Here is a 53,417-nt window from a genome sequence, read left to right on the forward strand (position 1 = left end):
TGCGCGGCGGCGGTCGAGGTGTCGCCCCAGAAGGCGCTGGCGCAACCGATGCGGATTGTTTTTGGCACAGTCAACTCCATAACCACCCCCGACAGAAGTACATCGAGACTACCAAGCAAGCGCTTGGTTTGTAAACGGCTGAAATATCTTCTGCCCGAGCGCTTGCTTGGTCGCTCCGGCCAGCTTAAATTGCCCGCGCAACCCCGCAGTTTTAGCGGTGAGCGGCGTATTTGATTGATCGACTGTAGGAGAGAACGGGTGGACGAGCAAAAAGCCCTGAGGGTGATGCGCGAATTGGTCGACAGCGGCCAATTGACCGACCCGGACAGCGCCCGCGGCAAACTGCTGCAAGTGGCGGCTCACCTGTTCCGCAACAAAGGTTACGAACGCACCACCGTGCGCGATCTGGCCGGCGCCGTGGGGATTCAGTCAGGCAGCATTTTTCATCACTTCAAAAGCAAGGACGAGATCCTGCGGGCGGTGATGGAAGAAACCATTCGCTACAACACCGCGTTGATGCGTGCAGCCCTGGCAGAAGCCGGCAGTGTGCGCGAGCGGGTATTGGCGCTGATTCGCTGTGAATTGCAATCGATCATGGGCGGCAGCGGCGAGGCCATGGCGGTGTTGGTGTATGAATGGCGCTCGCTGTCCGCAGACGGGCAGGCGCAGGTGCTGGCGCTGCGCGACATTTATGAAGCGCTCTGGCTTCAGGTGCTGGGCGAGGCCAAGGAGGCCGGTTTTATTCGCGGCGATGTGTTCATCACCCGCCGTTTTCTGACGGGTGCGTTGTCCTGGACCACCACCTGGTTTCGCGCCGGCGGCAGCATGAGCCTCGATCAATTGGCCGATGAGGCATTGATTCTCGTGCTGGAAGAAAAGCAGTAAGTTTGTTTTGAATCAGAAGGAAACTGGCTAAGTCGCCGAAACCGCCTAGCTTGAATGCATTGACGCGTATTTTTTTGGGGAGTGGATTGTTTTGATGTCTTCGCCAATTCGGACGGCTTCGCGGCTTTTGCTGGCGACGCTTGCGGTGTTATGCGTGGTTCCATCCCAGGCCGCACAACAGGTGCGGGTCGGTGCCGCACATTTCCCCCCTTATACCGTGCGCCCGGAATCCGGTGCCGACACCGGTTTGCTGCCGCAGCTGGTCGAGGCGCTCAATGCCTTGCAGACCGACTATCAGTTTGTGTTGGTGCCCACTTCCATTCCCCGGCGTTTCGGTGACTTCAAGCAAAGCCGGGTGGACATGGCGATTTTCGAGAACCCGGACTGGGGCTGGAAGGACATCCCGCACACCACAGTCGACATGGGGCTGGAAGACGCCGAGATCTTCGTCGCACAACGCCAGCCCGATGGCCAGCCGGTTCGTCAGCAGAATTATTTTGCCGACCTCGCCGGCAAGCGTCTGGCGCTGTTCAGCGGCTATCACTACGAATTCGCCAACTTCAATGCCGATCCAAAGTTCCTCGCGCAAAACTACAACGCCACGCTGACGTATTCCCATGACAGTAACCTGCTGATGGTGCTGCGCGGGCGTGCCGACGTTGCCCTGGTGACGCGTTCATATCTGAGCGATTACCTGCTGCGCAACGAGAAAGTCGCCGATCAGCTGCTGGTGTCCCAGCGTATCGATCAGGTCTATCACCACTACGCCATCCTCCGGCCGGCCGCACCGATCAGTGGCGAGGCGTTCGGCAAGTTGCTGCAAGGGTTGCGGGACAATGGTCAGATGCTGAAGATTTTCGATCCTTACAAGATTGCCATCGTTCCGGTCCCGGGTAACTGAGATCGCACCGCAGGTCGCGTATTGACCGACTTCTCTTAAATTTCCTGCACTGGCTCACGTCACCTCGTTGAACTGTCGACGATTAACGTGAGCCCGACCCATGTCCACTCTGAATGACCTGACTGCCCTGGCCTTGCCGACAGGAAGCCGTCTTGTAGCTGATGAAAGCGAAAGCCGCCTGTGCCTCAGCCTTGAGGGGAAGCCGCTGATTCAGTTGCGCCTGACTCGCGAGCCCGCGCTGCAAGTGCACGTAGAAGAGCGCTTTGACCACGCCGACAATCGGGCTGTCTGGGCGGCCTGTTATTGGCTGTTTGCCCGTGACCCATCCAGCCAGCGCCTGACCTGGCATCTCGATGAAGCCCCCACCGAAGCATTGCTCAGCGGGTTGCTGGTTCCGACCGAAATCGTCGGCCAGTATCGTTGCGAGCGCACGCTGTTCTGGCAGTTGCCTCAGCCTTGGCTGGGCGCGTCACAGACATCGGGTTATCCGCAGCAACTGGTCATCAGTGGCGGCAAGCGTCATCCGCTGCGTCCGGTGAAACCGCGTGGTGAAGTCTATCGGCGTTTTGATGCGCGCCTGGGTACCTGGATTTCCCTGCGCACGGTGGACATCGACCTGGACCTGGCACGTTTCAATCGTTGGCAGAACAGCCCGCGCGTGGCGAGTTTCTGGCAGGAGGAGGGCAGCCTCGAGCAGCATCACGAGTACCTGAGCAAACTCGAAGCCGATCCGCACACTTTGACGCTGATCGGTTGTTTCGATGATCAGCCGTTCGCCTACTTTGAAGCCTATTGGGCCAAGGAAGATCGCATCGCGCCGTTCTATGACGCCGGCGATTACGACCGCGGAATTCACATGTTGGTGGGTGAGGAAAATCACCGTGGTCCGCACAAGGTAGCGAGCTGGTTATCGGCGTTGACGCATTACCTGTTTCTCGACGATCCACGCACTCAGCGCGTGGTTGCCGAGCCTCGCGCCGACAACGCGAAGATGATCGGGCATATGCAGGGCCAGGGTTTCCACTGCGAGAAAGCGTTCGACTTCCCGCACAAGCGCGCGGCGTTGATGGTGTTGGGGCGTGAGCGGTTTTTTGATCGGTGTGCGTTGGCTTGATACAAAAAAACGCAGCCTCGGGCTGCGTTTTTTATAGGCGCGATTGAGTATCAGCGACGGGCAAAAGTATCCACACGACTGCCCGACACCTTGCGGCAGTGCACCAGCGCATCGCGAATCATGAAGTTCACCAGGGTCGGCGAGACGCCAAGCTCCTTGGCGATGTCCTTTTGCGGCACGCCGTGCAGGCGGTACATCTCGAAGGCGTAGCGGGTGCGGCTGGGCAGCTCGGTCAGCGCGTCGGCAATGTTTTCCAGGGTCGAGAAGTTGATGTGCGAGGTTTCCGGCGAAGCGCCCTGAATCACAACGTTCAGGCCTTCCTCTTCAGGACCCGAATACTTCTGCTCCAGCGCCTGTTTGCGGTAGTGATCGATCGCCAGGTTGCGCACGATCTGGAACAGGTAGCTGAGCTGAGCCTTGAACGAAGACGTGATCTGCGGCGCGGATTGCAGCCGGAAGAACGCATCCTGCACCACGTCTTCAGCACGCGACCGGCAGCCGGTAATGCGGGCTGCAATCTTGACCAGGATCAGTCGATTGTCGACGAATGCCTGAAGTAGCGGTGAATCGCACCTGCTTGTGGACACTTGTTCCGTCATGGAAATCACCTTGCTGCCAATAGGTTCGTGGGACGGCAAGCGGGGGCTGGGCCGTCCAACACATCGAGCGACAAATTATTCTTAATGATAATGATTGTCAAATGAGAAAGAGAACTAATGCTCCTCAAAGGTGCAGTGTGAGAACTGCGACACGCTGACGCACCTTAGCCCCGCTGGCGATCAGGCCTTCCGACTAATTATTTAAAGACGTCAACCGTTCTCATTGGTGAATGGTTCCGGGTAGCGGCTGCGGCCAAAACAGCATTCCCAAGCCTCGCGCGGTCGGCGAAGACCGCGCCCTGTACGCCCCGAAGGGGCGTGACGTCAGAAAACCGATTCCACTTGCAAGCCGAATTCAGGCAGGAAACCTCATGACCGACGCGTTCGAACTCCCCAGCACACTGGTCCAAGCCCTTCAGCGCCGAGCGGCCCTGACGCCGGATCGGGTGGCCTTGCGTTTTCTCGCCGAAACCCAGGATCAGGCTGTGGTGCTCAGTTACCGCGAACTGGATCAGCGGGCGCGGACCATTGCTGGCGCGTTGCAGGCCGAGGCTGCGTTTGGCGATCGCGCAGTGCTGCTATTTCCCAGCGGACCGGATTACGTCGCGGCGTTCTTCGGCTGCCTGTATGCCGGTGTGATCGCGGTGCCGGCCTATCCGCCGGAGTCGGCGCGTCGTCATCATCAGGAGCGTCTGCTGTCGATCATCAACGATGCCGAACCGCGTCTGCTGCTGACCAGCGCCAGTCTGCGCGATGCGTTGCAGCACATAGAGGGCGCGCCGCCGTTGCTGTGTGTCGATACGCTCGACAGTGCATTGGCCGAACATTGGGTGGCGCCGGAACTTGCAGGCGACCACATCGCGTTCCTGCAATACACCTCCGGTTCCACCGCGTTGCCGAAAGGGGTGCAAGTCAGCCACGGCAACCTGGTGGCCAATGAACTGCTGATCCGCCACGGCTTCGGCATCGATCTGAATCCTGACGACGTGATCGTCAGCTGGTTGCCGCTGTACCACGACATGGGCCTGATCGGCGGTCTGTTGCAGCCGATTTTCAGCGGCGTGCCCTGCGTGTTGATGTCGCCGGCGTATTTCCTCGGCCGGCCGTTGCGCTGGCTGGAAGCGATCAGCGAGTACGGCGGCACCATCAGCGGCGGGCCGGACTTTGCCTATCGGTTGTGCAGTGAACGGGTCAGTGAGTCGGCCCTGGAACGCCTCGACCTGAGCGGCTGGCGCGTAGCGTATTCCGGTTCCGAACCGATTCGCCTCGATACCCTGGATCGCTTCGCCGAGCAGTTCGCGGCCTGCGGTTTCACCCAAGACAGTTTCATGGCGTCCTACGGGTTGGCCGAAGCGACGCTGTTCGTGGCCGGCAGCCCTCGCGGTCAGGGCATTGGCAACCTGCGTGTGGACGATCAAGCCCTGGCACAAAATCGTGCCGAGCCGGGGGACGGCAGCACGATCATGAGTTGCGGCATCAGTCAGCCGGAGCACGCGGTGCTGATTGTCGATCCAACAGCCCTCAACGAATTGGCTGACAACGCGGTCGGCGAAGTCTGGGCCGCAGGGCCAAGTATCGCCCACGGCTACTGGCGCAACCCTGAGGCCAGCGCCAAGACGTTCGTTCAGCATGCTGGCCGTACCTGGCTGCGTACCGGTGACCTGGGCTTTATGCGCCATGGTGAACTGTTCATCACCGGGCGCCTGAAAGACATGTTGATCGTCCGTGGCCACAACCTTTATCCACAGGACATCGAGCAAACCATCGAGCGCGAAGTGGAAGTGGTGCGCAAAGGTCGTGTCGCCGCTTTTGCTATGAACATCGAGGGTCAGGAAGGCATCGGCATTGCAGCGGAAATCAGCCGCAGCGTGCAGAAAATCCTCCCGCCCGACGCCCTGATCAACGCCATCCGCCAAGCCGTGGCCGAGGCGTATCAGGAAGCGCCAAGCGTGGTGGTGCTGCTCAATCCGGGCGCGTTGCCCAAGACCTCCAGCGGCAAATTGCAACGCTCGGCATGCCGCAATCGTCTGGCAGACGGCAGCCTCGACAGCTATGCGCTGTTCCCGTCGGCAGGCATCGACAGTAAATCCGCGACTGAAACAGGTTCCGAACTGCAAACCCTGATTGGCCAGATCTGGTGCGAGCAACTGCAGGTCAAACCGATCAGCGCCGACGATCACTTCTTCCTGCTGGGCGGCAACTCCATTGCCGCCACTCAGGTGGTCGCACGTCTGCGCGAGGCACTCGGTCTGGAGCTGAACCTGCGCCTGCTGTTTGAAGCGCCGACCCTTGGCGCGTTTGCCGCCGCAGTCGCTCAGCAACAGCAGGACGGCGGACTCGCCCAAGGCTCGATTACCCGGCTGTCGCGCACTGAAGCCATGCCGCAATCGCTCGCGCAAAACCGTCTGTGGATCACCTGGCAACTCGACCCGCAGAGCAGCGCCTACAACATTCCCGGCGCCTTGCGCCTGCGCGGCGAGCTGGATGAAGACGCCTTGCGCGCCTGTTTCCAACAGCTGATCGAGCGTCACGAATCCCTGCGTACGCGGTTCTTCGAACGTGACGGTGTGGCGCTGCAACAGGTCGATGCAGCGAGCGAATTCAACCTGCAACTCATCGACATCAGCGACCTGCCGGTTGCCGAGCGTGAAGTCCGTGCGCAGCAAATCCGAGAAGACGAAGCCCGTACTCAATTCGATCTGCAGAAAGGTCCGCTGCTGTGGGTGACCTTGGTGCGCCTCGATGATGAGGACCATCAACTGTTGGTGACGCTGCATCACATCATCGCCGACGGTTGGTCGCTGAACGTGCTGATCGACGAGTTCTCGCGCCTGTATGCCGCCGCGTCCCAAGGACAAAAGGCAACGCTTCCGGTATTGCCGACGCAGTACGCCGATTACGGCAGCTGGCAGCGTCAATGGCTGGCGCAAGGGGAGGGCGAGCGTCAGCTGGCTTACTGGAAAGCGCAATTGGGTGTTGATCATCCGACCCTGAGCCTGGCCACTGATCATCCGCGTTCGGCGCAACACCTTCACCGCGCCGCGCGCCACACCGTACGGTTGGGCGCGACCCTGAGCGATGCGATTCGCCAGACCGCCCAGGCCCATGAATCCACTTCGTTCATGCTGTTGCTTGCCGCGTTCCAGAACCTGCTGCACCGCTACAGCGGTCAACGGGACATCCGCATCGGTGTGCCGAACGCCAACCGTCCGCGCCTGGAAACCCAAGGGCTGATCGGCTTCTTCATCAACACCCAGGTGCTGCGCGCCGAACTGGATTCGCAGCGGCCATTCGTGGAATTGCTGGCGCAAACCCGTCAGGCCGCATTGGACGCACAAGCGCATCAGGACCTGCCGTTCGAACAATTGCTCGAAGCCTTCCCGCAAGCCCGCGAACAAGGTTTGTTCCAGGTCATGTTCAACCACCAGCAACGGGACTTGAGCGCATTGCGTCGCCTGCCTGGATTGCTCGCCGAAGAGCTGCCTTGGCACAGCCGCGAAGCCAAGTTCGACCTGCAACTGCACAGCGAGGAAGACCAAAAGGGTCGCCTGAATCTGTCTTTCGACTACGCCAGCGAACTGTTCGACGTGGCGACCATCGAGCGCTTGGCCGAGCACTTCGGCAACCTGCTGCGAGCCATTTGCGATCAACCGAAAACCGCCATCGGCGACCTTCCACTGCTGACCCCGAGTGAGCACGATCAGCAAGCAACGTGGAGCGCCGCACCGTGCACACCAGCCAGCCAATGGCTGCCGGAATTGCTCAACGAACAGGCTCGCCTGACCCCGGAGCACACCGCTCTTATGTGGGACGGTGGCAGCTTGGACTTCGCCGAACTGCACACCCAAGCCAACCGCCTGGGCCATTACCTGCGCGACAAAGGCGTCGGCCCGGATGTCTGCGTGGCCATTGCCGCCGAGCGTTCGCCGCAGTTGCTGATCGGTCTGCTGGCGATCATCAAGGCCGGTGGCGCCTACGTGCCGCTGGACCCGGATTACCCGGCTGAACGCCTGGCCTACATGCTCAGCGACAGCGGCGTCGAATTGCTGCTGACCCAGACCCAATTGCTTGAGCGCTTGCCGGCCACCGATGGCGTCAGCGTGATCGCCATGGACGCCTTGCATCTGGAGAGCTGGCCGAGCCATACACCGGGCCTGCACTTGCACGGCGACAACCTGGCGTACGTGATTTACACCTCCGGTTCCACTGGCCAGCCGAAGGGTGTCGGCAATACCCATGCAGCCCTCGCCGAACGCCTGCAATGGATGCAGAACACCTATCGCTTGAACGACACCGACGTGCTGATGCAAAAGGCGCCGATCAGTTTTGATGTGTCGGTGTGGGAATGCTTCTGGCCGCTGATTACCGGTGCACGCTTGCTGATCGCCGGCCCCGGTGAACACCGTGATCCGCATCGTATCGCGCAACTCGTTCAGCAGTTCGGCGTGACCACGCTGCACTTCGTGCCGCCGCTGCTTTCGTTGTTCATCGAAGAACCGCTGACCACCGAATGCACCAGCCTGCGCCGCGTATTTTCCGGCGGCGAAGCCTTGCCTGCCGAACTGCGCAACCGCGTGCTGGAACACCTGCCGGCCGTGCAATTGCACAACCGCTACGGCCCGACCGAAACTGCGATCAACGTCACTCATTGGCACTGCACAACCGCCGATGGCGAACGCTCGCCGATTGGTCGTCCGCTGGGCAATGTGCTGTGCCGCGTGCTCGATGAGGCACTCAATCCCGTTCCGGCCGGTGTGCCGGGTGAACTGTGCATCAGCGGCATCGGTCTGGCGCGCGGCTATTTGGGCCGTCCGGGCCTGACAGCGGAACGTTTTGTCGTCGATCCATTGGGTGAGCAGGGCGCGCGTCTGTACCGTACCGGTGACCGCGCGCGCTGGACTGCCGACGGCGTGATCGAATACCTCGGCCGTCTCGATCAGCAGGTCAAACTGCGTGGCTTCCGCGTTGAACCGGAAGAAATCGAAGCACGATTGCTGGCTCAGGACGGCGTCACTCAAGCCGTGGTGCTGGTGCGCGAAACGGCGGCCGGCGGGCAGTTGATCGGTTACTACACCGCAACCGATTCCACAGAAGATGTTGATGTTCAAACTGCCCGTCTGAAAACCGCGCTGGCGGCTGAGTTGCCGGAATATATGGTCCCGGCGCAGCTCATGCGTCTGGACGAAATGCCCCTGAGTCCAAGCGGCAAACTCGACCGCCGCGCCTTGCCGGAGCCTCAGTGGCAAGTGCGCGAGTACGTTGAACCGGTTACCGCGCTGGAACAACAAATCGCCGGCATCTGGCGTGAAGTATTAGGCCTCGCGCACATCGGTCTGCATGACGACTTCTTCGCCTTAGGCGGCCATTCCTTGCTGGCCACGCAAATCATTTCCCGCACTCGTCAGGCCTGCGACGTCGAGTTGCCGCTGCGCGCGCTGTTCGAAAACAGTGAGCTGGGCGCGTTTGCCGAACAGGTTCAACGGATCCAGGCCAGCGGAAAAACCAATCAGCAGCCGCCGATCGAGAAAGTCGACCGCAGCCAACCGGTGCCGTTGTCCTATTCCCAGCAGCGCATGTGGTTCCTCTGGCAGATGGAGCCGGACAGCCCGGCCTACAACGTTGGCGGCATGGCGCGGCTGCGCGGGGTGCTCGATGTCGGGCGCTTCGAGGCCGCGCTGCAAGCCCTGATCATGCGTCATGAAACCCTGCGCACCACGTTCCCGAGCATCGATGGCGTGGCCCGGCAACGGGTTCACCCGGACACCGGCATGCGCATGGACTGGAAAGACTTCTCCGCGCTCGACGTTGATCGCCGCGAACAATGCGTCCAGCAACTGGCCGACGACGAGGCGCATAAACCCTTCGATTTGGAAACCGGACCCCTGCTGCGCGCCTGCATGGTCAAGACTGCCGAGCACGAACATTACCTGGTGCTGACCCTGCACCACATCGTCACCGAAGGCTGGGCGATGGACATCTTCGCCCGGGAACTGAGCGCGCTTTACGAGGCTTTTGTCGATGACCGTGAATCGCCGCTGGAGCCGCTGCCGGTGCAATACCTGGATTACAGCGTCTGGCAGCGCCAGTGGCTGGAGTCCGGCGAACGTCAGCGCCAACTCGATTACTGGACCGCGCAACTGGGCCGTGAACATCCGTTGCTGGAATTGCCCGCCGACCGTCCGCGTCCACCGGTACAAAGCCATCAGGGCGAACTGTTCCGTTTTGACCTGAGCGATGAGCTTGCCGCGCGCGTTCGTGCCTTCAATGCACAAAACGGCCTGACCCTGTTCATGACCATGACCGCTGCGCTGGCGGTGCTGCTTTACCGCTACAGTGGCCAGACCGACCTGCGCATCGGCGCGCCGGTGGCCAACCGGATTCGTCCGGAAAGCGAAGGGCTGATCGGTGCGTTCCTCAACACCCAAGTGCTGCGTTGTCAGCTCGACGGGCAGATGTCTGTCGACGAATTGTTCGAGCAGGTTCGCCACACCGTGATCGAAGGCCAGTCTCATCAGGACCTGCCGTTCGATCACTTGGTGGAGGCTTTGCAGCCACCGCGCAGCGCGGCGTACAACCCGTTGTTCCAGGTGATGTGCAACGTGCAGCGCTGGGAATTCCAGCAGAGCCGCACACTCGCCGGCATGACCGTCGAATACCTGGCCAACGATGCCCGCGCAACCAAGTTCGACCTCAACCTGGAGGTCACCGACCTCGACCATCGCCTGGGTTGCTGCCTGACCTACAGCACCGATCTGTTCGATGAACCACGCATTGCGCGGCTGGCCGGGCATTGGCGCAACCTGCTGGAAGCGCTGCTGGCCGATCCGCAACAGCGCCTTAGTGAATTGCCGCTGCTGGAAGCCACCGAACAGCAACACCTGCTGGACAGCCTCGGCGTCGAGCCGGGCGAACATCGCCTCGACCAGTGCATTCATCACCTGTTCAGCGAGCAGGCGCTGGCGCGTAAAGACGCGCCAGCACTCACCTTCGCCGGGCAAACCTTGAGCTACGCCGAACTCGACAGCCGCGCCAATCGCCTGGCCTGGATGCTCCGCGAGCGTGGCGTCGGGCCGCAGGTTCGGGTGGGCCTGGCGCTTGAGCGTTCGCTGGAAATGGTCGTCGGCCTGCTTGCGATCCTCAAGGCCGGCGGCGCCTACGTGCCGTTGGACCAGGAGTACCCGCTGGATCGTTTGCACTACATGATCGAAGACAGCGGCATCGGTTTGCTGCTCAGCGATGCCGCGATGTTCGACGCGCTCGGCGAACTGCCGGCAACCGTCGCTCGTTGGTGCCTGGAGGAGGACGCAGCAGCACTGGTCCATTACCCGGCCACCGAGCTGCCGTTTATCAGCCTGCCGCAGCATCAGGCTTACCTGATTTACACCTCGGGCTCTACCGGTAAACCAAAAGGCGTGGTGGTGTCCCACGGCGAAATCGCCATGCACTGCCAAGCGGTAATCGAGCGTTTCGGCATGCGCCCGGACGATTGCGAACTGCACTTCTATTCCATCAACTTCGACGCGGCCACCGAGCGTTTGCTGGTGCCGCTGTTGAGTGGTGCTCAAGTTGTTCTGCGCGCTCAAGGACAGTGGGACGCGGAAGAAATCTGCGGGCTGATTCGCCGTCACCACATCAATATCCTCGGCTTCACCCCGAGCTACGGCAGCCAATTGGCGCAGTGGCTGGCAACCCGGGGTGAAATCCTGCCGGTGCGCATGTGCATCACCGGCGGTGAAGCGCTGACCGGCGAGCACCTGACGCGGATTCGCGCGGCGTTCAAGCCGAGCCAGTTTTTCAACGCCTACGGCCCGACCGAAACCGTGGTCATGCCGCTGGCCAGTCTGGCGCCCGAGCAGCTTGAAGAAGGCCTCGGCAGTGTGCCGATCGGCAGTGTGATTGGCGCGCGCGTGGCCTACATCCTCGACGCTGATCTGGCGCTGGTGCCGCAAGGCGCGACGGGCGAGTTGTACGTCGGCGGCGCCGGTCTGGCGCAGGGTTATCACCAGCGTCCGGGCATGACGGCCGAACGTTTTGTCGCCGATCCTTTTGCGGCGAATGGCGGGCGTCTGTACCGCACCGGCGATCTGGTGCGCCAGCGCGCCGACGGTCTGGTGGAGTACCTCGGACGTATCGACCATCAAGTGAAGATTCGTGGTTTCCGCATTGAACTGGGCGAAATCGAAACCCGTCTGCTGGAGCATGAATCGATCCGTGAAGCCGTGGTGCTGGCGCTGGATGCCCCGAGCGGCAAACAACTGGTCGGCTATCTGGTGACTGAAGTCGCCGAGCAAGACGAAGCGCAACAAGCTGCACTGCGTGAGGAGCTCAAGGCGCACCTCAAGTCCCAGCTGCCGGATTACATGGTGCCAACGCATTTGATCCTGCTGGCCAGCATGCCGCTGACCGCCAACGGCAAACTCGACCGCCGCGCATTGCCGGCCCCGGACCCGGAGTTGAACCGTCAGCAGTACGTGGCGCCGAGCAACGAGCTTGAACTGACGCTGGCCGCCATCTGGTGCGAAGTGCTGAACGTCCTGCAGGTCGGCCTCAACGACAACTTCTTCGAACTGGGCGGCGACTCGATTCTGTCGATTCAGGTGGTCAGCCGTGCGCGGCAGCAGGGCATTCACTTCAGCCCGCGCGATCTGTTCCAGCACCAGACCGTGCAGACCCTGGCCGCCGTGGCGACCCGTACCGAGCAGGTCACCGCCGAACAAGGTTTGCTGAGCGGCGAATCGCGTCTGACGCCAATCCAGCACTGGTTCTTCGACACCGACATCCCTCAGCGCCAACACTGGAACCAGGCGTTGTTGCTGGAACCGACCGTGGCATTGGAACCTCATCGCCTGGAGCAAGCGCTGCTGGCAGTGATCGAACAGCACGACGCCTTGCGTTTGCGCTTCTCTGAAATTGCAGGGCAATGGCAGGCCGAGCACCAGGCGATTTCCAACGCGCCGGTGCTGTGGCAAGTGCAGGTTTCGTCCATGGACCAATGCGCGGCACTGTTCGCCGATGCCCAGCGCAGCCTCGACCTTGAGGAAGGGCCGCTGATGCGCGCGCTGCTGGTCGATGGTCCCGAGGGCCAACAGCGGCTGTTCATCGCCATTCACCACCTGGTCGTGGATGGGGTTTCGTGGCGGGTGTTGCTGGACGATTTGCAAACGGTGTATCGCCAACTGGACGCAGGGCAGTCGGCAAAACTGCCGGCGAAAACCAGTGCCTTCAAGGACTGGACCGCACGCTTGGCGGCGTATGCCGGCAGCGAATCCTTGCGTGAAGAACTGAGCTGGTGGCAGTCGCAACTGGCCGGTGAAAGCGCCGAATTGCCGTGTGATCGCCCTGAGGGTGGCCGGCAGAATCGTCATGCGCAAACCGTCAGCGTGCGCCTCGATGTCGAGCGCACTCGCCAACTGCTGCAACAGGCACCGAGCGCCTATCGCACTCAGGTCAACGATTTGCTACTGACCGCTTTGGCCCGCGTGCTGTGCCGTTGGAGCGGTCACGCATCGGCGCTGATTCAACTCGAAGGCCACGGTCGTGAAGCACTTTTCGACGAGATCGACCTGACCCGCACCGTCGGCTGGTTCACCAGCGCTTATCCGCTACGCTTGACGCCGAAAAACGAGCAGGGCACCTCGATCAAGGCGATCAAGGAGCAACTGCGCGCGGTGCCGCACAAAGGTCTGGGGTATGGCGTGTTGCGTTATCTCGCCGATGACTCGAGCCGGCAGACCATGGCTGCCTTGCCGGTAGCGCCGATCACCTTCAACTACCTCGGTCAGTTCGACCAGAGCTTCGGCGCGGACGCCTTGTTCCGTCCTCTCGATGAAGCGGTCGGTGCGGCCCATGATTCTCGCGCGCAGCTGTCCAATGAGCTGAGCGTCGACAGTCAGGTCTATGGCGGTGAACTGGTGCTGCGTTGGACCTTCAGCGCCGAACGCCACGACCCGCAGACCATCACTGAGCTGGCAAACGCTTACGTCGGCGAATTGCAGAGCCTGATCGAGCATTGCCTGCACGACGATGCGGGCGGCCTGACGCCGTCAGACTTCCCGTTAGCGAAACTGACCCAGCCGCAACTCGACGCGCTGCCAATCCCGGCCGCCGCCATCGAAGACGTCTACCCGCTGACGCCGATGCAGGAAGGCATGCTGCTGCACACCTTGCTGGAACCGGGCACCGGCCTCTACTACATGCAGGATCGCTACCGCATCAACAGCGAGCTCGATCCGCAGCGTTTCGCCCAGGCCTGGCAAGCGGTGATCGCCCGTCACGAAGCTCTGCGCGCGTCGTTCTGCTGGAACGTCGGCGAAGACATGCTGCAAGTTATCCACAAGCCGGGCAGCACGCCGATCGAATACCTGGACTGGACTGCAATTGCCGAAGACGAGCAAGAGCCGAAGTTGCAGGCGCTGCTCAAAAGCGAGCGCGAGGCCGGGTTCGATCTGCTCAATCAGGCACCGTTCCACCTGCGCCTGATCAAGGTCGGCGGGGCGCGCTACTGGTTCATGATGAGCAACCACCACATCCTCATCGATGCCTGGTGCCGTTCGCTGCTGATGAACGATTTCTTCGAAATCTACACCGCACTGGGCGAAGGCCGGGACGCGCAACTGGCCGTGCCGCCGCGTTATCGCGACTACATCGGCTGGCTGCAACGCCAAAGCCTGGCCGAGGCGCGGCAGTGGTGGAAAACCAACCTGCAGGGCTTCGAGCGGACCACGCCGATTCCGAGCGACCGGCCGTTCCTGCGTGAACATGCCGGCGAAAGCGGCGGGATGATCGTCGGCGACTGCTACACACGGCTCGATGCCCGTGACGGTGCGCAACTGCGCGAACTGGCGCAGGCGCATCAACTGACCATCAACACCTTTGCCCAAGCGGCGTGGGCGCTGGTGCTGCGCCGTTTGAGCGGTGATCGCGACGTGCTGTTCGGCGTCACGGTGGCCGGGCGTCCGGTGGACATGCCAGAGATGCAGCGCACGGTCGGGCTGTTCATCAACAGCATCGCGCTGCGGGTGAAAATGCCCGAGGACGATCAGCGTTGCAGTGTTCGTCAATGGTTGAGCGGTTTGCTCGACAGCAACATGCAGCTGCGCGAGTACGAATACCTGCCGCTGGTGAGCATTCAGGAAAACAGCCAGCTGCCCAAGGGCCAGCCGTTGTTCGACAGCCTGTTCGTGTTCGAAAACGCCCCGGTGGAAGTCTCGGTGCTGGACCGTGCGCAAAGCCTCAACGCGACCTCGGATTCGGGCCGCACCCACACCAACTTCCCGCTGACGGCGGTCTGCTATCCGGGCGATGACCTGGGCTTGCACCTGTCTTACGATCAGCGTTATTTCGATGAGTCGACCGTCGAGCGCATGCTCGGCGAGTTCAAGCGGTTGCTGCTGGCACTGGTCGAAGGTTTCCACGGCGACATGGCCGATCTGCCGTTGCTGGGCGCCGAGGAACAGGACTTCCTGATCCACGGCTGCAACCAGAGTGAGCACGATTACCCGCTCGAACAGAGTTACGTCTCATTGTTTGAAGCGCGGGTTGCCGAGCATCCACAGCGCATTGCCGCCAGTTGCCTGGATCAACAGCACAGTTACCTTGAGCTGAATGCGCGCAGTAACCGTCTCGGTCACGCCTTGATCGCGACTGGCGTAAGGCTGGATCAACCGGTGGCGTTGCTGGCTGAACGTAACCTCGACCTGTTGGGCATGATCATCGGCAGCTTCAAGGCTGGCGCGGGTTATTTGCCGCTGGACCCGGGGCTGCCGAGTCAGCGTCTGAGCCGGATCATCGACCTGAGCCGCACGCCGTTGCTGGTCTGCACTCAAGCCTGCCGCGAGCAAGCGTTGGCGCTGCTGGATGAGTTCGCTTGCGCCAACCGGCCCACGCTGTTGGTCTGGGAAGAGGTGCAGGCGAGCGATGTTTCGGTTGCCAACCCGGGCATCTACAGCGGCCCGGACAACCTCGCCTACGTAATCTACACCTCGGGCTCCACCGGTTTGCCGAAAGGCGTGATGGTCGAACAGCGCGGCATGCTCAACAACCAGTTGAGCAAGGTGCCTTACCTGAACTTGGGCGATGCCGATGTGATCGCCCAGACCGCCTCGCAAAGTTTCGACATTTCGGTCTGGCAGTTCCTCGCCGCACCGCTGTTTGGCGCTCGAGTGGACATCGTGCCGAACACCATCGCCCATGATCCGCAAGGGTTGCTGGCGCATGTGTCGGCCCAGGGCATTACCGTGCTGGAGAGCGTGCCATCGCTGATTCAAGGCATGCTCGCCCAGGAACGCATGAGCCTCTATGGCTTGCGCTGGATGCTGCCGACCGGTGAAGCGATGCCGCCGGAGCTGGCGCACCAATGGCTGCTGCGCTACCCGGAGATCGGTCTGGTGAATGCTTATGGTCCGGCGGAATGCTCGGACGACGTGGCGTTCTTCCGTGTCGACATGGCGTCGACTCGTGGCAGTTACCTGCCGATCGGTACGCCGACCGACAACAACCGTTTGTACTTGCTTGATGGTGCCTTGGAACTGGTGCCGCTGGGTGCGGTGGGGGAGTTGTGTGTCGCCGGCACCGGGGTAGGGCGCGGTTATGTGAGCGATCCGCTGCGCACCGCGCAGGTGTTTGTGCCGAATCCGTTTGGTGAACCGGGTGATCGTCTGTATCGCACCGGCGACCTGGCCCGTCGGCGCAGTGACGGTGTGCTGGAATACGTCGGGCGTATCGACCATCAAGTGAAGATCCGCGGTTACCGCATCGAGCTGGGTGAAATCGAAGCGCGCCTGCATGAGCAACCGGAAGTGCGCGAAGCGGCGGTCGGTGTACAGGAAGGTGTGAACGGCAAACACCTGGTCGGCTATTTGGTCGCGGCTGATGCTTTGATCAATCCAACCGAGCGACTGGAACGCATCAAGCAACGCCTGCGCGCCGAACTGCCGGAATACATGGTGCCGCTGCATTGGCTATGGCTGGATCGGATGCCGCTGAATGCCAACGGCAAGCTTGATCGCAAGGCACTGCCGGTGCTGGAAATCGGCCAGTTGCAGAGCCAGGACTACCAAGCGCCGCGCAATGAACTGGAGCAGACGCTGGCGGATATCTGGGCCGAGGTGCTGAAGGTCGAGAAGGTCGGTATTCGCGACAACTTCTTCGAGCTGGGCGGGCATTCATTGCTGGCGACGCAGATCGCTTCGCGGGTGCAGAAAGCCCTGCAACGTGATGTACCGCTGCGGGCGATGTTTGAGTGCAGCACGGTGGCGGAGTTGGCTGAATACATCGACGGATTGGCGGCGAGCGATATCACTGAGGAGAAGGTGGATCGCTTGAATGGCTTGATGGCGGAGTTGGAGGGGTTTTGATTCTCTAGCGCCTGTCATGGCCCCTTCGCGGGCAAGCCTCGCTCCTACAGGTCTGTGTGGTTACGAATGCACCACCGACCTGTAGGAGCGAGGCTTGCCCGCGAAGGCGTCATTGAAATGTGCGCGGAATTGCGCGTTGACTGTCGCTTCGGACCGGCTCAGGCTGCCTGTGCTTTTTTGGGTGGATCGCAATTCACAAAGGAGACAGTCAATGCCCTTCGTTACGGTTGATGGACAACCCCTTCACTACATCGATCAAGGCACCGGCCCTGCCGTTCTACTAGCCGGCAGTTATCTGTGGGACCAGGCCATGTGGGCGCCGCAGATCGCCGCCCTGTCGCAGCAATACCGGGTGATTGCTCTGGACCTCTGGGGCCACGGTAAGTCCGGGCGGATGCCCGAGTGCACACAGTCGCTGGATGACGTAGCGCGCCAGGCACTGGCGCTGCTCGATCATCTGGACATCGACCGTGTCACGCTGGTCGGTCTCTCGGTCGGCGGCATGTGGGGCGTGCGTCTGGCGCTGTCGGCACCGCAGCGCATCAACGGTCTGGTGCTGATGGACACCTACGTCGGCGTCGAGCCGGAACCGACTCGCCAGTACTATTTCTCGCTGTTCAAACAGATCGAAGACACCGGAGTGATTGCGCCGCCGCTGCTCGACATCGTCGTGCCGATCTTCTTCCGCCCGGGCATCGATCCGCAGTCGGCGCTGTATCAGGATTTCCGCGCCAAACTGGCCGCACTGCCGCCGGAGCGTCTGCGCGAGAGCATCGTGCCGATGGGGCGGATTACGTTTGGACGGGATGATCTGTTGCCGCGTCTGGGCGAGTTGAATCCTGACACCACGCTGCTGATGTGTGGCGATCAGGACAAGCCGCGGCCGCCGTCGGAGACGAAGGAGATGGCCGAATTGATCGGTTGCCCGTATCTGCTGGTGCCGGAAGCGGGGCATATCTCCAATCTGGAGAACCCGCAGTTTGTCACCGACGCGCTGCTGACATTTCTGTCTGAGCGGAATCAGCACAGCGCTTGAAGTTGATCTTTGGTCTATAGACCGTCGGTCGGATACACGGTTTTTGGCACTAATTACTGTCAACTTTGACAGTAGCGAAACCCTCCTGTTAGCAGACTTAATAGCTTCACCCACATTGGGTTATCCAGTGTTTATCCCTGACAGGAGGTCTGCCATGTCCAATCAGAAACTCGGCGATTTGGAGTTACCGGTCCCCATCGTTGTAGAGGCTTCGCACAATTCCACACTGGCTCCAAGCAAAGCACAGGATGGCGCCCGGGTAAGGATTGAGTTTGAGGGTATTACCAGCGATCACGTTATCCAGTTTTTTTTGCAGCGCTCCGACGGCACACAGGTTTTCACCGCCCAATTACAAGGTGTTGGTACAGGTACCGAGTTTGTGGTTCCGAAGTGGGTCATTGGGGCCTGTATTGGCAAGACTGTAACGCTTTGGTACGAAGCAAATTTGGAGGAGTGCACGATGACTTCTCACAAGCTTGATCTGACGGTGGAACACATCGCACCAGCTGATCTGCCTGCACCACGGCTGCCCGATGTATTTAAGATAGAGGGAACGGAGTTTCTGGACCTGCGTCGATTCAGTGGGGACGCCCGGGTGCAGCTCGTTCCCTGGATGTTCATTGCTTTGGGGCAACGGATTTGGATAAGCGCCATCGGGCAACGCAGTTATCCCAATCATGAGACCCATGAGCTGGTGACGGCACTAGAAGTGACCTCAGAGCAGGCCAGCAATGGTCTGGAATTGGTTATTCCTCGTGCCTGGCTGAGTGGGCTCGACGACAAATCGGCGTTGACGCTCAAGACCTTAGTGACCTTCGATGCAAGCCCGGATTTGGAGACCGCTCACGAGCTGCCGCGCACGACTCATTTGCTGCGCATATCGGATACCAATCTGCTGGCGCCGACGGTCGAACAGGCACCAGAGGGTGTTCTCGATCCGGATCGGACCCCAGAGGGGGCCACGATCACTATCAAATTTGACGGGATGAAAGGCACCGATACGATTATCCCGCGGTGGAGCGGAACTCCGGGTAACGGCACTCCGATATTTGAGAGTCGACCGGGCTCTGATCTGGGACTGATAAAGGTCGTTGTTCCTGCCTTGGCGGTTAGTGCGAATGAGGGCAAAACGGTCGAGGTTGACTACAGCGTACTTAGGAGCGACATCGAACGACCCTCACCAGTAACGCGGGTGACGGTGCAGAGGCGACGTTATGAACACCGGGAAAATTTTGATGGGCAACCGACTCAGTTGATTACTTCGGGGCAATCTATTGAGATTGCGACCATGACCATTAAATTTATCAAGGGGGGGGGACTGCGGGGATTATGCCCTTCTCCAACACCAAAGGCATTTTGGAGGGACCTGCAATTGGGATGTGTGTGAACGTAGGTACGCAGATTCCTGCACAGTGTTTGCGCGTTGAGTTTAAAACCGATTACGACCGAATCAGTTTCGCATGGAGTCACCATCATCTTCCTGGTGAAATAGCCTATTTCGATTCAAGTGATGTCCTGCTCGGTACTCAGCGCTTTGCTGGTTTTAACCAAGGTGAACCCTTGCATCATTGGGTCGATTTTTCGGCTCCTCAACGAGGGCGCATAGCAAGCATGGAAGTTACTGTTCAGGACTACAGCTTTCTGGATTTCTTCACCATGTGTGGTTGATCGTCAAGGAGTATGCAAAAGCCCGCGTTTTAACGCGGGCCTTTTTATCACTTAGGCCCGAGAATTTGCACCAACTTGTCTGGCGACGGCGCGCCTTGCTGTTGTTGCAGCTCGCCCTTGTCGTCCATGTAGAAAATCGCCGGGGTGGCCTGCAGCTCCAGGTCTTCCATCAACTTCATGTTGGCCGCCAGCTTCGCCTGAATCGCCGGGGGTACGTTTTTCAGGGCTTTTAGCGAGCTGTCCTTGCCTGCCTTCTCATGGTCTTCCAGCGCTTTCTGCGGATCCTTGGCGGCCAGCAGTGCAGCCGATTTTCCCGGACTGTCTTCGCGAATGATGCCAACCATGATGTGCCGCAACTGCACCTTGCCAGCCTTGACCCATGGCCGCGCCTGTTCCCAGAACACGTTGCAATAAGGGCAGTTCGGATCGCTGAACAGGTACACGATCCGCGGTGCATCTTTCTTGCCGTCGCCGATCCAGTTGCTGGTTTCCATCTTGCCCCAGACTTCCTTGGCCATCGGTGCGTAAACCAGCTTTTGCAACGGCGCGCTGCTCAGGTCTTTGCCCTCGGCGTCGTACAGATTGCCGAGCAGCACGTGCTTGCCATCCGGGGTCAGGTACAACGCTATGCCGTGGTTCTGGTACTTCGCCGCATAACCGCGCAAGCCGTCGGGTGCGTCGAATTGGCCGACGATTTTCGCGCCCTTGGCTTCGATTTTCTTGATCGCTTCGGGCAATTCTTCGGCGGCCTGCAGCGACGGTAGATGCAGCAGGGCGGCGCCCAGGGTCAACGTCAGCAGGTGGCGGAGGCGGGGCATGGCAGTTTCCTTGAAGAGGTGGCCGGTACGGCAGGATTCGGGGTGTCGAAGTTTTCCAGGGCGCGGGCCAGGCTGGCTTCCGACAGCTCACCCAGATGGCTGCCCAGCAGGCGACCGTCGGGGCTATAGAACAGCGTAGTCGGCAACGCCATGGAGCCGACGGCCTGACCCAATCGGCCACTGCCGTCGAACAGCACGTTGGACAGGCTCAGGCCCTGGGTTTCCAGAAAAGTACTGACGCTTTGCATGCTTTCAGCCTGATTGACGAACAGGAACGTCAGGTCCGGGCGGTGTTGCTGGGCGTTTTCCAGCACTGGCATTTCTCGACGGCACGGCGGACACCAGGTCGCCCAAAGATTGATCACCAACGGGCCGCCCTTGTAGTCCGCCAGTTGCACGGTTTCACCGGCGGCATTGCGCAGGGTAATTTCCGGCAGGCGTGTGCCTTGCTCGTAAAGGGTCAGGGAAAAGGTCGCCAGCAGCCAGAACGCCAGGCCACTGGCCACGCCAAAGCCCAACGGCCAGCGCAAGCCCGGTCGACGCCAGCCTCGATACAACGCGGCCAGCAGCAGCACGATCACACCCGGCCAGGCGAGGAAACCGCCGTCGCGCAGGTCGATGATCTGCCAGGGGTCATCGCGATAATGCATCCAGTAAACAGCCACAAAACTGACCCGGGCAGCCAGCATGCCGAGCAGGAACAGGCTGAACAACACCGACTCCGGATTCTCGCCGCCGCGCTTGGCCACCCGCCAGCCGATGAAGGTCGCCAGCGCCAGGGCGCTGATCAGCAGCAGGTGATTAAGCGCGATGGCAAAAGTGCCGAGGGTAAAGGTCAGCATTAACGGGCGTCTCGGGTAATGGTCCAGCGTTGCAGGAAGGTGCCGGCATCGACCTCACCGGTGATGCGCTGGCTGCGACGCTCGATGCCATCGGCACCGATCCACAGCAGGCTCGGTGGCCCCGGCACTTTATAACGGCCGAGCAGTTCACGGCTGGCGGCATTGTCGGCGGTGACGTCCAGCCGTAGCAAGCGCACATCGCTCAAGGCTTGCAGTACGTGAGCTTTGCCGAATACCTGCTTTTCCATGACCTTGCACGACACGCACCAGTCGGCGTAGTAGTCCAGCAGCACCCACTGGCCTTGAGCCTGTGCCGCGTCGAGTTCCCGTTGCAGAGCGGCCGGGTCCTTGATCGTGGTGAATGCGTCGTGGCCGACCGGGTTTGCGGCACTGCTCGAGTTTGAAGCGCTGTAGACCTGCAATGGCTTCAACAGGTCGTCGCTGCCGCCGGCGGCACCGATCATCAGCAGGCTGCCCCACACACCCAGCAAGAGTGAGCTGGCGCCGAACACATGGGCGACGCGACCGAAACCTTCCGACTGCTTCCAGGCGCTGTACGCGGCAATCAACAGTAATGCACCGCACAAACCAATCCACAGCGATTCATCCAGCACCGGACGCAGCATCAGCAACGCGGTGGCGAGGAACAGGAAGCCGAATACGCCCTTGAGCAGGTTCATCCAGGCGCCGGGTTTGGGCAGGAAGCGATTGCCAACGGTGACCAACACCAGCAGCGGCACACCGATGCCGATGCCCATGGCGAACAGAATCAGCCCGCCATGCAGCGCATTGCCGCTTTGAGCGATGTAGAGCAAGGCGCCCGCCAGCGGGGCGGTCATGCACGGACCCACCAGTAAACCGGACAAGGCCCCCAACACACCGGCACCGAACAGGCTGCCGCCGCGCTGATTGCGCGAGACGTTTTCCAATCGATCACGCACGGCCACCGGCAGTTGCAACTCGAAAAAGCCGAACATCGGCAACGCCAGCAACACAAACACCGCCGCGAAACTGCCCAGCAACCAAGGGTTCTGCAACAACGCCTGCAGATTCGCCCCGAGCAGCGCGGCCAGCACGCCCATCGCCGCATACACCAGCGCCATGCTCACGACGTAGCTGGCGGCCAAGGCGAAACCGCGCTTGGGCGTGGCGCCACTGCCGACGATCAAACCGCCCAGAATCGGCAGCATCGGCAGCGAGCAAGGCGTGAAGGCCAGCAACAGCCCCAGACCGAAGAACACCAGCAAACTCCAGCCCAGCGCCCGCTGTTGCAGGCCGCTGGCCAGGGCTTGGTCCGGCGCTTCGTTTGCCGCTGCGATAGAGGCTTTGCCGCCCAGATCTACCATCTGAGTTTGCGGCGGGTAACACAACCCGGCATCGGCACAGCCCTGGAAGCCCACTTTGATTTGGCCCGTGGCGCCGGCCGGGATCTTCAGTTCCAGGCCTTGGCGATAGACCTGCTGTTCGCCGAAGAACTCGTCGCTGTGCGCTTCGCCTTCAGGCAATGCGGGATGGTGCTCAGCGGGCAAACCATCGAATTTCAGGCGTTTCTGATAAAGGTAATAACCGTCGGCGATCTGCCAATAGAGCTGGGTTTCACCGGATTCAAGACGTTCGGAGGTAAAGATGAACGCCTTGCCGACGGGAAGAAAATCGGGTTTGGTCGCAAACGGATCAGTCCCTGCCTGGGCCAGACCCGAGATCAAGAGAACAAAAAATACAAACAGTCGACGCATGGGTAAGCCTTATCCCTGTGCAAGTGAGGTGCAGAATGGGAGGCGGCGATTAACCGATGATTAACCACAGTGGCCTTGTGGCAATGGCGCTTGCGGCATAATGTCCGCTTAATCGGCCACCGGCCTAATCACCTTTTTTCCACAGGTCTCACCATGCACGTACTGGTTTGCGAAGACGACGAGTTGATCGCCAGCGGCATTGTTGCCGGCCTCACCGCTCAGGGGCTGACGGTAGAGCATGTCGCCACCGCAGCGTCGGCCCGGGCGATGCTCAAGGTCGCCGAGTTCGATGTGATGGTGCTCGACCTCGGTCTGCCCGATGAAGACGGTTTGAAGCTGCTGCAGCAGTTGCGACACAGCGGTCTGGAAATCCCGGTGTTGATCCTCACCGCCCGGGATGCAGTCACCGACCGCGTCGACGGCTTGCAAGCCGGCGCTGACGATTACTTGCTAAAACCGTTCGACTTGCGTGAACTCGCCGCGCGTCTGCATACGTTGCTACGACGGGTGGCGGGGCGTAGCGTCAACCTGATCGAACACGGTCGCCTGACCTACGACCCGAGCAGCCGCGAAACCATGCTCGGCGGCCAGCCGGTGGACCTTTCCCGTAGAGAACAATCGCTGTTGCAGGCCTTGCTGCATAACCGGGGCCGGGTGTTGTCGACCGAGCAACTGAAAGACAGCGTTTATGGTTTTAACGATGAGCTGGAAAGCAACGCCCTCAACGTGCATATCCATCACCTGCGGCGCAAACTCGGCAATGGCATTGTCGAGACGGTGCGCGGCCTGGGCTATCGCCTGGGGCCGGCCGATGGTGGCGAGGAATTGAAAAAGTGATGAGCCTGCGTTTGCGCCTGAGCCTGACACTCGGCGCCGCTTTTGCCCTGATCTGGGCCTTGGCTGCGGCCTGGATGCTCAGCGACCTGCGCAATCAGATGATGTTTTCCCTCGACCAGCGCCTGGTGGCGTCGGCACGCATGGTCGCCGGCCTGATGGAGCAACTGCCGCCATTGCCGAGCAAGGGCGAGGGCACCCATTTCAGCGCTGAACAACTGAACCTCCCCGGCGGCATGGCTTGCCAGGTCAGTTCATTGCGCGGCGAAATCCTCGCCCGCAGTCACACCGATCCGCAACAAACCCTGGAAGCCGAGAAAATGGGCTTTCACGACCAGATGATCGACGGCGCACCGTGGCGCAGTTTCACCCTGGCCCGCGGCGACGTGCGCATCACCACGGCCGACCGGCAGATCGAGCGTGAGGCCTTGAACATGTCGATCCTGCTGGCGGCTTCGGTGCCGGTGGGCGTGGCGTTGCTCGGTTGCCTGTGCCTGCTCTGGCTGGGGATCGGCCAGGGGCTGGCGCCACTCAACCGCATGCGCGATGCCTTGATGCGCCGCAGCGCCGACTCCCTGGAACCGCTGCAGATCCAGCCGCTGCCCAGCGAACTGCAACCGTTGCTGGACACCCAGAATCAGCTGTTCCAACGGATCGGCAAGACCATCGAACGGGAACGCCGCCTGACCGGTGACGCCGCCCACGAATTGCGCAGCCCGCTGACGGCGATCAAGACCCACCTGCAAGTGGCGCGCATGACCGACGGCGCGGCTCGGGATCAATCCCTGGCCCGGGCCGAAGAGGGCGCCGATCGCCTGCACCGGACCCTTGAACAATTGCTGCTGCTGGCGCGGGTCGAGGGCAGTCTGTCGTTCGATGACGGCGTGCAATGCAGCGCCGAGCAGGTGGCGAAACTGGCGATTCAGGACGCCGCCAGCGGTGATCGTCAGCGGATCAAATTTCAGATGCCGACGAAAATCTCTCACGCCCCGGTGCAAATGCCCGCAGTGCTGTCGATTGCCGCGTTGCGCAACCTGCTGGACAACGCCCTGCGTCATACCCCGGGCGAAGGGGCGGTGGAGCTGAGCCTGGAAACCACTGGCAGCCGTGTGCGCTTTTTGGTCCGCGACCACGGCCCGGGGATTGCTGAAGACGATCTGCAACACCTGACCCAACGCTTCTGGCGCAACGGCCAGAGCACCGGCTGCGGACTGGGTCTGGCGATTGTCCAGGCAATCGTGCAGCGCTGTGGTTGCACTCTGCATTTCGACAGTCGGCCGGACGGGTTGCGGGTTGAGTTGACCATGCCTTTGCAGCCGGCGTGAACTTCAAAATCCACCCCTCACCCCAATGGGGAGAGGGGGGAAGGGAGCCGATTTTCATGCTTTTCAAAAACTGAGTTCGACTCAGACTTTCAGGTCGATGTAGCTCTAAGAACACCTCGGTCAGTTCCCTCGCCCCTGGGGGAGAGGGTTAGGGTGAGGGGGGATTGCGCAAGCACACCAAATGTAACGTCTCTCCATTAGCCACCTGTTCTCCACAGCGCTATCGTCCCCGGCAGCTTTTTCTCAATGGATTGAGGTAACAGCGCCATGGATGCACCCCTACACATCTGCAAGGCAACCCCCGCCGACGCCGGCATTATCAGCCGGATCGTCGAGCGCTCCATTCGCGTGGGTTGCGCGCTCGACCATCGCAACGATCCGCTCACCGTCGCCACCTGGACCCACAACAAAACCATCGAACACGTGCAGCCCTGGCTGACCGACGAGCGGTTGTACCTGAACATCGCCCTGTTGCAGGACAAACCGGTCGGCGTCGCGATGGCGGCGATCAGCGGTAAGGTCGCGTTTTGTTACGTGCAGCCGGAATGGTTTCGTCGCGGCGCCGGGCAAGCGCTGGTGCGCGACCTCGAAAGCTGGTTGACCAATCAGGGTTTGCGCCAGGCACGACTCAACAGCACCCGCACCAGCGAAGCGTTTTACCGTCGTCTGGGTTACCAGCCTTGCGCTGAAACCTTCACGGTGGCGGGGCTCCACGCCATCCCCATGCACAAAGCGCTGACACCCCCTTCATAGAAAGCTGATCGAGGGTCTAAATCCTCGGCACCCTGATGCGTTTCCAGAATAGGAAAACCTTATTGAGGGGTCGAGAGATGTCAGTCGCTACCAGCCTTATGGAAGATCAGTCGGCCCGGATCACTCCGGCGCCGACCGAGACGCTTTATCAGTTCAACGAATCGCCGCTGCTGGCCCGTCAAAACCAGCAGGAATCGAATGCCCGCAGCTATCCGCGACGCATTCCCCTGGCCCTCAAACGGGCCAAGGGCATTTATGTCGAAGACGTCGAAGGCCGCCGTTTCATCGACTGCCTGGCCGGCGCAGGGACGTTGGCCCTTGGGCACAACCATCCGGTGGTGATCGAAGCGATTCAGCAAGTGCTGACCGATGAACTGCCGCTGCACACCCTCGACCTGACCACCCCGGTCAAGGATCAATTCGTCCAGGACCTGTTCGGCCTACTGCCGCCCGCTTTGGCCGCTGAAGCCAGGATCCAGTTCTGCGGCCCGACCGGCACCGACGCGGTGGAAGCCGCGCTGAAACTGGTGCGCACCGCCACCGGACGCAGCACCGTGCTGTCGTTCCAGGGGGGTTATCACGGCATGAGCCAAGGCGCGCTGAGCCTGATGGGCAGCCTGGGGCCGAAGAAACCCTTGGGCGCCTTGCTCAGCAGCGGCGTGCAGTTCATGCCGTATCCCTACGATTACCGCTGCCCGTTCGGGCTCGGCGGCGCGCAAGGCGTGCAGGTCAATCTGAATTACCTGGAAAACCTGCTGAATGATCCCGAGGCGGGTGTGCAATTGCCGGCCGCGGTGATCGTCGAAGTGGTGCAGGGCGAAGGCGGGGTGATCCCGGCCGATCTCGATTGGTTGCGCGGTCTGCGGCGGATTACCGAGAAGGCCGGCGTGGCGCTGATCGTCGATGAAATCCAGAGCGGTTTTGCCCGCACCGGCAAGATGTTCGCCTTCGAACACGCCGGGATCATTCCGGACGTGGTGGTCATGTCTAAAGCCATCGGCGGCAGTTTGCCGCTGGCCGTGGTGGTCTACCGCGACTGGCTCGACACCTGGCTGCCGGGCGCCCATGCCGGGACCTTCCGCGGCAATCAAATGGCCATGGCCGCAGGTTCTGCGGTGATGCGTTACCTGACCGAACACAAGGTCTGCGAGCACGCCGTCGCTATGGGCGAACGCTTGAGCGAACACCTGCGCATCCTGCAACGGGACTTTCCTCAACTGGGTGATATTCGCGGTCGCGGCTTGATGCTGGGTGTTGAACTGGTCGATCCGACTGGCGAGCCGGATGCGCTGGGTCATCCGCCGATCTTCGGTCGTCTGGCGCCACTGGTGCAGCGTGAATGCCTCAAGCGCGGTTTGATTCTTGAACTGGGCGGTCGTCATGGCGGCGTGGTGCGATTCCTGCCGCCGCTGGTGATTACTGCAGCGGAAATCGATCAGGTAGCCGAGATTTTCGGCCGGGCCATGGCCGCTGCCACCGCCAGCCTCTAAATTTTTCAGCCTCTGACACGTTCCTTCTACATAACGGCTGCGCACGCAGTGCCGCCCACCCTACAGCGATGGAGAAACACCATGACTTCAGTATTCGACCGCGAGGACATCCTCTTTCAGGTCGTGGTCAACCACGAAGAGCAGTACTCGATCTGGCCGGACTACAAAGCCGTGCCTGCAGGCTGGCGCACCGTGGGCAAGAGTGGCCTGAAGAAGGAATGCCTGGCGTACATCGAAGAAACCTGGACTGACATGCGTCCACTGAGCTTGCGCCAGAAGATGGAAGAGCAGGCGGCTGCGGCTCACTAAGTCACCGCGCAAAAAGAAGCCCGCTGAACCGATATCGGTCAGCGGGCTTTTTTGGGGCTGGAATTTGTGTCGCCTGTCAGGCCGCCTTCGCGGGCTTGCTCGCGAAGAACGATAACGCGGTGTAGCTGACCTACGCCCCACTCAACCCCTTGATCAGCAAATCCACATTCCCCTCCAGCTCGGCCACCGGATCCGCCGCCTCCACACTCAACACCACCAACCGACTCCCGGCCTCGGCAATCACCGCTTTCACCGCCTCCGACGGTTGTCGGTGATGCAGCACCACCGCCACGTCATTGTCCTTGAGTGTCGCGCCCAATTGCTTGAGCGCTTCAGGTGTCCACTCGGCATCCGGCCGCGCATCGAGGCCGATCAGTTCCAGGTTCAGACCGCCAATCAGATAGCCAAAGTGATCGCTCAGGCTCATCACGCTGAGGTTGTCGGCACTGGCCAACCGCGCTTCGCTGTCAGCGCTGAGCTTGAGCAAGCGCTGTTTGAGCGTCGCCAGGTTAGCCTCGATCTTCGGCTTGGCCGCGGGCGCCAGGCGCACCAGGTCCGCCGCCATGACGTCCGCCATCCGCCCCATGTTGTTGCTGGACAACCACGGCTGACTGTTCAAACCATCGACCTTGTTGCCGGGTTGCACGGCGATGCCGGGCAGGGCGCCGTCCACCGGGCGCGCGGCATCGACTTCGACGATACGAATGTTGCTGCGCCGCGAGATCGGGTAAAGCGGATCATCCGCCCACAGCGAACGCAGGCCGATCACTGCATCGGCATCGGTCGCCAGTTTGGCCAGCGCCGGGGCGCCACGACCCGTGAAGTACGCGGTCTGACGGCTGCCGGGCAGGTTTGCCGGCGCGGCACGTTCAAGGTTGACGTCGGTGCCTTTGAGCAAGACTTCGCCCAGCCCGTATGTGATCGGCAAGGACGCCAATACGCGCAGGGGCTTGGCGCTGTCCGCCGCGAGCAGCGAGGTGTTGACCAGCCCACACAGGGCAAAGGCCAGGGTCAGTTGAAGCAGAGGAAAAGACATTTATCCGAGGTTCCCTTTCAGACTGGGGACAACGCCACGCGCAATGGCGGCGAGGGCGAAGGCGATTCCGGCCACCAGAATGATCGCGGCACCGGACGGGATAGGCAGGTCGAACACAATTGGCGCAAGGATCCCGCACAGCGTGCTGATCGTGGCAATCAACACCGAGCACCAGAAGAAGCCCTTCAGCGATTGACTCAGCAATCGCGCCGCCGCCGCCGGAATCACCAGCAGCGCACCGACCAGAATCGCGCCAATGACTTTCACCGCCGCCACGGTGATCAGGGTCACCAGAATCACAAACAGATAATCCAGGGTCTTCACCGCCACACCACGGACCGCCGCCAGTTGCGGATTGAAACTGGCCAGCATGATGCGGTTGTACAGCGGCAAGGCCAATGCCATGACCAGCGAACCGACGATGGCCAACACCAGCAGGTCATTGCCGTTGACGGTCAGCACCGAACCGAACAACACGTTTTCGAGGATGTGCACGTTGATCTTGCCCGCCAGAATCAGCAGCAGACTGGCACCCAGCGCCAACGACACCGACAGAAACACACCGATCAAGGTATCCGGCGCCAGTCCCGTGCGGTTGCGCAGGTAGTTCAGCAAGATGCCGAACAACAAGCAGTAGCCGAACAGGCTGCCGTAAGGCCCGGTGTACGGTTCGCCCAGCAGAATGCCGATGGCCACGCCGGTCAGCGCCGCGTGGCCTACCGCTTCGGAGAAAAACGCGAAGCGCTTGACCACCACCAACGTCCCCAGTCCGCCCAGCACCGGGCCGATTAGCAAGCCGGCGAGCAACGCGTTAACCACAAATCCATAGGCCAGCGCCTCGGGCAGATAACCTGACGAGGCCCAACCCTGAACCATCAAACGAAAGGCTTCGTAACTCATCAGGTAACGCTCCGTGGATGGGTCGAGAACAGGGTCAGCAGGCGTTCCGGGGTCAGTGCCTGTTTCGGCGTGGCATCGAACAGCACCCGGCGATTAAGCCCGGTGACGCGATCCGCCAACCGTCCAACCGCCTCCAGATCATGCTCGATCCACAGCACGGTGATGCCGCTCTGGCGCCAGTCGCCGAGCAGCCGTTCGAACACCTGAATACCGGCCTCGTCGAGCGCCGACATCGGTTCGTCGAGCACCAGCAACTGCGGCGCCGGAATCAACCCTTGAGCCAGCAACACCCGCTGGCGCTCACCGCCGGACAACGCACCCATGCGCCGCTCGCGTTTGTCCTGCATGCCGACCCGCTCCAGCGCTTCGCCAATCGCGGTGGCGTAGTGCTTGCTCAATCCGAGAAACGCCGGACGCCGCTGGCACATCGCGGCCATGAAATCGTCGACGGTCATCGGCAAACCCCGATCGAACTCCAACGCTTGGGGTACGTAGCCGATAGTTCCAGGTGTGCCGGGCCATTGCAGACTCAAGCGACCCTGATGCGGCATCTGCCCGAGCAAGGTTTTGATTAGCGAACTTTTACCGCCGCCATTGGGGCCGACCAGCGCATGCACGCTGCCGGGCTGGACCTGGAAGGTCACGTTGTCGAGGATCGTCGTGCGGCCCAGCGTCAAACTGACCTCCGCAAAATCCAAAGTAGGCCCCAAACCCTGTAGGAGTGAGCCTGCTCGCGATTGCGGTGTGTCATTTAGCGATGATGTTGACTGGCCGGACGCCTTCGCGAGCAGGCTCGCTCCTACAGGGGATTCGGTGTCAGTTAGATCGGGGGTTTGTGCACTGATGGTTTCTTTGGCAGTCATTGGCCGGACTCCTGAATCGCCCGGACCACGGTGTTGAGGTTGCCGGTCATTTCCTTTTCATACTTGTCAGCGGTGTATTCGCCATAGGAAATGTGCGACAGCGGGTACAGCTTCACCCCGGACTCACGCTGGATGGTCTCGACGTAGGTGGACGGGAAATCCATCTCCGAGAAGATCACTTTCACGTCCAGTTCGCGCAGTTGATCGATGGTCTTTTTCAGCTGGCTCGGGCTCGGCTCGATGCCGTGGGCCGGCTCGACCACGGCGGTCACTTCCAGGCCAAACTCGCGCAGCAGATAGTCGTAAGCCGCATGAACCGTGGCCACCCGCAGTTCGGCGTTCGGCGCCTGGGTCAGCTTCGCCAGGGCGTCGGCGCGCATCTGCCGCAGGCGCTTGCTGTAGGCGCGGGCGTTCTGGGTGTAGATCTTGGCGTTGGCCGGGTCGAGCTTGCCCAGTTCCCGGGCGATGTTGTTGACCTGGGCAATCGAGGCGCTGATCGACAGGAACGTGTGCGGGTTCACCACCTTGCCGGCGCCGCGAGCGGCGACGCCGGTGGCGGCCAGCAACGGCACGTTTTCGTTGGCTTCGATTACCGGGACGTTCGGCGTTTCGCTGGCGGCGATCATTCGATCGGCAAAGTCGTCATGGCCGACACCGTTCAACACGACCACGTCCAGCCCGCTGATGCGCTTGATGTCTTCGGCGCGCGGCTCGTAGGCATGCGGGTTGAAACCGGCCGGAATCAGCGGCACCACCTCGGCCTTGTCACCGACGATGTTCGCCACGTAGCTGTAATAAGGGTGCAGGGTGATGCCGATGCGCAGGCGTTTGGTCTCGTCGGCATTGGCCAGCGGGGTCAGCAGACAAGCCAGTAAACCGACCAACATCAGGCGCAAGAAACAACGTTGAGATGAAATAGGCATGGGAAAGCGGTCTTCTCTCGGGTGAAGGCGAGGGGTCAGTGCCGGTGCTGGCGGGTCACGCCGGCATCGAATTGCGCGACGATCTGCTGCCAGCCGGCGCTTTCGAGCGCGGCATCAGTCAGGTCGGTCGGGGCCGCGAGGGCGTTGCCGCGGTTGAGCCAGACGTCCGGAGCATCGTCGTCAGCGGTCAAACGCATCAGAAACGAACCCGCCACGGTGGGCGTCTGGCTTTGGCCGAAGTAAGCCTTGGCGTCGAGCAATTGCCAGGCATGGCCGCCACGGCTGACGGAACTGGCGTCCTGGGCAAACGGTGCAAAACCTTCATCGGCGAGGGCGGCGGGGGCGGGCAGCGCCTGTTGCTCCTGGCGCAGCAGGTGAATCTCGTCGAGCGTCACCCGCAGGTCGGCGTAGATGCCTTGCTCGGACGCGCTCAAGTCACGACGGGCATCCAGTTGATGGCTGCCAACGCTGCTGACTTCCTGAGACTCACCGCGCCAGGCAACCACCGAGCCGGCCACCGCCAGAATCATCAGGCACAACAGCAACACATAGAGGGTTTCATGGCCGGCACCGGCCGGGCGGACGATTTGCGTAGTCGGCGTACTCATGGGGCTTCGATGTCCGCTTGGTCGATCTCGACGACGTGGCCGGGACCTGCGTCGAACAGCACATAGAACTCGGCGCCGGGCTTCTTGAAAGTCAGGGTCGAATCGGCGCCGAGCTTGCCCGGCACCAGGATGGTTTCGTCGTAGCCGATCACGTCCAGGGTCACCCCCGGCGCGCCGCTGCCGTCGGAGAAACCGCCGGTGCATTTGATCTGCTCGGCGTCGATGGCTTTGCATTCGCACATCGGGTTGTGGGCCAGGGCGCTGGCGCTGAAGCCTGCGCAGAGCACCAGCAGCGCGGCGCTTAGAGGACGTATAACGTTGATCATGGTTTGCCTCCTTGTTGGTTCAGCCAGGCGAGGGTGGCCGGGGATGCCTGGCTCAGGGGGACGGAGGCCTGGTGCATGGCGCCGTCCCAGCCTTCCATGGTGATCCACAGTTCGGCGTCGGCGTTGGTCTTCTCGGGAATCGGCAACATCGCGCCCATGCGGTACGGCGTGCCGAAGAAAATCACCCCGGCAGCGCGCAGGCTGCGCGGTTTGCCAATGCGCAGGTACGTCGCCTTGACCTGATCGCGGCAGCTGTCGCACAGCGCCGCGTTGAAGCTTTTCATATAGCCGGCCGGACCATCGAGGGTCGGTGCTTCGTTTCGCAGCTCGGCCAGGCGCAGGCTCCAGGGGCCGACCTGAACCTCGCCGATCTCCCGCTCGCCCAGGCCGGTATCACCGCGAAACAGCGCCGCGTCGGCGAAGTATTTGGGCATGAACCCCAAGGGCACCAACAACAGCAGAACGTTGATGTGGAAGCGCCATTTGTGCCAGAAACGGCTCAGTTTCGAGCCCGGTTTGTCAGCGGCGAACAGGCTCATTGGCTGACCTCCGTGGTTTCACGGCTGTTGACCGCAGGGGCCTGACTGCGCGGGCGTTTATGGCTGCGCTTGAGGGCGTTGGCCGTGGCGAGAGCGGTGCGTTTGGTCCAGATCAACAGGCCGCTTAGGACCATCATGCTGAGGATCAGACCGAAGAAGAACCAGATCAGCTTGATCCAGATGCCGCCGAAATCCCCGGTGTGCAGCGGACGCATGGACTCGGTCACCAACTCCAGGCCGGACCGGTCCGACAGCAGGCGGGTGGCGGCGATGTCGCCGGTGTACGGGTTGATGTCGGCGGTCTGGAACATCAGCGGATACCAACTGCGCCCGCCTACCGAGAGGTAGCTGTAGGCATTGGCAGGCAGGCTGACGAAGCTGTCGTCCAGGCCGGGAATACGTTCCTTGGCTTCGCGGATTGCCGTCTCCAGGCTGATCATCGGCGCTGGTGAACCGTCGGCAGTCAGCGGGACACTTTCACGCGGAACCACGGCAGCCACCGGCGCGGTGGATATCGAAATCTGGTTATCGAACATGAACGCCTGAATCAGAAACCAGGTGCTGGTGATGGAAATCACCGCGATAAACCAGATCGACCAGATGCCGCTGAGGCGGTGAAAGTCGCCCCAGAAAATCCGTGCACCGTGACGAATGCGCAGGGTCGGTCGCAAGAAACCTTTCCAGAAGCGCTTGTAGACCACCAGCCCGGTGACCAACGAAGCCAGCAACGGCAAGCTCAGGAATGACACCAGGTACCAGCCCCAGCTGTAACCGTTGGTGAACGGCACCAGCCACCAGCCATGCAGGGCGCGGGTAAACGCCTTGAAATTGAACTGCGGCGCAGTGCCCTGAATGATGCCGCTGTAGGGATTGACGTAAACCGTCACCGAGCGACCGTCGGGATAACTGACGTCCACGTCGAGGGCGAAGTGCGATTCATCGGGCCGGCTGATGGCCTCAACCAGAGTGTTCGGCTCGGCCTTTTTGATCGCGGCAATGATCTGGTCATAGCTGAGCAGCGGCGCATCGTCCGAGGGTTGGCTGGCGCGCATTTGCGGGTTGGCCAGCCAGACGATTTCCTGGCTGACCACCGCCAGGGTGCCGGTCACGCAGACGATCAGCACGAAAAACCAGATCGGCAATGCCAGCCAGCTATGGACCAGAAACCAGAGTTTTGAACGGGATTTCTTCGACATGATTAAAGGTCTTGTTTCGATGAGCGGGCCTCTGCTGCGGGCTTTCCAGCGATGAGGTCCATGTAAGGCCGGGCCGTGGCTTTTGCCTACGCGGGCCGACTGCATCTAAATAAGACGGATGAGCATCGAAAATCCCGAAGGGGGATATGAAAGAAAATGTTTCGCGGCTACTGGTGCGGTGCAGCAGGCGAGTGATCCACGATCGTTCCCACGCAGGAGCGTGGGAACGATCATTAGCCTAACCCTGTTTGAACATCTCCTTCGCCCGCTGCTCAATCTGCGCCTGAGTCAGATCCTCCTTGCGCGTGGCCAGAAACCACAGATGCCCATAGGGATCCTTCAGGGTTCCCGAGCGGTCGCCATAAAACTGATCCTTGACCTCGGAAACCACCGTGCCGCCAGCGGCAATCGCCTGTTTGTAAGACTTGTCCACATCGTTCACATACAGGTGCAGGCCCACGGACGGCGACTTGTCCGGATTGCTCAGCGGACCCTGGTCGCACGGCGTGCCAAGCATGATCGGGCAATCGCCGATGCGCAGTTCGGCATGCCCGATGCCGCCATCGGGCATGGACAGGCGCATGACTTCGGTGGCACCAAACGCTTTCTTGTAGAACTCGATGGCTTCGGCCGCTTTTTGAATGCCCAGATACGGGGTGATGCTGTGATAACCCTCTGGAATGGGTTTGACGCTCATGGCTGTTCTCCCTGTTTTTGTAGTCAGTCGAGAAAGGTCCTGTGCCGTTTTCCGGCCGGATAACTATAGGTCAGCCTCTTTTCTGCAACCGAGTGTCCGACGAGCAGCACCACTGTTCAGCCATCAACAGCGAAGCAGCAGATTGCTCTTGCTCGTTATCCTGAGGTCGCGAAAATACCGCTGAACGCCTCGAAAACACTGGCTCGAACGGTCCGGCACAGAAGCTGCAATGCCCTCTGGTAAACATTGGTGCCGAGAGACTTGTATGCCTGAATCTGCCGTTTATCCGATCAACCCACCGGCCGCCCATCGGATCGCCGACGAAGCCGAAGCCCTGCGCGTCGCCGAACAGATTGCCGTGGTGTTGCTGGAGCAAGACGCCGAGCGCGACCGCACCCGCCAAGTGCCCGCCGAGATCGTCGATCTGTATTCCAACAGCGGTTTGTGGGGCATCAGCGTGCCGAAGGCGTTTGGCGGCGCGCAGGTGTCCTATGCGGTGCTGGCGCAGGTCATCGCGATCATCTCGGCGGCCGATCCGTCCCTGGGGCAAATCCCGCAAAACCACTATTGCCTCCTGGAAGACATTCGCCTGCAAGGCACGCCTGAGCAGCAAACGCACTTCTTCGGGCTGGCACTGCAAGGTCACCGCTTTGCCAATGCCTTGTCGGAAACCGGCGGCAAGACCGTGCAGGATATTCAGGCGACCATCCGCCGTTACGGCGACGGCCATGTGATCAACGGCCGCAAGGGTTATTGCACCGGTTCGCTCTACGCTCATTGGCTGGCGGTGTTGGCGCTGGACGAAGAGCAGAAGGGCCAGTTGGCCTTCGTCGAGCGCGGCACCCAAGGGCTGGTGATCGTCGATGACTGGGACAGCATCGGTCAGCGCACCACTTCCAGCGGCACGGTGCTGGCTGAGGACCTGCACGTCTTCGCGTTCAATCTGTTTCCGACGTATCGCTCTTATGAAACACCCACCCTGGCGGGCCCGTTCGCGCAGTTGACCACCGCCGCCATCGACGCCGGCATCGCCCGTGCGGCCCTGCGCGACACCATCACATTCGTTCAACAATTCGCTCGGCCGTGGATCGACGCGGGTGTGGAAAAAGCCAGTGAAGATCCGCTGACCATCATTCAGGTCGGCGGCCTGGAGATTCGTCTGGAAGCGGCCGAAGCCTTGCTGGAACGCGCCGGTTGGGCGCTGGATGTTGCACGTTCGGCACCTGATGAACACAACGTCGCACAAGCCTCATTGGCCGTCGCCAAAGCCAAAGTGCTGACCACTGAAATCGCCATCGAGGCCAGCAACAAACTCTTCGAACTCGGCGGCACTTGTTCGACCCTGAGGAAACACAACTTCGACCGCCACTGGCGCAACGCCCGGGTCCATACCCTGCATGACCCGGTGCGCTGGAAGTACCACGTGGTTGGCAACTGGCTGCTCAATGGCGTCAAACCACCACGTCACGACTGGTCCTGACCATGGCCGAGTGGTTGAAAAACATCTATTGGGCCGACATCGCCCAAGCCTGCCTCGACACCCTGAGCATGCTCGGTGCCGCCCTCGGTTTTACCGTGCTGCTGGGCCTGCCGCTGGGCGTGGTGCTGTTCCTCACCGGCAAGCGCCAATTGCATGAAGCCGTCGGTGTTTATCGGGTGCTGTCGGTGATCGTGAACATGTTGCGCTCGCTGCCGTTCATCATTTTGCTGATCGTGCTGATTCCCCTGACCACGCTGTTGGTGGGCACTTCCCTCGGTGTGCCTGGGACGATCCCGCCGCTGGTGGTGGGTTGCACGCCGTTCTTCGCGCGGCTGGTGGAAACCGCCTTGCGTGAAGTCGATCGCGGAGTGGTGGAAGCGACCCAGGCCATGGGCGCCAACACGTGGCAGATCATCCGCCACACCTTGTTGCCCGAAGCGCGGGGAGGGCTGCTAGCGGCGGTCACGGTGACCGCGATTGTGCTGGTGGATTACACGGCGATGGCCGGGGTGATTGGTGGCGGCGGTCTTGGCGACCTGGCGATCCGCTACGGCTATCAGCGTTTTCAGACTGACGTGATGGTGGTCACCGTGGTGCTGTTGCTGATCCTGGTTCAGGCCCTGCAAATGACCGGCGACCGACTGGTGGCGCGCTACAGCCGACGATAAAAATTTGATTCAACCCTTAAAAATCGGCCCAACGTCCGCCCCACGACGGCCACTCAATCTGCCTAGGAGCACACCATGAAAAAGACCCTGGCCATTCTGGCTGCCGTCCTGTCGTTCAACGCTCACGCCAACGAAAAACTCATCGTCGGCGCCACCCCGGTGCCGCACGCGGAAATCCTCGAATTCGTCAAACCGACCCTGGCCAAGGAAGGCGTGGACCTGGACATCAAGGTTTTCACGGACTTCATCCAGCCCAACCAGCAACTGGCGTTGAAGAACCTCGACGCCAACTATTACCAGTACCGGCCATTTCTCGATGACTTCAACAAAACCCGCCATACCGATCTGGTACCGGTGGTCGGTGTGCACATTGAACCGTTTGGCGCTTACTCGACCAAAATCAAAAACATCGCCGACCTGAAGGATGGCGCCACGGTGTCGATTCCCAATGACCCGGTGAACACCGGTCGCGCACTGGTGCTGTTGCACGAAGCCGGCCTGATCAAACTCAAGGACCCGAGCAACACCCTGGCCACTCAACGCGACATCATTGAAAACCCCAAGCACCTGAAAATTCGTGAACTGGAGGGAGCGCTGCTGGCCCGTTCGGTGAGTCAGGTGGACCTGGCGTTTGTCTTTGCCAACTACGCACTGGAAGCGGGGATCGACACCAACAGCGCGTTGATTGTCGAGAAGGGCAAGAGTTTGTACATCGAGTTTCTGGTCGCGCGGCCGGACAACATCAATGATCCAGGCTTGCAAAAGCTGGCCAAGGCACTGAATTCGGATGAGGTTCGGCAGTTCATTTTGACCCGCTACAAAGGACAGATTGCACCGGGGTTCTAAACACAATAACTGTGGCGAGGGAGCTTGCTCCCGTTCGGCTGCGCAGCAGTCGTAAAAACCAGAGGATGCGTTTCCACTGAAAGGACACCAATACCTGGATTGGGGCCGCTTCGCAGCCCAGCGGGAGCAAGCTCCCTCGCCACAGAGTGTGATCAACTTTGTTCCAACAGCTGCGCCCCCGGTCCTCTCTCCCCCAACACATCGCCAAAGTTGCGCAACGGACACGCCTCCATCGACAAACACCCACAGCCAATGCAGCCATTGAGCCGATCCCGCAGCAAGGTCAGCTGATTGATCCGCTCATCCAGATCCCGACTCCATTGCGCCGACAACACCTTCCAGTCCGCTGCCGTCGGCGCCCGATTGTCCGGTAGCGATTTCAATGCCTCGCCAATCTCCGCCAACGGAATGCCCAATCGCTGGGCCACTTTGATCAACGCCACCCGCCGCAACACTTCTCGGGGATAACGCCGCTGGTTGCCCTGGTTGCGATTACTTTTGATCAAACCCTTGGACTCGTAAAAGTGCAGTGCCGTGACCGCGACACCGCTGCGCGCAGCCACTTGGCCGACGGTGAGTTCCTTGTGCAGATTTTCCGAGGTGATCATTTAAAAAATGCCCCTTGACCTCAAGTTAACTCGAGGTTTTACCCTGCAAGCCTTCGGATCGCAAGATCCGGCTTACAGGTCAGTGGGGGCTCTTCATGCAACTGTCAGAGAAAAATCGCAGCTTCACCCAATTGATTGAATTCGAGATCGAACCCCATCAACAGCCCGCACTGGTGTCGGCACTGTCGAAGCAGACCGAGCGTCTCGCCCAGGGTTACAGCGGTTTTCTGAGCGCCAGCATCCAGGCCAGCGACGATGGCCGGCGGGTGCTCAACTACCTGCAATGGCAAACACGCGAGGCGGGAGAAGCCGCGTTTCAAAGCTTTGAAAGCGGCGAGCAGGATTTCTGGCAGCTGATCCACGCTCACCAGGCGAAAACCGTGACCTTCGGCTCGTTCCAGGTGCTGCACAGCCTGGAACGCAGCCACGACAACGCATTGCACTGCAACTTGGTGGGTTAGATCGACAGCTGCATGACACGCTCGCCCTGAAGGTTTTCCGTGGGCCGGCGCTTGTTCACCGCCAGTTCGCCGATCTTGATCAGTCGCGTGCGCGTTACGTTGCGGCTCAAGCCCAGCAGTGCGGCGGTGTGCACCTGGTTGTAATGGCTGAAACGATAGGCGGCTCGCAGCAACGCGTCTTCGACTTTCTCGTGCAGCGCCCCGGCCTGTTCTTCGAAAAGCTTTTGAAAGGCCCGATCGAGCAGGGCTTCCGGTGAGTCGTCGACGGTGCTGTGGTAATCGTCCTGACGCTCGATGCGCATGTTCGACAGGCGCAGGTCGTCGCGTTCGATCACGCCGTTCCGGCAGATCAACAGGGTGTGGTGAATGACGTTTTCCAGTTCGCGGATATTGCCCGGCCAGCTGTAGCTGCGCAGTTTCAGTTCGGCGTCTTTGCTGATGGTGATGCTGCCGTAGCCGAGGCGCTGGCTGTAGGCTTCGACGAAGTGTCGGGTCAGCGGCAGGATGTCGCCGGGGCGGTCGCGCAGCGGGCTCAATTCCAGGCTGACCACGTCGAGGCGGTAATACAAGTCCTCACGGAAATGCCCGGCGTTGATGGCTTTCTCCAATTGCACGTTGGTCGCCGCCAGCACGCGCACGTTGATAGGAATGCTCTTGCGCGAACCCAGTCGCACCACCTCGCGCTCCTGCAATACGCGCAACAACTTGACCTGAATCGCCATCGGCAAATCGCCGATTTCATCGAGGAACAACGTGCCGCCATCGGCCTCCTCGAACCAGCCGGCCTTGGCGCTCAGCGCACCGGTAAAGGCACCTTTTTCATGGCCGAATAACTCGGCCTCCACCAGGGATTCGGAAAATGCGCCGCAGTTCACCGCCACGAATGGCCGGTTACGGCGGGCGCTGAGGTTGTGGATATGTCGTGCCACCAGCTCCTTGCCGGTGCCGGTTTCGCCAATGATCAGCACGCTGGCTTCACTCGGTGCGACTTGTTGGATGTGGGCGAGCAAGGCCTGGGATTTAGGGTCTTCGAACACCTGCGCCGTGGCGCGGATCGAGGTGGCCAGAGCGGGCGAGGGCGGTAAGGTCAGCAGTTGCATGGGCAGGCTCCATGAATAGAAGGCTATGAATAGAAAGTCGGAGTCGGCAGGGACTGGTTGAGCGCCCAGTCACCCAGTTCATGGAGTTTGTAATCCATCGGGTCGTGCAGGGTTTGCGTGCGCAGGTTGCGCCAGTGGCGGTCCAGTCGCAGTGAGGCATGAGTTGAGCGGGCGCCAGTCACTTCGAACAACCGGCTACAGAGTTCCAGACCGTTGCGGGTGGCAGCGACCTTGGCCGTGGCGATGGCGGTAGCGAGGTGCCCGCGTTCTTCGGCGCTGAGGTTCGGGCCTTTGGCCCAGGCCTTGTCGAGCAGCCCGGCAGCGCGCTCCACCAGCAGTCGAACACTTTCGAGGGCGACCCAGAATTCGCCGAAGTGGCCGAGTACATAAGGGTCCTGACGCACATCCTGAGTACTGGATTTGTGCCACGGACGGGTCTCGGTGAGGGTGTATTGCCGCGCTTCTTCGAAGGCACCTTCGGTGATGCCGAGGAACATATGGGTGAAGGTCAGTTGGGCAATCAACGGCCGCAGGCAGGCGAATGGCGTACTCAGCGGACCCGGATCGAGGAGCAATTCCGACTCTTCGACCCGTACCCGTTCGAATGTCGCGCTGCCGCTGTCGGTCTGGCGCTGGCCCATGTTGTTCCAGTCGTTGTGCAGGGTGATGCCGCTGCGACCGCTGGGAATCGCAGCGATCAACAGCTTGCCGCCAGCGCTTTCATCCACCGCCGAGGCGATCAGCATTTCCGAATCGCTGGCGCCCGAGCAGAAGCTTTTCTTGCCGGAAAACTCACGCCAGCCACTGAGGTTCTTCACCACGGTGCGGGTATCCAGTGGGTTGAGGGCGTTGCCCCAGAACCAGTTCTTGCGCGCGGTCTGTTCGAACCATGGCTGCCACTGCTCGGGCCGGGCGAACAGGCGCACGGTGGCGAGCATCAGGTGATGGAAGCCGAAGACATGGGCAATCGAACTGTCGACTTTGGCGAACTCGCGCACGATGGTCAGGGTGTCACTCCAGCTGGCGCCGAGGCCGCCGTACTGGGCGGGAATGCTTGACGCGAGCAGACCGCTGTGGCGCAAGGCATCACGTTCGGCTTTGGGCGTACCGCCACGTTCATCGCGCTCGACAGCGGTCAGGGCAAACTCGGCGGCCAATCGCCGGGCGGTCTGCAAGGGAGATATCAGGGCGCTTTGCGGTTTGGCAGTCACACGGGGGTTCCTCATGAAAATCGACACAGATCCCCTGTGGGAGCAGAGCTTTTGTGGCGAGGGAGCTTGCTCCCGCTGGACTGCGAAGCAGTCCCTGAACAGGCCGGAGCGGTATGTATGAAGCACCGCATCTACCGGTTTACGACTGCTTCGCAGCCGAGCGGGAGCAAGCTCCCTCGCCACAAAACTCCAGTCCTCCAGAGATGTTAGTCAGGCCGTGGCTTTGGTGGGCAGCACATCATTGGCGATCATCTCGCCAAACGGCCCGGTGAGATTGGTAACCCCACGCCCGGCCAGGCTGGCGTACGGCTCAGGCAACAGCGGGAACACCAGCTCGGCAAAGCGATAAGCCTCTTCGAGGTGCGGATAGCCGGAGAAGATGAAACTCTCGATCCCCAGGTCTGCGTACTCCTTGATTCGCGCCGCCACTTGCTGCGGATCACCCACCAACGCCGTCCCGGCACCGCCGCGCACCAGACCGACACCGGCCCACAGGTTGGGGGATATTTCCAGGTTGTCACGGCGGCCGTCATGCAACGCCGCCATGCGCCGCTGACCTTCGGAATCGAAACGCGAGAACGACTTCTGCGCGGCCGCGATGGTCTCGTCGCTGATGTGCTCGATGAGTTTATCCGCGGCTTTCCAGGCCTCTTCGGCGGTCTCGCGGACGATCACGTGCAAGCGAATCCCGAACTTCACCGTGCGACCGTTTCGCGCGGCACGTTCACGCACATCGGCCAGTTTTTCCGCCACGGCGGCGGGTGGTTCGCCCCAGGTCAGGTAGACATCAACCTGCTCGGCGGCCAGTTCATGCGCGGCTTCGGAAGAACCGCCGAAGTACAGCGGCGGATAGGGTTTTTGCACCGGCGGATACAGCGCCTTGGCGTTCTGCACTTGCAGGTGTTTGCCTTCGAAATCCACCGATTCGCCTTGCAGCACCCGGCGCCAGATTTTCAGGAATTCGTCGGTCACTTCGTAGCGTTCGCTGTGATCGAGGAAGATGCCGTCGCCACGGTTTTCATCCGGGTCACCGCCGGTGACCACGTTGATCAGCAAGCGGCCATTGGACAGTCGATCCAGTGTCGCGGCCATGCGCGCCGAGACCGTCGGCGAGATGATCCCCGGCCGAATCGCCACCAGATAACGCAGGCGTTCGGTCAGCGGCACCAGCGCCGAAGCAATCACCCACGAATCTTCGCAGGAGCGCCCGGTGGGAATCAGTACACCGTGGTAACCGAGGCTGTCGGCCGCCTGGGCCACTTGTTTCAGGTAGTTGAGTGTCACCGGGCGAGCGCCCTGAGTGGTACCCAGGTAATGGCCGTCGCCGTGAGTCGGCAGAAACCAGAAAACATCCATGAAGAAATCCTTAAGCGATTTTCAGCAGATTTTTGGGGTGCACGCCAAACAACGGCGCGGCGCGTTCTGCAGCAAGACGGATGCGGGCCTTCAAGGGCTCACTGGTTATTTGATAATTCGAAAAATCTGCTTCGGTGGCATACACGCCAATCGGCAGCGTCAGGGCCTGGAAGAAACTGAACAGCGGCCGCAACTGATGATCGAGCACCAGTGCATGACGCTCGCTGCCACCGGTGGCGGCCAGCAATACCGGCGTGTCGATCAGCGCATTGAGGTCAATCAGGTCGAACAGATGCTTGAGCAGTCCAGGGTATGAACCGCGATAAACCGGCGCGGCGACGATCAGCAAGTCGGCGTTCTCGATCGCTTGCAGCTCGGCTTCGATCTCTGCACTCAATTCCTGACGGGACAGCGCGGCACCCAACGGTCGGGCGATGTCACCCAGTTCAATCAGCTTGCTTTCAATCGGCAATTGCTCGGCCAGTTGCGCCAACAGTGCCTGAGTCAGCACTAAAGTGCGGGACGGACGCCAGGTACCGCCGGAGAGGGCAACGACTTTCAATGGACGCGACATGATCAGTTCCTTTTTAAACAGTTGCTCAGGGAGCAGTGAGTAGTCACTGACAGAGAGCAAGAGCTGTACCAATCCTTCGGAGCCACGATTTACGGGGCTTTCAGCGCGTTGACCGGTAGACGCTGTACGAATGGCAGAGCTGTTTGTTGAATGACTGTTGCTTGGTAAACAGTTGCTTGGGCAACAGTGCGTGAAGCGATGACCGTTGTTATAAAGGCTCTGCGTTATTCCTCAAAAGACCTTAAATTAATATTTATAGATCGTTTAGAGATATAAGGCGCTCTACCTGAGCGTCATTAGTCAAAGTCGATAGCCACTATCGAGAGCGTTGATTTCTGCTGATCGGATGCCCGGCGTAGCCTGTGTTCATTGCCTCGAACCCAGATGTCAGGACGCTAACAATGAAACCTCTAATCGCTACTTTCTTGCTGCTTGCGGTCTCCGTGCTCGCCGGATGTGCCAGCCATGTTTCCCCGGAATTACGGCCGTACACCGCTGAAGAAACCAAGGAACTGGCACTTGAGGCGTTGAATCGTCGCGGTCTGTCTTTCGAGGAGTACCACGCGAAGAAAGCCGAATTGCTCGGCCAACCACAAAAGTCGTTCAGTTTCGACAAACAAGGCGAGATGAACGCCGAACGTGCTGTACAGCTTCACGGTCGTCCTAGCTGATCGAAAACTGTACCGCTTGAAGTTTCACGCAACTGTCCATGGGTTTCCCTGAAGGCCTGCGATAGGGTCAACACCTGACTGACCCCAATGGACTGCCACCCATGACGCTCTCGCTCGATTTGCTGCTGGGCTTTGCCCTGTTTGCGCTTGTCACCTCGATTACCCCCGGGCCCAACAACACGATGTTGCTGGCATCGGGCGTGAACTTCGGCTTTAACCGCACCATCCCCCACATGCTTGGCATCACCTGCGGTTTCTTCGTGCTCGTGGTGGCGGTTGGTTTCGGTTTGGGTGCAGTGTTTCAAACCTATCCTTTGCTCTACACCGTGCTGCGTTACGTCGGCGCGGCGTATTTGCTGTATCTGGCGTGGAAGATTGCCCGGTCGGGACCGGTTTCCGAGAGTGAAAAGGGCGAGAGCAAGCCGATCAGCTATTTGGGCGCCGCAGCGTTTCAGTGGGTCAATCCCAAGGCCTGGATCATGGCTATCGGAGCCATCAGCACCTACACGCCAATGCAGGGTTATTTCACCAACGTGATCGTGATTGCGGCAGTGTTCGCCTTGATCAACCTGCCGAGCGTCAGTGTCTGGGCAGGTTGCGGCACGTTGTTGCGTAATGTGCTGAAAGATCGCCGTTGGTTGCGGCTGTTCAACTGGGGCATGGCCTTGCTGCTGGTGGCTTCGTTGTATCCGTTGTTGCTCGAAAGCTTTAACTGACGCATTGCTTCAACCGGTTGCCCGATGCCTGTTAAGCTCAACTTCAGGAGCGTTCCTACGCACTTTTAAATGAAGTTGTCCTTCTTTAACGGCCTCCGATCAGGTATTTCTAACGCTCTGAACGATCGGCGCAGCTCACGAGGCTGCGCTTCGACGTTTCAGTGACGAGCCTCCTGATCCCGGAACATGCTCTGCGAGTCTTCTATGAATAAACGTCCTCTGTATTTCGACTACGCCGCCACCACGCCGGTGGATGAGCGAGTCATCAAGGTCATGGTCGAGTGTCTGGGTTTTACCGGCAACTTCGGCAATCCGGCGTCCAGCTCCCATGCGTTCGGTCAACAGGCCCGGCAATCGGTCGAGCAGGCGCGGCACCAGGTCGCCGAACTGGTCGGCGCCCAGGCGGAGCAGATCGTCTGGACCTCCGGCGCCACCGAATCGAACAACCTTGCCCTCAAGGGCGTGGCCCAGGCTCGCGGCGTTTCTGGCGGCCACATCATCACCAGCCAGATCGAACACAAAGCGATTCTCGACACGGCGAAGCAGTTGCAGGACGCCGGTGTTGCGGTGACTTATCTGGTGCCGGACGCCGAGGGTCTGATTACCCCGCAAGCGGTCAGCGAAGCAATGCGCGAAGACACCTTTCTGGTGTCGTTGATGCTGGTCAACAACGAGCTGGGCACCGTCAACGACATCTCGGCTATCGGCGACGTCGTGCGTGCTCGCGATGCGTTGTTCCATGTCGACGCGGCTCAAGGTGCAGGCAAAGTGGTGATCGATCTGGCCCGCTTGCCAGTGGATCTGATGTCATTTTCCGCCCACAAGATTTACGGCCCCAAAGGCATCGGCGCGCTGTACGTCGGGCCGCGCGCGCAGCAGCGTGTGCAGGCGCAGATTCACGGTGGCGGTCACGAGGGCGGTTTGCGTTCCGGCACCCTGGCGACTCACCAGATCGCTGCCATGGGTGCGGCGTTCGCGTTGGCGGCCGCCTTGTTCGATGAGGAAAAAGCCAGGATTGTGCGGCTGCGCGAGCGCCTGCTTGAGCAACTGCTGAGCATTCCCGGCGTTCGCCTCAATGGCAGCCCGACCCAACGCATTCCCCATACCCTGAGCCTGACCTTCAACGAAGGCGAGTTCAATTCCGCGGCGCTGAGCCACTCGATCGCGTTTTCCGCGACTTCGGCCTGCAACTCCGCCAGCAACGCGCCCTCCCATGTGCTGCTGGCGCTGGGGCATGACGCCCGCGCGGCGGGCCGCACCATTCGCTTGAGCCTCGGCCGGTTCACCTCTGACCAAGACGTCGACCAAGCGGCACAACTGATCAAAGCGGCCTGCGCCAGTGCTCCGGCATTTTGGCAATAAGGTCTGAAAGTGCCGGCATTGATCGGCACTCAACAATAATGATGAAGTGATTAGCAGGAGACATGATGAGTACGCAGCCTTCGATCAATGGATCGGTGCCTCAACGCCTGGCGCAAACCCGCGAACTGATGAGCCGGGAGGGCATTCACGCTCTGCTGGTGCCGTCGGCCGACCCGCATCTTTCGGAATACCTGCCGGGTTACTGGCAAGGGCGGCAATGGTTGTCGGGCTTCCATGGCTCGGTCGGCACGCTGATCGTTACGCCAGACTTTGCCGGCGTCTGGGCCGACAGCCGTTACTGGGAACAAGCGACCAAGGAACTCAAGGGCAGCGGCATCGAGCTGGTCAAGCTGCAACCGGGTCAACCCGGCCCGCTGGACTGGCTGGCCGAGCAAACCCCTGAAGGCGGCGTCGTCGCGGTAGATGGTGCGGTAATGGCCGTGGCTTCGGCGCGTACGTTGGGTGGCAAGCTCGAAGAGCGCGGCGCACGTCTGCGCACTGATATCGATGTGTTGAACGAAGTCTGGAGCGACCGTCCGACGCTGCCGAACGAGCCGATCTATCAACACCTGCCGCCTCAGGCGACGGTCAGCCGCGGCGAGAAACTCGCGAAACTGCGTGAGGTGTTGAAAGATCGCGGTGCCGACTGGCACTTCATCGCTACCCTTGATGACATCGCCTGGCTGTTCAACCTGCGTGGCGGCGATGTGTCGTTCAACCCGGTGTTCGTTTCCTTCGCGTTGATCAGCCAAGAGCAGGCAACCCTGTTCGTAGCCCTGAGCAAGGTCAATGTCGAACTGCGCGCAATCCTCGAACAGGACGGCGTGACCCTGCGCGACTACAGCGAAGTGGCCGCCGCCTTGCGCGCCGTACCGAGCGGGGCGAGCCTGCAAGTCGATCCGGCGCGCGTCACCGCCGGTTTGCTGGATAACCTGGATAGCGGCGTGAAACTGGTCGAAGGACTGAACCCGACGACGTTAGCCAAGTCGCAGAAAAGCCTGGCCGATGCCGAGCACATTCGTCAGGCCATGGAGCAGGATGGCGCGGCGCTGTGCGAATTCTTCACCTGGCTGGACACGGCGTTGGGTCGTGAGCGCATCACCGAACTGACCATCGACGAACACCTGACAGCCGCGCGTACCCGACGCCCGGGTTATGTGTCGCTGAGTTTCAACACCATTGCCGCGTTCAATGCCAATGGCGCGATGCCGCACTATCACGCGACCGAAGAAGAACACGCGGTGATCGAAGGCGACGGTCTGTTGCTGATCGACTCCGGCGGCCAGTACCTGGGCGGCACCACTGACATCACGCGGATGGTGCCGGTCGGTACGCCGACCGATGAGCAGAAACGCGATTGCACGCGGGTGCTCAAAGGCGTGATTGCGTTGTCCCGTGCGCAATTCCCCCGTGGCATTCTCTCGCCGTTGCTCGATTCGATTGCCCGCGCGCCGATCTGGGCTGAAAGCGTTGATTACGGTCACGGCACCGGTCACGGCGTTGGCTACTTCCTCAACGTACATGAAGGCCCGCAGGTCATCGCCTATCAGGCCGCTGCTGCACCGCAAACCGCGATGCAACCGGGCATGATCACGTCCATCGAACCAGGCACTTACCGTCCGGGCCGCTGGGGTGTGCGGATCGAGAACCTGGTGTTGAACCGCGAGGCGGGCAAAAGCGAATTCGGTGAATTCCTGAAGTTCGAAACCCTGACCTTGTGCCCGATCGACACTCGCTGCCTGGAACCGTCGTTGCTGACTGACGACGAAAAGCAGTGGTTCAACGCCTACCACGCCGAGGTGCGCGAGCGCTTGAGCCCGTTGCTCGACGGCGCAGCCCTTGAGTGGTTGAACACCCGGACTGCGGCTATTTGATCGGTTAGAGTTCAGGCGCTTCTTCGAGCGCCTGGCTCATGTAGTCGACAAAGGCTTTGACCCTGGCGGATTGGCGACGATTCGCCGGGGACACCGCATGAATCGGCAGCGACTGCGCGCTGTATTCCAGCAAAATCGCTGTCACGCGTCCCGCCTTCAAGTCCTCGCTGAACAGCCAAACCGGCGACAGCGCAATCCCCAATCCCCCCAGTACCATCTCGCGGATGGCCTCGGAGTTGTTGCTTTGTGCGTTGCCCTTGATTCGCACTTCGTGACGCAGGGCCTCTCTCTCGTAAACCCATAGGTTCTGACTGTTCAGCAGGTTGAACAGCAGACAGTTGTGCCCGCTTAATTCTTCGGGCGTTTGCGGGTGACCGTGTTGCTCAAGGTAGTCGGGCGCTGCGACGGTCACTCGGTGGGTGGTGCCGATGCGGCGGGCAATCAATCCGCTGTCGTTCAACTCGCCGATCCTGAACGTGACGTCCAGTCCTTCACTGACCAGGTCCTGATTTTGATCGCTCAGTTGCAGATCAATCTGCACCTGGGGATGTTTTTTGAGGAATGCCGGCAGTCGCGGGGCAATCTGCAAGCGCCCGAAACTCACGGACGATCCAATTTTCAGGTTTCCGGCAACAGCTTCGCGGCCGGAGTGAAAACTGTGTTCTGCGGCGTCTACGGCCGCCAGAATTTGTCGACATTCGCTGTAGTACCGCTGACCTTCGTCGGTCAGGGAAAGTTGTCGGGTGCTGCGGGAAATCAGCTTTCCACCCAAATCGGTTTCCAGTGCTCGCAGCACTTTGCTGATGGTCGGCTGACTGGTCTGCAATTCCCGGGCGACGGCAGAAAAGCTGCCACGTTCGACAACGCGCACGAAGATCGCCATTGCATTGAGTTTGTCCACGGGGTTTCTCATTGATGCCAAATGGGCATGGTCACTATAGATATATAGCGTCTTATCGGCATGAGTGAGGGGGAGGAAGATTTATCCCACAGCCACCTCTGACGGGAAATTGCGAAATGACTGACTCACTTGAAATGCGCGCTCTGATTGTAGATTCGGCCAACGGGCCTTTCCGCTTGGCTTCCATTCAACGCCCCGTGCCTGGAGCCGGTCAGGTGTTGGTCAGGATCAAGGCCAGTGGGGTGAACCCTCTGGATGGAAAGATTCGGTCGGGTCAGGCTGCTCATGCGTGCCAGCCGTTGCCGGCGGTATTGGGTATCGATCTTGCGGGAACAGTGGTGGCATGGGGGGAGGGCGTCAGCGGCTGGCTATTGGGTGATGAGGTCTATGCGATGGCCACCGGCATAGGCGGTGCGCAGGGTTCACTGGCTGAATACGCCGCCGTCGATGCACGACTGCTGGCGCGCAAGCCAGTCAATCTGAGCATGCGAGAGGCCGCAGGGTTGCCGTTGGTACTGATCACGGCGTGGGAAGGATTGGTGGATCGTGCGCGGGTGCGGGCGGGGCAGAAAGTGCTGATTCACGGTGGGGCGGGTGGTGTCGGGCATGTGGCTGTGCAAATTGCCCGGGCTTTCGGTGCTGACGTTTTTGCCACCGGGTCGGCCGGGAAGCAGGCGATCATTGAAGGGGTTGGTGCGACGTTTATTGATTACCGCAAATCTTCGGTCGAGGAGTATGTGGCTGAACACACGGCGGGGGAGGGCTTCGATATTGTCTACGACACGGTGGGTGGTGAGACGCTGGACGCTTCATTCAAGGCTGCCCGGGTCTACGAGGGGCATGTCGTGAGTTGTCTTGGATGGGGACAGCACAGTCTTGCGCCGCTCTCGTTTCGTGGGGCAACTTATTCTGGAGTGTTTACCTTGTTGCCGCTGCTGACTGGCAAGGGGCGCGAGCATCACGGGGAGATACTTCGGGAGGCTGCGCAGTTGATTGAGGCGGGTCAGTTGAAACCGTTGCTCGACCCTCGGCAATTCACGCTGCAAACCGCCGAAGCCGCCCATGAGCTGCTCGTTTCGGGAGCTGCGCAGGGACGGCTGGTCGTCGAGATTTAACTCAGGGCTTCAAGGACGAAGTCCAGGCGATCCTGGCCGAAGAACAGCTGATTATCGACAAACATGCTTGGTGCGCCGAATACGCCCCGTTGCACCGCTTTCTCTGTGTTGTCCTTTAGAGTGGTTTTGACTTCCTCGTCGGCGGTCAGGGCCAGCACCTCATTCGGATCGAAACCGTTCTGTGTCAGCACTGACGCGACAGTCGCCAGGTCATCGAGGCTGCGGCCTTGAACCCAGAGGGCGTGAAACAGGCAATCGATGAATGCCTGAAAGCGTCCGGGATGACGCAACTGCATGCCGGTGACGGCGCGCATCAGCATCAGGGTGTTGATAGGGAATTGGGGATTGAACTTCAGTGGCACGCCATAGCGCTTGGCGTAGCGGTCCAGGTCTTGAAACATGTAGCGACCCTTGGCGGGGATGGTCGCGGGAGAGGCGTTGCCAGTGGCTTTGAAGACGCCTCCCAGCAATATGGGTATGTAGATCAACTGGCTGTCGGTTTGCTCGCAGATCTTCGGCAGTTGGGTATAGGCCAGGTAGGTGGCGGGGCTGCCGAGGTCGAAGTAGAACTCCACGGTTTTGCTCATGGTCAATGTGCTCTGCTTATTATTTTTAAGGGGGGTTACCAGCGTTCGCTCCAGGGGCGCAGGTCCAGCTCGAAGGTCCATGCGTCACGGGGCTGGCTGTGCAGGTACCAATAGTTCTCGGCAATGTGCTCTGGATTGAGAATGCCGTCCTGGTCCTTGGTCGCGTACTTTTCGGGGAAACTCTCGCGGATAAAATCGGTATCGATGGCACCGTCGACTACAACATGGGCGACGTGAATGTTCATCGGCCCCAGTTCACGCGCCATGCTTTGCGCCAAGGCGCGAATTCCGTGCTTGGCGCCGGCGAACGCCGCAAATCCTGCGGCCCCACGCAGGCCGGCGGTAGCACCGGTGAACAGGATAGTCCCGCGTTGACGCTTGGCCATGCGCTTGGCCACTTCACGAGCGTTGAGAAAACCCGAGAAGCAGGCCATTTCCCAGATCTTGAAATATTTGCGCGCGGTTTCTTCGAGAATGCTGCAAGGCACATTGGCGCCGATGTTGAAAACGAACGCTTCGATTGGGCCAATCCGGCTTTCTATCTGCTCAATCAACGCGATCACGTCCTCTTCCTTGCGCGCATCGCAGGCAAAGCCGTGGGCTTCATCGCCATTGGCCTTGATGGCGTCCACTAGCGGCTGGAGTTTGTCCGCGCTGCGGCGGGTGACACACGCCACAAATCCTTCCTGCGCAAAACGTTTTGCAATTGCGCCGCCGGTGGAATCCCCGGCACCAACAACCAGTACGACCTTCTTGTTATTCATGGGTAGGTCCCTTTGCTAAACGATCGTTAACTAAACGAACGTTATGCTACGATTCGGCAAGCGTCAAGGCGATCAATCCTGAGGGCAAGGCAATGCGTTACTCGGCCAATCACAAACTGGAAACCAAAGAGAAACTACTTGAAAGCAGTGCGGTGTCGGCCAAGAAGTCTGGTTTTTCAACGGTGGGTGTCGACGGTTTGATGAAGGCGATCGGTTTGAGTGGCGGGGCGTTCTACAGTCACTTTTCGTCGAAGGATGAGCTGTTCGCTTCAATCGTCGAGCGTGAGTTGTCTCAAAGCCTGGAGCGTTTAGGGGCGGACCAGAGTCCTGAGAAGCTCCAGCGCTGCCTCAAACACTACCTGAGCATGGCCCATGTCGAGCACCCGGAATCCGGTTGTGCTTTGCCGACATTGGGGGCTGAGATTGCACGTTCAGATGTGATGATTCGTCAGCAGGCGGAGAACTGGATTTGTCGACTTCAGAAGAGTTGGGCGCAGGTTCTGGAAAGCGACAGCCTGGCATGGGCGATTCTGTCGCAATGTATCGGTGCGTTGGTCATTGCGCGAATGCTGGCCACGCCAGACATCCAGCGCGCGGTACTGAAGTCCAGTTACGATGAGATTGGCCGCCAGATCGCAGGTCCACGAACCTGACAAGGCGGCATCAATCTATTTGCAGATGACGATCATGCTGCGGCTGGTATAGCCCGCCGGGTTGAGGCCGAAGGGGTAATCGCCTGGTTCTTCCACAGCGTCCCCTGACTTGGCGATGACCTTGTAACCTTTGGGAGCGCACGAGTTGGCAGCGCTGGTGTAGCACTTGTCCCAGGATGACGACAGCCCGGAACAGTTGATATGCAGCCCTCTCTTGCCGTGTTTTACCTGGGTTTTCGATGTCGCCGCGCAGCCCGCAACCGCAAGTACGGCGATCAGTATCAAAATTCGTTTCATTACTGTCCTTATAGCGTCCCCGGATCTTTGCGCCCGGGTCTGGCTGCATTCGCTTTCGCTTGAAGCGTTCTGATATCCCTATCTGAAAAAATCCATGTCTGGCACTGGGTTACGGGCCTAAACATGGCCTAATTGCGCGGTAAATACCAGACCCTCGTCAAATCCTGTCTCAATCTGCAGCGACAGCAGGCTTGGCCGTACTCCCCATCGTCATGGTTGCGCCTATGGAAGCCAGAATGATGCACATGATGGCCATCCATTGTGACAGTGATAGGTACTCGTGGAGAAACAACAGGCCCGACAGTGCGCCGATCGCAGGTTCAATGCTCATCAACGTGCCGAATGTCCGGGTCGGGATTCGGGTGAGGGCGACCATCTCCAGTGTGTAGGGCACGGCGGTGGACAGAATGGCGACAGCGATGGCCACGGGGATCAGTGAGGGAGTGAGCAGCGCCGCGCCAGCATGGACGATGCCGATAGGGGCTACAAACAGTGCCGCAATCATCACCCCCAGTGCCGCGGTCTGCACGCCATTGTCGGCGCCGGCCTTTTGGCCGAACAGAATGTACAGCGCCCAGCAGACACCCGCGCCCAATGCATAACCGGCGCCTGCCAGGTCGATTCCTGCGGTGGTTTCTCCCACAGGTATTAACAGCAGCAAGCCTACGGCTGCCAGGGCAATCCACAAAAAATCGATCGCGCGACGTGAGGCGTAGATGGCTACCGCCAGTGGTCCGGTGAATTCCAGCGCAACTGCGATACCGAGGGGGACGGTTTGCAAGGACATATAGAAGAGGAAGTTCATGCCGCCCAACGCCATTCCGTAGACGATGACGGTGCGCAGGGATTTTGCGGTGAGCTTCGCTCGCCAGGGGCGCAGTATCAGCATCATGATCCCGCTGGCGAAGATCAGCCGCAGGGTGGTGGTCCCTTGCGCACCAATAATGGGGAACATGCTTTTTGCAAGGGAGGCTCCTGACTGGATGGATGCCATGGCTATCAATAGCAGGCCAACCGAAAACAGGGTCGAGGCAAGGCTGCGAGGTTGGTCATTCATGGCGTGGCATCGTCCGAAGTAGGAAGCGAAAGTGTTGTTGGGCAATATACTGCGCATTCACGGCGGGCGCGTCTATATATAAGCAACGATTTTGAGCATCCTTATAGAGAAGCGTAATTAAGGGTTGACGGCAGATTCTGGAAGTCTATAATTCGCCCCACTTCCGGCGCAGTCGAAACGAAAAACTCCTTGGCAAACAACGAGTTACGCAGTTTTCGACGGCGAGTGGCTTCAGTTCATCGAAGCCCAGAAGGAGTTGAAAGAGCAAGGTGGTTTGGCTCTTTTAACGATTCGATCTTCTCGGTCGAAAGCGGAACAAAAGAGGTGTTGACAGCAGCGAGTAACGCTGTAGAATTCGCCTCC

46 protein-coding genes (1 of these 46 cut by a window edge) are annotated in these 53,417 nt (G+C 60.4%); 22 read left to right on the plus strand and 24 right to left on the minus strand.

The features are described 5' to 3' along the window. Positions 1-68, minus strand: the start of a protein-coding gene (locus QF010_RS22930) for an acyclic terpene utilization AtuA family protein (RefSeq protein ID WP_429533997.1). Its footprint begins 1,723 nt before the window's first position; only the first 68 of its 1,791 coding nucleotides appear in the window; its start codon is at positions 66-68; the stop codon falls past the left edge of the window. A gap of 190 nt (positions 69-258) precedes the next feature. Between QF010_RS22930 and QF010_RS22935 the strand changes: the two genes are divergently transcribed. The 3 genes from QF010_RS22935 to QF010_RS22945 all read left to right on the plus strand — a co-directional run bounded on the left by QF010_RS22935 (position 259) and on the right by QF010_RS22945 (position 2,900). Continuing rightward, positions 259-885, plus strand: coding sequence for a TetR/AcrR family transcriptional regulator (locus QF010_RS22935; RefSeq protein WP_429533998.1), 627 nt, complete (start codon positions 259-261; stop codon positions 883-885). 94 nt (positions 886-979) lie between these two features. After that, complete coding sequence (locus tag QF010_RS22940; protein ID WP_429510759.1) at positions 980-1,786, plus strand: substrate-binding periplasmic protein; 807 nt, start codon at positions 980-982, stop codon at positions 1,784-1,786. A gap of 100 nt (positions 1,787-1,886) precedes the next feature. Then, positions 1,887-2,900 (plus strand): GNAT family N-acetyltransferase, encoded by a 1,014-nt coding sequence (locus QF010_RS22945; RefSeq protein ID WP_429533999.1) that lies wholly within the window; start codon positions 1,887-1,889, stop codon positions 2,898-2,900. Between the two features lie 50 nt (positions 2,901-2,950). On the opposite strand, the gene QF010_RS22950 is transcribed toward QF010_RS22945, so the two are convergent. Beyond that, positions 2,951-3,499: an RNA polymerase factor sigma-70 gene (locus QF010_RS22950; protein WP_033059180.1), complete on the minus strand. Its 549-nt coding sequence runs from the start codon at positions 3,497-3,499 to the stop codon at positions 2,951-2,953. Positions 3,500-3,870: 371 nt separating this feature from the next. Here QF010_RS22950 and QF010_RS22955 point away from each other — a divergent pair, with 371 nt between their 5' ends. The 4 genes from QF010_RS22955 (at position 3,871) to QF010_RS22970 (ending at position 19,558) form a co-directional block, all read left to right on the plus strand. Continuing rightward, the gene (locus QF010_RS22955) at positions 3,871-16,854 is read left to right on the plus strand and encodes a non-ribosomal peptide synthetase (protein WP_429534000.1); all 12,984 of its coding nucleotides are present in this window, start codon (positions 3,871-3,873) and stop codon (positions 16,852-16,854) included. A gap of 211 nt (positions 16,855-17,065) precedes the next feature. Beyond that, complete coding sequence (locus QF010_RS22960) at positions 17,066-17,890, plus strand: alpha/beta fold hydrolase (RefSeq protein WP_429534001.1); 825 nt, start codon at positions 17,066-17,068, stop codon at positions 17,888-17,890. Positions 17,891-18,044: 154 nt separating this feature from the next. Continuing rightward, on the plus strand, positions 18,045-19,277 hold the full coding sequence (locus QF010_RS22965) for a hypothetical protein (RefSeq protein WP_429534002.1): 1,233 nt from the start codon (positions 18,045-18,047) through the stop codon (positions 19,275-19,277). Beyond that, positions 19,274-19,558, plus strand: coding sequence for a hypothetical protein (locus QF010_RS22970; protein ID WP_429534003.1), 285 nt, complete (start codon positions 19,274-19,276; stop codon positions 19,556-19,558). Before QF010_RS22965 ends, QF010_RS22970 begins: the two co-directional genes overlap by 4 nt. A 47-nt stretch (positions 19,559-19,605) precedes the next feature. Here the strand turns inward: QF010_RS22970 and dsbG are convergent, their stop codons facing one another. The 3 genes from dsbG to dsbD are packed head-to-tail and all read right to left on the minus strand — an operon-like array spanning position 19,606 to position 22,954. Further along, on the minus strand, positions 19,606-20,376 hold the full coding sequence (gene dsbG, locus QF010_RS22975) for a thiol:disulfide interchange protein DsbG (RefSeq protein WP_429534004.1): 771 nt from the start codon (positions 20,374-20,376) through the stop codon (positions 19,606-19,608). Continuing rightward, the gene (locus QF010_RS22980; RefSeq protein WP_429534005.1) at positions 20,352-21,218 is read right to left on the minus strand and encodes a prolipoprotein diacylglyceryl transferase family protein; all 867 of its coding nucleotides are present in this window, start codon (positions 21,216-21,218) and stop codon (positions 20,352-20,354) included. The genes dsbG and QF010_RS22980 overlap by 25 nt, the downstream gene beginning before the upstream one ends. Further along, entirely contained in the window at positions 21,218-22,954 is a 1,737-nt protein-coding gene (dsbD, locus tag QF010_RS22985; RefSeq protein ID WP_429534006.1) for a protein-disulfide reductase DsbD, read from the minus strand. The genes QF010_RS22980 and dsbD overlap by 1 nt, the downstream gene beginning before the upstream one ends. A gap of 153 nt (positions 22,955-23,107) precedes the next feature. Between dsbD and QF010_RS22990 the strand changes: the two genes are divergently transcribed. From QF010_RS22990 to QF010_RS23010, 5 genes are all read left to right on the plus strand, one after another. Then, the gene (locus QF010_RS22990) at positions 23,108-23,791 is read left to right on the plus strand and encodes a response regulator (RefSeq protein WP_033059189.1); all 684 of its coding nucleotides are present in this window, start codon (positions 23,108-23,110) and stop codon (positions 23,789-23,791) included. Further along, a complete protein-coding gene (locus QF010_RS22995; RefSeq protein ID WP_033059190.1) occupies positions 23,788-25,113 on the plus strand; it encodes an ATP-binding protein in 1,326 nt (441 codons plus the stop codon). Before QF010_RS22990 ends, QF010_RS22995 begins: the two co-directional genes overlap by 4 nt. Before the next feature lie 267 nt (positions 25,114-25,380). Continuing rightward, positions 25,381-25,866 (plus strand): GNAT family N-acetyltransferase, encoded by a 486-nt coding sequence (locus tag QF010_RS23000; RefSeq protein WP_429534007.1) that lies wholly within the window; start codon positions 25,381-25,383, stop codon positions 25,864-25,866. Positions 25,867-25,943: 77 nt separating this feature from the next. Beyond that, positions 25,944-27,356, plus strand: a complete 1,413-nt coding sequence (locus QF010_RS23005; RefSeq protein WP_429534008.1) for an aspartate aminotransferase family protein — start codon at positions 25,944-25,946, stop codon at positions 27,354-27,356. 81 nt (positions 27,357-27,437) lie between these two features. After that, positions 27,438-27,665 (plus strand): MbtH family protein, encoded by a 228-nt coding sequence (locus tag QF010_RS23010; RefSeq protein WP_033059194.1) that lies wholly within the window; start codon positions 27,438-27,440, stop codon positions 27,663-27,665. Between the two features lie 130 nt (positions 27,666-27,795). Here the strand turns inward: QF010_RS23010 and QF010_RS23015 are convergent, their stop codons facing one another. The 9 genes from QF010_RS23015 to QF010_RS23055 all read right to left on the minus strand — a co-directional run bounded on the left by QF010_RS23015 (position 27,796) and on the right by QF010_RS23055 (position 34,753). After that, complete coding sequence (locus QF010_RS23015) at positions 27,796-28,701, minus strand: metal ABC transporter substrate-binding protein (RefSeq protein ID WP_429534009.1); 906 nt, start codon at positions 28,699-28,701, stop codon at positions 27,796-27,798. Next, positions 28,702-29,601: a metal ABC transporter permease gene (locus QF010_RS23020; protein ID WP_033059198.1), complete on the minus strand. Its 900-nt coding sequence runs from the start codon at positions 29,599-29,601 to the stop codon at positions 28,702-28,704. Next, a complete protein-coding gene (locus tag QF010_RS23025; protein WP_429534010.1) occupies positions 29,601-30,464 on the minus strand; it encodes a metal ABC transporter ATP-binding protein in 864 nt (287 codons plus the stop codon). Before QF010_RS23025 ends, QF010_RS23020 begins: the two co-directional genes overlap by 1 nt. Continuing rightward, on the minus strand, positions 30,461-31,387 hold the full coding sequence (locus QF010_RS23030; RefSeq protein WP_429534011.1) for a metal ABC transporter substrate-binding protein: 927 nt from the start codon (positions 31,385-31,387) through the stop codon (positions 30,461-30,463). Before QF010_RS23030 ends, QF010_RS23025 begins: the two co-directional genes overlap by 4 nt. 35 nt (positions 31,388-31,422) lie before the next feature. After that, a complete protein-coding gene (locus QF010_RS23035) occupies positions 31,423-31,995 on the minus strand; it encodes a DUF6162 family protein (RefSeq protein ID WP_129437248.1) in 573 nt (190 codons plus the stop codon). Beyond that, positions 31,992-32,321, minus strand: coding sequence for a hypothetical protein (locus tag QF010_RS23040; protein ID WP_429510747.1), 330 nt, complete (start codon positions 32,319-32,321; stop codon positions 31,992-31,994). Before QF010_RS23040 ends, QF010_RS23035 begins: the two co-directional genes overlap by 4 nt. Then, positions 32,318-32,860 carry a thiamine pyrophosphate-binding protein gene (locus QF010_RS23045; RefSeq protein WP_429534012.1) on the minus strand — a complete coding sequence of 181 codons (543 nt, stop codon included), beginning with the start codon at positions 32,858-32,860 and terminating at the stop codon, positions 32,318-32,320. Before QF010_RS23045 ends, QF010_RS23040 begins: the two co-directional genes overlap by 4 nt. Then, the gene (locus QF010_RS23050) at positions 32,857-34,056 is read right to left on the minus strand and encodes a PepSY-associated TM helix domain-containing protein (protein ID WP_429534013.1); all 1,200 of its coding nucleotides are present in this window, start codon (positions 34,054-34,056) and stop codon (positions 32,857-32,859) included. Before QF010_RS23050 ends, QF010_RS23045 begins: the two co-directional genes overlap by 4 nt. A gap of 238 nt (positions 34,057-34,294) precedes the next feature. Further along, the gene (locus tag QF010_RS23055; RefSeq protein ID WP_149629201.1) at positions 34,295-34,753 is read right to left on the minus strand and encodes a VOC family protein; all 459 of its coding nucleotides are present in this window, start codon (positions 34,751-34,753) and stop codon (positions 34,295-34,297) included. 265 nt (positions 34,754-35,018) lie between these two features. Between QF010_RS23055 and QF010_RS23060 the strand changes: the two genes are divergently transcribed. The 3 genes from QF010_RS23060 to QF010_RS23070 all read left to right on the plus strand — a co-directional run bounded on the left by QF010_RS23060 (position 35,019) and on the right by QF010_RS23070 (position 37,747). After that, the gene (locus tag QF010_RS23060) at positions 35,019-36,233 is read left to right on the plus strand and encodes an SfnB family sulfur acquisition oxidoreductase (RefSeq protein ID WP_429534014.1); all 1,215 of its coding nucleotides are present in this window, start codon (positions 35,019-35,021) and stop codon (positions 36,231-36,233) included. A 2-nt stretch (positions 36,234-36,235) separates the two neighbouring features. Next, positions 36,236-36,901 carry a methionine ABC transporter permease gene (locus QF010_RS23065; protein ID WP_033059210.1) on the plus strand — a complete coding sequence of 222 codons (666 nt, stop codon included), beginning with the start codon at positions 36,236-36,238 and terminating at the stop codon, positions 36,899-36,901. A gap of 75 nt (positions 36,902-36,976) precedes the next feature. Continuing rightward, a complete protein-coding gene (locus QF010_RS23070) occupies positions 36,977-37,747 on the plus strand; it encodes a MetQ/NlpA family ABC transporter substrate-binding protein (protein WP_429534015.1) in 771 nt (256 codons plus the stop codon). A gap of 152 nt (positions 37,748-37,899) precedes the next feature. On the opposite strand, the gene soxR is transcribed toward QF010_RS23070, so the two are convergent. Next, positions 37,900-38,355: a redox-sensitive transcriptional activator SoxR gene (gene soxR, locus QF010_RS23075; protein ID WP_033059214.1), complete on the minus strand. Its 456-nt coding sequence runs from the start codon at positions 38,353-38,355 to the stop codon at positions 37,900-37,902. A gap of 95 nt (positions 38,356-38,450) precedes the next feature. Here soxR and QF010_RS23080 point away from each other — a divergent pair, with 95 nt between their 5' ends. Then, a complete protein-coding gene (locus QF010_RS23080) occupies positions 38,451-38,816 on the plus strand; it encodes an antibiotic biosynthesis monooxygenase (RefSeq protein ID WP_429510741.1) in 366 nt (121 codons plus the stop codon). On the opposite strand, the gene QF010_RS23085 is transcribed toward QF010_RS23080, so the two are convergent. The 4 genes from QF010_RS23085 to msuE all read right to left on the minus strand — a co-directional run bounded on the left by QF010_RS23085 (position 38,813) and on the right by msuE (position 43,057). Beyond that, positions 38,813-39,916 carry a sigma-54 interaction domain-containing protein gene (locus tag QF010_RS23085; RefSeq protein ID WP_429510740.1) on the minus strand — a complete coding sequence of 368 codons (1,104 nt, stop codon included), beginning with the start codon at positions 39,914-39,916 and terminating at the stop codon, positions 38,813-38,815. The two genes, QF010_RS23080 and QF010_RS23085, sit on opposite strands and share 4 nt — an antisense overlap. Positions 39,917-39,939: 23 nt before the next feature. Continuing rightward, positions 39,940-41,127, minus strand: a complete 1,188-nt coding sequence (locus QF010_RS23090) for an acyl-CoA dehydrogenase family protein (protein ID WP_429534016.1) — start codon at positions 41,125-41,127, stop codon at positions 39,940-39,942. Between the two features lie 210 nt (positions 41,128-41,337). Further along, positions 41,338-42,483, minus strand: coding sequence for an FMNH2-dependent alkanesulfonate monooxygenase (gene ssuD / locus QF010_RS23095; RefSeq protein ID WP_033059220.1), 1,146 nt, complete (start codon positions 42,481-42,483; stop codon positions 41,338-41,340). 10 nt (positions 42,484-42,493) lie between these two features. Further along, positions 42,494-43,057 carry an FMN reductase gene (msuE, locus tag QF010_RS23100; RefSeq protein WP_046049228.1) on the minus strand — a complete coding sequence of 188 codons (564 nt, stop codon included), beginning with the start codon at positions 43,055-43,057 and terminating at the stop codon, positions 42,494-42,496. A gap of 401 nt (positions 43,058-43,458) precedes the next feature. On the opposite strand from msuE, the gene QF010_RS23105 reads away from it, so the two are divergent. The 4 genes from QF010_RS23105 (at position 43,459) to QF010_RS23120 (ending at position 47,680) form a co-directional block, all read left to right on the plus strand. Further along, the gene (locus tag QF010_RS23105; RefSeq protein WP_429510738.1) at positions 43,459-43,728 is read left to right on the plus strand and encodes a hypothetical protein; all 270 of its coding nucleotides are present in this window, start codon (positions 43,459-43,461) and stop codon (positions 43,726-43,728) included. 101 nt (positions 43,729-43,829) lie between these two features. Further along, the gene (locus QF010_RS23110) at positions 43,830-44,444 is read left to right on the plus strand and encodes a LysE family translocator (protein WP_429534017.1); all 615 of its coding nucleotides are present in this window, start codon (positions 43,830-43,832) and stop codon (positions 44,442-44,444) included. 204 nt (positions 44,445-44,648) lie between these two features. Further along, complete coding sequence (locus QF010_RS23115) at positions 44,649-45,806, plus strand: aminotransferase class V-fold PLP-dependent enzyme (protein ID WP_429534018.1); 1,158 nt, start codon at positions 44,649-44,651, stop codon at positions 45,804-45,806. A gap of 65 nt (positions 45,807-45,871) precedes the next feature. Continuing rightward, entirely contained in the window at positions 45,872-47,680 is a 1,809-nt protein-coding gene (locus QF010_RS23120; RefSeq protein WP_429534019.1) for an aminopeptidase P family protein, read from the plus strand. Between the two features lie 4 nt (positions 47,681-47,684). On the opposite strand, the gene QF010_RS23125 is transcribed toward QF010_RS23120, so the two are convergent. After that, positions 47,685-48,593 carry a LysR family transcriptional regulator gene (locus tag QF010_RS23125; protein WP_429534020.1) on the minus strand — a complete coding sequence of 303 codons (909 nt, stop codon included), beginning with the start codon at positions 48,591-48,593 and terminating at the stop codon, positions 47,685-47,687. Positions 48,594-48,697: 104 nt separating this feature from the next. On the opposite strand from QF010_RS23125, the gene QF010_RS23130 reads away from it, so the two are divergent. Further along, positions 48,698-49,696, plus strand: coding sequence for a zinc-dependent alcohol dehydrogenase family protein (locus QF010_RS23130; protein ID WP_429534021.1), 999 nt, complete (start codon positions 48,698-48,700; stop codon positions 49,694-49,696). On the opposite strand, the gene QF010_RS23135 is transcribed toward QF010_RS23130, so the two are convergent. After that, positions 49,693-50,283, minus strand: coding sequence for a 2-hydroxychromene-2-carboxylate isomerase (locus QF010_RS23135; protein WP_429534022.1), 591 nt, complete (start codon positions 50,281-50,283; stop codon positions 49,693-49,695). The two genes, QF010_RS23130 and QF010_RS23135, sit on opposite strands and share 4 nt — an antisense overlap. Before the next feature lie 35 nt (positions 50,284-50,318). Further along, a complete protein-coding gene (locus tag QF010_RS23140) occupies positions 50,319-51,047 on the minus strand; it encodes an SDR family oxidoreductase (protein WP_033059234.1) in 729 nt (242 codons plus the stop codon). A gap of 92 nt (positions 51,048-51,139) precedes the next feature. Between QF010_RS23140 and QF010_RS23145 the strand changes: the two genes are divergently transcribed. After that, positions 51,140-51,700: a TetR/AcrR family transcriptional regulator gene (locus tag QF010_RS23145; protein WP_033059236.1), complete on the plus strand. Its 561-nt coding sequence runs from the start codon at positions 51,140-51,142 to the stop codon at positions 51,698-51,700. A 15-nt stretch (positions 51,701-51,715) separates the two neighbouring features. Here QF010_RS23145 and QF010_RS23150 read toward each other — a convergent pair whose 3' ends face one another. After that, positions 51,716-51,997, minus strand: a complete 282-nt coding sequence (locus QF010_RS23150; RefSeq protein ID WP_008156219.1) for a hypothetical protein — start codon at positions 51,995-51,997, stop codon at positions 51,716-51,718. 169 nt (positions 51,998-52,166) lie between these two features. Continuing rightward, positions 52,167-53,054, minus strand: coding sequence for a threonine/homoserine exporter RhtA (gene rhtA, locus QF010_RS23155; RefSeq protein ID WP_033059237.1), 888 nt, complete (start codon positions 53,052-53,054; stop codon positions 52,167-52,169). Positions 53,055-53,417 lie beyond the last annotated feature (363 nt).

This window comes from Pseudomonas silensiensis (assembly GCF_050434865.1).
GTDB classification, from domain to species: domain Bacteria; phylum Pseudomonadota; class Gammaproteobacteria; order Pseudomonadales; family Pseudomonadaceae; genus Aquipseudomonas; species Aquipseudomonas fluorescens_W.

Bases quoted from the DNA above. Each gene is read 5' to 3' on its own strand.
- QF010_RS23105 (WP_429510738.1), top strand. From the start codon at position 43,459: ATGAAACCTCTAATCGCTACTTTCTTGCTGCTTGCGGTCTCCGTGCTC.
- QF010_RS23130 (WP_429534021.1), top strand. From the start codon at position 48,698: ATGACTGACTCACTTGAAATGCGCGCTCTGATTGTAGATTCGGCCAAC.
- rhtA (WP_033059237.1), bottom strand. From the start codon at position 53,054: ATGAATGACCAACCTCGCAGCCTTGCCTCGACCCTGTTTTCGGTTGGC.
- QF010_RS23055 (WP_149629201.1), bottom strand. From the start codon at position 34,753: ATGAGCGTCAAACCCATTCCAGAGGGTTATCACAGCATCACCCCGTAT.
- QF010_RS23065 (WP_033059210.1), top strand. From the start codon at position 36,236: ATGGCCGAGTGGTTGAAAAACATCTATTGGGCCGACATCGCCCAAGCC.
- QF010_RS23115 (WP_429534018.1), top strand. From the start codon at position 44,649: ATGAATAAACGTCCTCTGTATTTCGACTACGCCGCCACCACGCCGGTG.
- QF010_RS23140 (WP_033059234.1), bottom strand. From the start codon at position 51,047: ATGAATAACAAGAAGGTCGTACTGGTTGTTGGTGCCGGGGATTCCACC.
- msuE (WP_046049228.1), bottom strand. From the start codon at position 43,057: ATGTCGCGTCCATTGAAAGTCGTTGCCCTCTCCGGCGGTACCTGGCGT.
- QF010_RS23010 (WP_033059194.1), top strand. From the start codon at position 27,438: ATGACTTCAGTATTCGACCGCGAGGACATCCTCTTTCAGGTCGTGGTC.
- QF010_RS22990 (WP_033059189.1), top strand. From the start codon at position 23,108: ATGCACGTACTGGTTTGCGAAGACGACGAGTTGATCGCCAGCGGCATT.
- QF010_RS23135 (WP_429534022.1), bottom strand. From the start codon at position 50,283: ATGAGCAAAACCGTGGAGTTCTACTTCGACCTCGGCAGCCCCGCCACC.
- QF010_RS22955 (WP_429534000.1), top strand. From the start codon at position 3,871: ATGACCGACGCGTTCGAACTCCCCAGCACACTGGTCCAAGCCCTTCAG.
- soxR (WP_033059214.1), bottom strand. From the start codon at position 38,355: ATGATCACCTCGGAAAATCTGCACAAGGAACTCACCGTCGGCCAAGTG.
- ssuD (WP_033059220.1), bottom strand. From the start codon at position 42,483: ATGGATGTTTTCTGGTTTCTGCCGACTCACGGCGACGGCCATTACCTG.
- QF010_RS22980 (WP_429534005.1), bottom strand. From the start codon at position 21,218: ATGCTGACCTTTACCCTCGGCACTTTTGCCATCGCGCTTAATCACCTG.
- QF010_RS23050 (WP_429534013.1), bottom strand. From the start codon at position 34,056: ATGTCGAAGAAATCCCGTTCAAAACTCTGGTTTCTGGTCCATAGCTGG.
- QF010_RS23005 (WP_429534008.1), top strand. From the start codon at position 25,944: ATGTCAGTCGCTACCAGCCTTATGGAAGATCAGTCGGCCCGGATCACT.
- QF010_RS22940 (WP_429510759.1), top strand. From the start codon at position 980: ATGTCTTCGCCAATTCGGACGGCTTCGCGGCTTTTGCTGGCGACGCTT.
- QF010_RS23070 (WP_429534015.1), top strand. From the start codon at position 36,977: ATGAAAAAGACCCTGGCCATTCTGGCTGCCGTCCTGTCGTTCAACGCT.
- QF010_RS23085 (WP_429510740.1), bottom strand. From the start codon at position 39,916: ATGCAACTGCTGACCTTACCGCCCTCGCCCGCTCTGGCCACCTCGATC.
- QF010_RS23060 (WP_429534014.1), top strand. From the start codon at position 35,019: ATGCCTGAATCTGCCGTTTATCCGATCAACCCACCGGCCGCCCATCGG.
- dsbG (WP_429534004.1), bottom strand. From the start codon at position 20,376: ATGCCCCGCCTCCGCCACCTGCTGACGTTGACCCTGGGCGCCGCCCTG.
- dsbD (WP_429534006.1), bottom strand. From the start codon at position 22,954: ATGCGTCGACTGTTTGTATTTTTTGTTCTCTTGATCTCGGGTCTGGCC.
- QF010_RS23000 (WP_429534007.1), top strand. From the start codon at position 25,381: ATGGATGCACCCCTACACATCTGCAAGGCAACCCCCGCCGACGCCGGC.
- QF010_RS23035 (WP_129437248.1), bottom strand. From the start codon at position 31,995: ATGAGTACGCCGACTACGCAAATCGTCCGCCCGGCCGGTGCCGGCCAT.
- QF010_RS23040 (WP_429510747.1), bottom strand. From the start codon at position 32,321: ATGATCAACGTTATACGTCCTCTAAGCGCCGCGCTGCTGGTGCTCTGC.
- QF010_RS23020 (WP_033059198.1), bottom strand. From the start codon at position 29,601: ATGAGTTACGAAGCCTTTCGTTTGATGGTTCAGGGTTGGGCCTCGTCA.
- QF010_RS22965 (WP_429534002.1), top strand. From the start codon at position 18,045: ATGTCCAATCAGAAACTCGGCGATTTGGAGTTACCGGTCCCCATCGTT.
- QF010_RS22945 (WP_429533999.1), top strand. From the start codon at position 1,887: ATGTCCACTCTGAATGACCTGACTGCCCTGGCCTTGCCGACAGGAAGC.
- QF010_RS23120 (WP_429534019.1), top strand. From the start codon at position 45,872: ATGAGTACGCAGCCTTCGATCAATGGATCGGTGCCTCAACGCCTGGCG.
- QF010_RS22960 (WP_429534001.1), top strand. From the start codon at position 17,066: ATGCCCTTCGTTACGGTTGATGGACAACCCCTTCACTACATCGATCAA.
- QF010_RS23110 (WP_429534017.1), top strand. From the start codon at position 43,830: ATGACGCTCTCGCTCGATTTGCTGCTGGGCTTTGCCCTGTTTGCGCTT.
- QF010_RS23045 (WP_429534012.1), bottom strand. From the start codon at position 32,860: ATGAGCCTGTTCGCCGCTGACAAACCGGGCTCGAAACTGAGCCGTTTC.
- QF010_RS23015 (WP_429534009.1), bottom strand. From the start codon at position 28,701: ATGTCTTTTCCTCTGCTTCAACTGACCCTGGCCTTTGCCCTGTGTGGG.
- QF010_RS23145 (WP_033059236.1), top strand. From the start codon at position 51,140: ATGCGTTACTCGGCCAATCACAAACTGGAAACCAAAGAGAAACTACTT.
- QF010_RS23030 (WP_429534011.1), bottom strand. From the start codon at position 31,387: ATGCCTATTTCATCTCAACGTTGTTTCTTGCGCCTGATGTTGGTCGGT.
- QF010_RS23125 (WP_429534020.1), bottom strand. From the start codon at position 48,593: ATGAGAAACCCCGTGGACAAACTCAATGCAATGGCGATCTTCGTGCGC.
- QF010_RS23150 (WP_008156219.1), bottom strand. From the start codon at position 51,997: ATGAAACGAATTTTGATACTGATCGCCGTACTTGCGGTTGCGGGCTGC.
- QF010_RS23080 (WP_429510741.1), top strand. From the start codon at position 38,451: ATGCAACTGTCAGAGAAAAATCGCAGCTTCACCCAATTGATTGAATTC.
- QF010_RS23025 (WP_429534010.1), bottom strand. From the start codon at position 30,464: ATGACTGCCAAAGAAACCATCAGTGCACAAACCCCCGATCTAACTGAC.
- QF010_RS22950 (WP_033059180.1), bottom strand. From the start codon at position 3,499: ATGACGGAACAAGTGTCCACAAGCAGGTGCGATTCACCGCTACTTCAG.